The organism is Stenotrophomonas sp. YJH_SMC_27 (genome assembly GCF_059369815.1).
The window spans coordinates 114,579-169,751 of record NZ_JCAFTA010000008.1 but is presented as its reverse complement, the minus strand read 5'-3'; the positions used below and the strand labels follow the sequence as shown (position 1 = coordinate 169,751).

The 55,173-nt window shown below is 67.9% G+C and carries 53 protein-coding genes and 1 tRNA gene (2 of these 54 running past the window's edge); 30 read left to right on the top strand and 24 right to left on the bottom strand.

What is annotated here, in order from left to right:
- The 9 genes from AC5P7R_RS13560 to AC5P7R_RS13520 all read left to right on the top strand — a co-directional run.
- Positions 1-374: the 3' portion of a response regulator gene (locus AC5P7R_RS13560; RefSeq protein WP_021203339.1), read on the top strand. The gene continues 316 nt to the left of window position 1, outside the view; only the last 374 of its 690 coding nucleotides appear in the window; its start codon lies beyond the left edge, outside the window; its stop codon occupies positions 372-374.
- Between the two features lie 147 nt (positions 375-521).
- Positions 522-1,343 carry a nucleotidyltransferase domain-containing protein gene (locus AC5P7R_RS13555; RefSeq protein WP_111103926.1) on the top strand — a complete coding sequence of 274 codons (822 nt, stop codon included), beginning with the start codon at positions 522-524 and terminating at the stop codon, positions 1,341-1,343.
- A 164-nt stretch (positions 1,344-1,507) separates the two neighbouring features.
- Entirely contained in the window at positions 1,508-2,038 is a 531-nt protein-coding gene (locus AC5P7R_RS13550) for a gamma carbonic anhydrase family protein (protein WP_019661650.1), read from the top strand.
- 123 nt (positions 2,039-2,161) lie between these two features.
- Entirely contained in the window at positions 2,162-2,851 is a 690-nt protein-coding gene (locus AC5P7R_RS13545; protein WP_019661651.1) for an RDD family protein, read from the top strand.
- Positions 2,848-3,840: a stage II sporulation protein M gene (locus tag AC5P7R_RS13540; RefSeq protein WP_021203337.1), complete on the top strand. Its 993-nt coding sequence runs from the start codon at positions 2,848-2,850 to the stop codon at positions 3,838-3,840. Before AC5P7R_RS13545 ends, AC5P7R_RS13540 begins: the two co-directional genes overlap by 4 nt.
- Positions 3,830-5,452, top strand: coding sequence for a DUF4129 domain-containing protein (locus tag AC5P7R_RS13535; RefSeq protein WP_031270172.1), 1,623 nt, complete (start codon positions 3,830-3,832; stop codon positions 5,450-5,452). Before AC5P7R_RS13540 ends, AC5P7R_RS13535 begins: the two co-directional genes overlap by 11 nt.
- Positions 5,449-6,633, top strand: coding sequence for a DUF4350 domain-containing protein (locus AC5P7R_RS13530; protein ID WP_111103928.1), 1,185 nt, complete (start codon positions 5,449-5,451; stop codon positions 6,631-6,633). The genes AC5P7R_RS13535 and AC5P7R_RS13530 overlap by 4 nt, the downstream gene beginning before the upstream one ends.
- Positions 6,630-7,616: an AAA family ATPase gene (locus tag AC5P7R_RS13525; protein WP_014648782.1), complete on the top strand. Its 987-nt coding sequence runs from the start codon at positions 6,630-6,632 to the stop codon at positions 7,614-7,616. The genes AC5P7R_RS13530 and AC5P7R_RS13525 overlap by 4 nt, the downstream gene beginning before the upstream one ends.
- On the top strand, positions 7,613-8,911 hold the full coding sequence (locus AC5P7R_RS13520; protein ID WP_478436096.1) for a DUF58 domain-containing protein: 1,299 nt from the start codon (positions 7,613-7,615) through the stop codon (positions 8,909-8,911). The genes AC5P7R_RS13525 and AC5P7R_RS13520 overlap by 4 nt, the downstream gene beginning before the upstream one ends.
- A gap of 82 nt (positions 8,912-8,993) precedes the next feature.
- On the opposite strand, the gene AC5P7R_RS13515 is transcribed toward AC5P7R_RS13520, so the two are convergent.
- From AC5P7R_RS13515 to AC5P7R_RS13505, 3 genes are read right to left on the bottom strand one after another with little or no spacing between them, the layout of a single operon-like run.
- Complete coding sequence (locus AC5P7R_RS13515; protein WP_031270168.1) at positions 8,994-9,644, bottom strand: hypothetical protein; 651 nt, start codon at positions 9,642-9,644, stop codon at positions 8,994-8,996.
- Complete coding sequence (locus AC5P7R_RS13510) at positions 9,644-10,822, bottom strand: glutathionylspermidine synthase family protein (protein ID WP_021203332.1); 1,179 nt, start codon at positions 10,820-10,822, stop codon at positions 9,644-9,646. Before AC5P7R_RS13510 ends, AC5P7R_RS13515 begins: the two co-directional genes overlap by 1 nt.
- Positions 10,823-10,829: 7 nt before the next feature.
- Complete coding sequence (locus AC5P7R_RS13505) at positions 10,830-11,402, bottom strand: DUF1190 domain-containing protein (protein ID WP_021203331.1); 573 nt, start codon at positions 11,400-11,402, stop codon at positions 10,830-10,832.
- Between the two features lie 467 nt (positions 11,403-11,869).
- Between AC5P7R_RS13505 and ilvD the strand changes: the two genes are divergently transcribed.
- Both ilvD and AC5P7R_RS13495 read left to right on the top strand, forming a co-directional pair.
- Positions 11,870-13,708, top strand: coding sequence for a dihydroxy-acid dehydratase (gene ilvD / locus AC5P7R_RS13500; RefSeq protein ID WP_227852327.1), 1,839 nt, complete (start codon positions 11,870-11,872; stop codon positions 13,706-13,708).
- A 139-nt stretch (positions 13,709-13,847) separates the two neighbouring features.
- Positions 13,848-14,456 (top strand): hypothetical protein, encoded by a 609-nt coding sequence (locus AC5P7R_RS13495; protein ID WP_021203329.1) that lies wholly within the window; start codon positions 13,848-13,850, stop codon positions 14,454-14,456.
- 39 nt (positions 14,457-14,495) lie between these two features.
- Here the strand turns inward: AC5P7R_RS13495 and dinG are convergent, their stop codons facing one another.
- The 3 genes from dinG to aroE all read right to left on the bottom strand — a co-directional run bounded on the left by dinG (position 14,496) and on the right by aroE (position 17,956).
- Positions 14,496-16,571 (bottom strand): ATP-dependent DNA helicase DinG, encoded by a 2,076-nt coding sequence (gene dinG, locus AC5P7R_RS13490; RefSeq protein ID WP_181451854.1) that lies wholly within the window; start codon positions 16,569-16,571, stop codon positions 14,496-14,498.
- A gap of 182 nt (positions 16,572-16,753) precedes the next feature.
- Positions 16,754-17,107, bottom strand: a complete 354-nt coding sequence (locus AC5P7R_RS13485; protein ID WP_021203326.1) for a hypothetical protein — start codon at positions 17,105-17,107, stop codon at positions 16,754-16,756.
- A 3-nt stretch (positions 17,108-17,110) separates the two neighbouring features.
- Positions 17,111-17,956 (bottom strand): shikimate dehydrogenase, encoded by an 846-nt coding sequence (aroE, locus tag AC5P7R_RS13480; protein WP_134730916.1) that lies wholly within the window; start codon positions 17,954-17,956, stop codon positions 17,111-17,113.
- A gap of 48 nt (positions 17,957-18,004) precedes the next feature.
- Between aroE and AC5P7R_RS13475 the strand changes: the two genes are divergently transcribed.
- Positions 18,005-18,877, top strand: coding sequence for a hypothetical protein (locus AC5P7R_RS13475; protein WP_495213945.1), 873 nt, complete (start codon positions 18,005-18,007; stop codon positions 18,875-18,877).
- 148 nt (positions 18,878-19,025) lie between these two features.
- On the opposite strand, the gene AC5P7R_RS13470 is transcribed toward AC5P7R_RS13475, so the two are convergent.
- From AC5P7R_RS13470 to AC5P7R_RS13455, 4 genes are all read right to left on the bottom strand, one after another.
- Positions 19,026-19,295, bottom strand: a complete 270-nt coding sequence (locus AC5P7R_RS13470; RefSeq protein ID WP_459389861.1) for an SHOCT domain-containing protein — start codon at positions 19,293-19,295, stop codon at positions 19,026-19,028.
- Between the two features lie 30 nt (positions 19,296-19,325).
- Positions 19,326-20,315: a porphobilinogen synthase gene (hemB, locus tag AC5P7R_RS13465; protein WP_006400669.1), complete on the bottom strand. Its 990-nt coding sequence runs from the start codon at positions 20,313-20,315 to the stop codon at positions 19,326-19,328.
- A 19-nt stretch (positions 20,316-20,334) separates the two neighbouring features.
- Positions 20,335-21,252, bottom strand: a complete 918-nt coding sequence (locus AC5P7R_RS13460) for a bestrophin family protein (RefSeq protein WP_019661664.1) — start codon at positions 21,250-21,252, stop codon at positions 20,335-20,337.
- 122 nt (positions 21,253-21,374) lie between these two features.
- On the bottom strand, positions 21,375-21,623 hold the full coding sequence (locus AC5P7R_RS13455; RefSeq protein ID WP_006475755.1) for a hypothetical protein: 249 nt from the start codon (positions 21,621-21,623) through the stop codon (positions 21,375-21,377).
- 184 nt (positions 21,624-21,807) lie between these two features.
- Between AC5P7R_RS13455 and AC5P7R_RS13450 the strand changes: the two genes are divergently transcribed.
- Positions 21,808-22,266 carry a hypothetical protein gene (locus tag AC5P7R_RS13450; protein ID WP_495213944.1) on the top strand — a complete coding sequence of 153 codons (459 nt, stop codon included), beginning with the start codon at positions 21,808-21,810 and terminating at the stop codon, positions 22,264-22,266.
- A gap of 84 nt (positions 22,267-22,350) precedes the next feature.
- Here AC5P7R_RS13450 and AC5P7R_RS13445 read toward each other — a convergent pair whose 3' ends face one another.
- The 4 genes from AC5P7R_RS13445 to AC5P7R_RS13430 all read right to left on the bottom strand — a co-directional run bounded on the left by AC5P7R_RS13445 (position 22,351) and on the right by AC5P7R_RS13430 (position 28,032).
- The gene (locus AC5P7R_RS13445; protein WP_478436097.1) at positions 22,351-24,153 is read right to left on the bottom strand and encodes a DUF885 domain-containing protein; all 1,803 of its coding nucleotides are present in this window, start codon (positions 24,151-24,153) and stop codon (positions 22,351-22,353) included.
- Between the two features lie 236 nt (positions 24,154-24,389).
- Complete coding sequence (locus AC5P7R_RS13440) at positions 24,390-24,905, bottom strand: cytochrome c oxidase assembly factor Coa1 family protein (protein WP_019661666.1); 516 nt, start codon at positions 24,903-24,905, stop codon at positions 24,390-24,392.
- Between the two features lie 25 nt (positions 24,906-24,930).
- Complete coding sequence (locus AC5P7R_RS13435; protein ID WP_111103938.1) at positions 24,931-27,156, bottom strand: S9 family peptidase; 2,226 nt, start codon at positions 27,154-27,156, stop codon at positions 24,931-24,933.
- A 186-nt stretch (positions 27,157-27,342) separates the two neighbouring features.
- Positions 27,343-28,032, bottom strand: coding sequence for a glutathione binding-like protein (locus AC5P7R_RS13430; protein WP_019661668.1), 690 nt, complete (start codon positions 28,030-28,032; stop codon positions 27,343-27,345).
- A 110-nt stretch (positions 28,033-28,142) separates the two neighbouring features.
- Between AC5P7R_RS13430 and AC5P7R_RS13425 the strand changes: the two genes are divergently transcribed.
- Together AC5P7R_RS13425 and AC5P7R_RS13420 are read left to right on the top strand one after the other, a co-directional pair.
- Entirely contained in the window at positions 28,143-28,784 is a 642-nt protein-coding gene (locus AC5P7R_RS13425) for a TIGR00645 family protein (RefSeq protein WP_019661669.1), read from the top strand.
- A gap of 201 nt (positions 28,785-28,985) precedes the next feature.
- Positions 28,986-29,987: an energy transducer TonB gene (locus tag AC5P7R_RS13420; RefSeq protein WP_227853735.1), complete on the top strand. Its 1,002-nt coding sequence runs from the start codon at positions 28,986-28,988 to the stop codon at positions 29,985-29,987.
- Between the two features lie 83 nt (positions 29,988-30,070).
- Here the strand turns inward: AC5P7R_RS13420 and AC5P7R_RS13415 are convergent, their stop codons facing one another.
- Positions 30,071-30,325, bottom strand: a complete 255-nt coding sequence (locus AC5P7R_RS13415; RefSeq protein WP_188249738.1) for a hypothetical protein — start codon at positions 30,323-30,325, stop codon at positions 30,071-30,073.
- Positions 30,326-30,403: 78 nt separating this feature from the next.
- On the opposite strand from AC5P7R_RS13415, the gene AC5P7R_RS13410 reads away from it, so the two are divergent.
- On the top strand, positions 30,404-31,189 hold the full coding sequence (locus AC5P7R_RS13410) for a helix-turn-helix domain-containing protein (RefSeq protein ID WP_111099159.1): 786 nt from the start codon (positions 30,404-30,406) through the stop codon (positions 31,187-31,189).
- 67 nt (positions 31,190-31,256) lie between these two features.
- Positions 31,257-31,685 carry a DUF7832 domain-containing protein gene (locus AC5P7R_RS13405; protein WP_134730906.1) on the top strand — a complete coding sequence of 143 codons (429 nt, stop codon included), beginning with the start codon at positions 31,257-31,259 and terminating at the stop codon, positions 31,683-31,685.
- Positions 31,686-31,757: 72 nt separating this feature from the next.
- Here the strand turns inward: AC5P7R_RS13405 and AC5P7R_RS13400 are convergent, their stop codons facing one another.
- Genes AC5P7R_RS13400 through AC5P7R_RS13390 form a run of 3 tightly spaced genes read right to left on the bottom strand, consistent with a single transcriptional unit; the run spans position 31,758 to position 35,208 of the window.
- A complete protein-coding gene (locus tag AC5P7R_RS13400) occupies positions 31,758-32,942 on the bottom strand; it encodes an ABC transporter permease (protein ID WP_019661674.1) in 1,185 nt (394 codons plus the stop codon).
- On the bottom strand, positions 32,939-33,685 hold the full coding sequence (locus AC5P7R_RS13395) for an ABC transporter ATP-binding protein (RefSeq protein ID WP_111099161.1): 747 nt from the start codon (positions 33,683-33,685) through the stop codon (positions 32,939-32,941). Before AC5P7R_RS13395 ends, AC5P7R_RS13400 begins: the two co-directional genes overlap by 4 nt.
- Positions 33,682-35,208 (bottom strand): alpha/beta hydrolase, encoded by a 1,527-nt coding sequence (locus tag AC5P7R_RS13390; protein WP_111103944.1) that lies wholly within the window; start codon positions 35,206-35,208, stop codon positions 33,682-33,684. Before AC5P7R_RS13390 ends, AC5P7R_RS13395 begins: the two co-directional genes overlap by 4 nt.
- Positions 35,209-35,504: 296 nt before the next feature.
- Between AC5P7R_RS13390 and AC5P7R_RS13385 the strand changes: the two genes are divergently transcribed.
- The 3 genes from AC5P7R_RS13385 (at position 35,505) to AC5P7R_RS13375 (ending at position 38,747) form a co-directional block, all read left to right on the top strand.
- Positions 35,505-36,032: a DUF1203 domain-containing protein gene (locus AC5P7R_RS13385; RefSeq protein ID WP_021203316.1), complete on the top strand. Its 528-nt coding sequence runs from the start codon at positions 35,505-35,507 to the stop codon at positions 36,030-36,032.
- Between the two features lie 191 nt (positions 36,033-36,223).
- The gene (locus AC5P7R_RS13380) at positions 36,224-37,396 is read left to right on the top strand and encodes a lytic polysaccharide monooxygenase auxiliary activity family 9 protein (protein WP_495213943.1); all 1,173 of its coding nucleotides are present in this window, start codon (positions 36,224-36,226) and stop codon (positions 37,394-37,396) included.
- Positions 37,397-37,574: 178 nt separating this feature from the next.
- Positions 37,575-38,747: a lytic polysaccharide monooxygenase gene (locus AC5P7R_RS13375; protein WP_111103948.1), complete on the top strand. Its 1,173-nt coding sequence runs from the start codon at positions 37,575-37,577 to the stop codon at positions 38,745-38,747.
- A 113-nt stretch (positions 38,748-38,860) separates the two neighbouring features.
- Here AC5P7R_RS13375 and AC5P7R_RS13370 read toward each other — a convergent pair whose 3' ends face one another.
- Positions 38,861-39,610 carry a ferredoxin--NADP reductase gene (locus AC5P7R_RS13370; protein WP_019661680.1) on the bottom strand — a complete coding sequence of 250 codons (750 nt, stop codon included), beginning with the start codon at positions 39,608-39,610 and terminating at the stop codon, positions 38,861-38,863.
- 84 nt (positions 39,611-39,694) lie between these two features.
- On the opposite strand from AC5P7R_RS13370, the gene AC5P7R_RS13365 reads away from it, so the two are divergent.
- The 4 genes from AC5P7R_RS13365 (at position 39,695) to AC5P7R_RS13350 (ending at position 43,699) form a co-directional block, all read left to right on the top strand.
- Positions 39,695-40,663, top strand: a complete 969-nt coding sequence (locus tag AC5P7R_RS13365) for an ABC transporter ATP-binding protein (RefSeq protein WP_019661681.1) — start codon at positions 39,695-39,697, stop codon at positions 40,661-40,663.
- On the top strand, positions 40,660-41,451 hold the full coding sequence (locus tag AC5P7R_RS13360) for an ABC transporter permease (protein WP_005411568.1): 792 nt from the start codon (positions 40,660-40,662) through the stop codon (positions 41,449-41,451). The genes AC5P7R_RS13365 and AC5P7R_RS13360 overlap by 4 nt, the downstream gene beginning before the upstream one ends.
- A gap of 386 nt (positions 41,452-41,837) precedes the next feature.
- Positions 41,838-42,776 carry a 2-dehydropantoate 2-reductase gene (panE, locus tag AC5P7R_RS13355; RefSeq protein WP_021202554.1) on the top strand — a complete coding sequence of 313 codons (939 nt, stop codon included), beginning with the start codon at positions 41,838-41,840 and terminating at the stop codon, positions 42,774-42,776.
- Positions 42,777-42,805: 29 nt separating this feature from the next.
- Positions 42,806-43,699, top strand: coding sequence for a Rossmann-fold NAD(P)-binding domain-containing protein (locus AC5P7R_RS13350; RefSeq protein WP_180832799.1), 894 nt, complete (start codon positions 42,806-42,808; stop codon positions 43,697-43,699).
- Positions 43,700-43,777: 78 nt separating this feature from the next.
- Here the strand turns inward: AC5P7R_RS13350 and AC5P7R_RS13345 are convergent, their stop codons facing one another.
- Positions 43,778-44,575 (bottom strand): TatD family hydrolase, encoded by a 798-nt coding sequence (locus AC5P7R_RS13345; protein ID WP_478436099.1) that lies wholly within the window; start codon positions 44,573-44,575, stop codon positions 43,778-43,780.
- Between the two features lie 67 nt (positions 44,576-44,642).
- On the opposite strand from AC5P7R_RS13345, the gene hrpB reads away from it, so the two are divergent.
- Positions 44,643-47,147 (top strand): ATP-dependent helicase HrpB, encoded by a 2,505-nt coding sequence (gene hrpB / locus AC5P7R_RS13340; protein ID WP_478436101.1) that lies wholly within the window; start codon positions 44,643-44,645, stop codon positions 47,145-47,147.
- Positions 47,148-47,267: 120 nt separating this feature from the next.
- On the top strand, positions 47,268-47,657 hold the full coding sequence (locus AC5P7R_RS13335; protein ID WP_019661686.1) for a hypothetical protein: 390 nt from the start codon (positions 47,268-47,270) through the stop codon (positions 47,655-47,657).
- A 90-nt stretch (positions 47,658-47,747) separates the two neighbouring features.
- Here AC5P7R_RS13335 and AC5P7R_RS13330 read toward each other — a convergent pair whose 3' ends face one another.
- The 3 genes from AC5P7R_RS13330 to AC5P7R_RS13320 all read right to left on the bottom strand — a co-directional run bounded on the left by AC5P7R_RS13330 (position 47,748) and on the right by AC5P7R_RS13320 (position 49,615).
- Entirely contained in the window at positions 47,748-48,287 is a 540-nt protein-coding gene (locus tag AC5P7R_RS13330; RefSeq protein ID WP_026347220.1) for a pseudouridine synthase, read from the bottom strand.
- 107 nt (positions 48,288-48,394) lie between these two features.
- A complete protein-coding gene (locus tag AC5P7R_RS13325; protein ID WP_224329425.1) occupies positions 48,395-48,646 on the bottom strand; it encodes a hypothetical protein in 252 nt (83 codons plus the stop codon).
- A 111-nt stretch (positions 48,647-48,757) separates the two neighbouring features.
- The gene (locus AC5P7R_RS13320) at positions 48,758-49,615 is read right to left on the bottom strand and encodes a class I SAM-dependent methyltransferase (protein ID WP_019661688.1); all 858 of its coding nucleotides are present in this window, start codon (positions 49,613-49,615) and stop codon (positions 48,758-48,760) included.
- 169 nt (positions 49,616-49,784) lie between these two features.
- On the opposite strand from AC5P7R_RS13320, the gene AC5P7R_RS13315 reads away from it, so the two are divergent.
- The 4 genes from AC5P7R_RS13315 to AC5P7R_RS13300 all read left to right on the top strand — a co-directional run bounded on the left by AC5P7R_RS13315 (position 49,785) and on the right by AC5P7R_RS13300 (position 54,221).
- A complete protein-coding gene (locus AC5P7R_RS13315; protein WP_329858797.1) occupies positions 49,785-50,741 on the top strand; it encodes an aldo/keto reductase in 957 nt (318 codons plus the stop codon).
- A gap of 649 nt (positions 50,742-51,390) precedes the next feature.
- Positions 51,391-51,462, top strand: a tRNA-Gln gene (locus AC5P7R_RS13310).
- A gap of 357 nt (positions 51,463-51,819) precedes the next feature.
- Positions 51,820-52,944: a slipin family protein gene (locus AC5P7R_RS13305; RefSeq protein WP_227853729.1), complete on the top strand. Its 1,125-nt coding sequence runs from the start codon at positions 51,820-51,822 to the stop codon at positions 52,942-52,944.
- 56 nt (positions 52,945-53,000) lie between these two features.
- Positions 53,001-54,221 (top strand): RtcB family protein, encoded by a 1,221-nt coding sequence (locus AC5P7R_RS13300; protein ID WP_019661691.1) that lies wholly within the window; start codon positions 53,001-53,003, stop codon positions 54,219-54,221.
- Between the two features lie 109 nt (positions 54,222-54,330).
- On the opposite strand, the gene AC5P7R_RS13295 is transcribed toward AC5P7R_RS13300, so the two are convergent.
- On the bottom strand, positions 54,331-55,173 hold the 3' portion of the coding sequence (locus tag AC5P7R_RS13295; RefSeq protein WP_021203479.1) for an NAD(P)/FAD-dependent oxidoreductase. 63 nt of this gene lie beyond the right edge of the window; only the last 843 of its 906 coding nucleotides appear in the window; its start codon lies off the right edge, out of view; the stop codon is at positions 54,331-54,333.

The following is a 55,173-nucleotide window of genomic DNA, read 5'->3' as shown; positions in this document are numbered from 1 at the left end:
TCTGCAAGCCGTTCAGTCCGCGCGAGGTGGTCGCGCGGGTGGTGGCGGTACTGCGCCGCTATCGCCCGGACCCCGCTGCACGCGCCAACAGCGGCCTGCACATCGACGAGCCGGCAGCACGCGCCACCTGGAACGGCAAGGGCCTGGACCTGACGCCGGTGGAGTACCGCCTGCTGCGCACGCTGCTGGCCACGCCCGGCCGGATCTGGGCACGCGATGAACTGCTCGACCGCCTCTATCTGGACCACCGCGTGGTGGTCGACCGCACCGTCGACAGCCACGTGCGCAACCTGCGCCGCAAGCTGGCTGACGCCGGCATGGAAGGCGAACCGATCCGTTCGGTGTATGGCATGGGCTACAGCTACGAGCCGTGATCGCGTTCGCCGGGCTTGGCCCGGCGCTACCCCGTCATGCCTCGTCGACGAACGTCACCCTCTGGTAGCGCCGGGCCATGCCCGGCGAGCGCAGCGATGCAGACCTGCGCTACTGTCGAGAACGCTCGACATTAAGAACACAACTGCATGTACGACATCCACCCGATCGCGCCGGACAAGCGCGCCGCCATTCTTTCCAGCCTCGCCGACATCGAACAGCGCCACAATGTGCGTGTGCTGCTGGCCTGCGAATCCGGCAGCCGTGGCTGGGGCTTCTCTTCGCCGGACAGCGACTACGATGCACGCTTCATCTACGTGCATCGCCAGCCGTGGTATCTCAGCGTCAACGAGAGCACCGGTCCCGGCGAAGCGCAGCGCGATGTGATCGAGCTGCCGATCGACGATGAGCTCGACGTCAGCGGCTGGGACCTGCGCAAGGCACTGCGGCTGGTCTCAAAATCCAATCCGACACTGATCGAATGGCTGCGCTCGCCGATCGTGTACCGGCAGGACGACGCCGCCGTGGCGCAGCTGTGGGAGGCAGCAGAGTCCTTCTATTCGCCGCTTGGCACGTGGTGGCACTACTTCAGCATGGCGCGCTCGAACCATCGCGGTTACCTGCGTGGCGAAACGGTACGCACCAAGAAGTACCTGTACGTGCTGCGCCCTCTGCTGGCCTGCCAGTGGATCGAGCACGAGCAGACACCCCCGCCGATGGCCTTCGAGGATCTGCTGGATCGACTGCTGCCGCACGGCCCGGTGCGTGAAGCCATCGATGCCCTGCTGGTAGTGAAACGCGCCAGTGCCGAGGTCAATGCCGGACCACGCATCGCGGCGATCAGCGATTTCATCGATCGTGAGCTGGCCACCCGCGCCGAGCAGGCCCCACGGCTGCCTGCTGGCCAGGGCGACAGCGCCTGGCTGGACGTGCTGTTCCGGCGGATGCTGGCCGAGCACGCGCCGTCCTGAGCGGTTGCACCCGTTTCTGGTAGCTGCCGACCTTGGTCGGCACCGAGATCACCATCCACGCATGGCGTGGATCTACTGTGTATCCGCGCGGCCCCAGGGCGGTACCTCCCCCAGCGGACGCACGCGTATCATCGTCGCGGACGCCCTGATTTCTGGAGACATCGATGAACCCGCTGCGCCCCTTCCGCGACAAGATGCCCGTCCTCGGCGAGCGCGTGTACATCGACCCGTCGTGCACGATCATCGGTGACGTGGAGCTGGGCGAGGACGTCTCGGTGTGGCCGGGCACGATCATCCGCGGTGACGTCAACTACGTGCGCATCGGCGCACGCACCAACGTGCAGGACGGCACCATCATCCACGTCAGCCACCACAGCCCCTACAACAAGGCCGGCTACCCGACCCTGATCGGCGAAGGCGTGACCGTCGGCCACGGCTGCATCATCCACGCCTGCACCATCGGTGATTACAGCCTGATCGGCATGGGTGCCTGCATCCTCGACGGCGCGCGGGTCGAGCGCCATGGCTTCGTCGGCGCCGGTGCCGTGGTCGGCCCGGGCAAGGTGGTCGGCGAAGGCGAGCTGTGGGTGGGCAACCCGGCCCGCCCGGCACGCACGCTGAGCGACAAGGAAATCGAGGCGCTGCATTACTCGGCCGACCACTACGTGCGGCTGAAGGACGAATACCTGGGCTGAGCGGCCAACGCCGCCATGCGGCTCTGCTAAAGTCTGGGCCCGACCAGGACCTGTCGAGACCCCCATGCCTGTGGCTGCCTGCCGGAGAGGACTCCGGCGCCCACAACGAAGGCCATCACGCTGATGGCCGCACCGATGCTCGATACCTACCGCGAGGTGGTAACGCCGGAGGGTGTGCCGCTGCAGTTGCCTGCAGCCGGCCCGGTACCGAGGGCGATGGCCTGGCTGGTCGATCTCGGCGTGCGCATCGCGGCACTGGTGCTGATGTCGATTCCGCTGGCACTGCTGGACCAGTTCGGTTCCGGCCTCTACCTGGTGCTGATGTTCCTGGTCTACTGGGCCTACCCGATCGTCTGCGAAGCAGTGTGGGGACGCACCCTGGGCAAGCGTGCGCTGGGGCTGCGCGTGCTGTCCCGCGATGGCGCGCCGGCAGGCTGGATGGCGGCGATCACCCGCAACCTGCTGCGCACGGTGGACATGCTGCCCTTCGGCTATGCGCTGGGCCTGATCAGCAGCCTGTTCGATCCTCATGGCCGCCGTCTGGGCGACCTGGTGGCAGGCACTGTGGTGGTGCATGCGCCCGCGCTGTACCTGCCACCGCCGCCGACCATCGGCAGCGTGCTGGCCCCGCCGCAGCCCCTGCGACCAGAGGAACAGGCCGCGCTGATGGCCTTCGCCGAGCGCGCGCCACGCTTGTCGGCGGCGCGCCAGCAGGAGCTGGCCGGTATTGCCGAGCCACTGACCGGCACCCACGGCCAGGTCGGCGTGTTGCGCCTGTATGCGATGGCCAACTGGCTGCTGGGGCGGCGATGAAACAGGAGCAGTTCGTCGCCCGCTACCAGCAGGAATGGCAGGATCTGGAGCAGTGGCTGCTGCTGCGTGCCGGCGCCTCACGCCGCACGCGCCGCAAGGCCAGCGGCCTGGCACTGGACGACACTACCTTCCCGCAGCGCTACCGGCGGCTGTGCCAGCAGCTGGCGCTGGCCCGCGAGCGCGGCTACAGCCCGCAGCTGGTGCAACGCCTGCAGCAGCTGATGCAGCAGGGCCACAGCGTGCTGTATCGCACGCCGCCAACGCGCTGGCGGCGTGCCCTGGAGTTCCTGGTGGCCGATTTTCCGCTGCTGGTGCGCAGCCAGGCGCGCAGCATGTGGGCGGCGCTGGCGATGTTCGCGCTGCCGGCGGTGGCCTGCTTCGTGCTGGTGCAGGTCTATCCGGACCTGATCCACATGCTGATGGACAACCGCCAGATCGCCGAGATGGAGCGCATGTACGATCCCGCCGCCGAGCGCCTGGGGCGTGACAGCGGCACCGACTGGATGATGTTCGGCCACTACATCATGAACAACATCAGCATCGCCCTGCGCGCCTTCGCCAGCGGGCTGCTGGCCGGGCTGGGCACGCTGCTGGTGCTGCTGTTCAACGGCGTGATCATCGGTTCAGTGGCAGGCCACCTGCAGCACATCGGCCATGGCGACCCGTTCTGGCGCTTCGTGGTCGGCCACGGCGCCTTCGAGCTGACTGCGATCGTGATCGCCGGCGGTGCCGGCCTGCAGCTGGGCATGAAGCTGCTGGCGCCGGGCCGGCGCAGCCGCCTGGATGCACTGGTCGACGGCGGCCGCATCGGCGCGCGGCTGTGCCTCGGCGTCGCCTTCATGCTGTTGGTGGCCGCCTTCATCGAAGCCTTCTGGTCATCGATCGCCGAAGTACCTGCATGGGGCAAGTTCAGCGTGGCCGGTGTGTTGTGGGCCGGCGTGCTGCTGTGGCTGTGGCGCGGCGGACGTGGAGCTGGCCATGCGCATTGACCACCTGGACGTGGCGCTGCGTGCCCGCAGTGGCTGGGAAGCGATGGAGCTGGGCACCGCGCTGTCCCGCCGTCACGCGCGCGCGCTGTGGGGCAGCTGGCTGCTGGCCAGTGCACCGCTGTTCGTGATCTTCAACGCGCTGGGCTGGTGGCTGGATGCCTTCGGCTGGGCCTGGCTGGCGATGTGGTGGTGCAAACCGCTGTTCGAACGTGCGCCGCTGTATGTGCTGTCGCGCGGCATCTTCGGTGAACCAGTCGGCACGCTGGCCGCGCTGCGTGCGCAACGTCACTGGGGCAACAGCGGCTTCTGGGGCTACCTGGGCTGGCGCCGCTTCAGCGTACTGCGCAGCCTGTGCCTGCCGGTGAACCTGCTGGAAGGCAACACACCGGACCAGCGCGGCCCACGCCGCCGTGCGGTGGCCGCCGGGGCTGCAGGCGCGGCACTGGTGCTGACCGTGAGCTGCATGGCCTTCGAAGTGGTACTGGTATCCGGCGCGATCGGTGCGGTGTTCATGTTCATGCCACTGGAGCTGATGTCCGAATCATGGCGCGCCGCATGGGACATGATCGGCCAGGACACACCCGCATGGGCACGGCTGGGCTTCAACCTGGCGTGCTGGCTGGCCTCGGTGCTGATCGGCCCGTTCTTCGTCGGTGCGGGCTTTGGCCTGTACTTGAACCGGCGCACGCAGATGGAAGCCTGGGATGTGGAGATCGCCCTGCGCCGCCTGCGCGAGCGGCTGCTGCCGGCGGCATCGACGCTGGCCCTGCTGCTGTGCCTGGCACTGCCGCTGGTCTCCGCACCGGTGCATGCGCAGGACACAGACGCCGAGCCCGAACGAGCCATGGGCAAGCCCAACGACCGTGGCATCGACGCCGAGGAAAGCGACGAAGCACCGACCATCGACCCGGCCAACACCCCGGCAGCGATCTTCGGCGGTACGCCGGTGGACACCGCCGGTTTCCGTCAGGCAGTGAACCGCGCCTATGAAGACCCGCTGCAGCGCCCGACCCGCCAGGTCACCCGCTGGAAGCCGATCGAACAGGCCGAGGAAGAGAAGAAGGAAGACAAGCAGCTGCAGCGTGGCACCAACAGCAACGGTGAACGCAAAGCGCGCAAGGACGGCATCGCCTGGCTGGCGCGGCTGGCCGAATGGGGCCTGTGGGGGCTGCTCGGCGTCCTGCTGCTGGTGCTGCTGCTGACCGCACGGCTGTGGCTGCCGTGGCTGCGGGGCAGTGGCCGACGCAAGGCCGAGGCCGCACCGCCGGTGGTGGAGGAACAGGTGGAGTTGCCGGTGGTGCTGCCGCCGGACGTGGCCACCCAGGCCGGCCTGCTCTGGGACCAGGGCCGGCCGCGGCAGGCGCTGGCCCTTCTGTACCGCGCCAGCGTGCGCACGGTGGGCGAGCGCAGCGGTATCGCGCTTCCACCCGGTGCCACCGAAGCGCAATGCCTGCGCGCGTCGCGGCGCATGCCCGAGGCCAGCGACCGTGACCTGTTCGCGCGCATCGTGCGCATGTGGCAGTACGCCGCCTACGGTGGCCGCCTGCCCAGCCGCGCCGATTTCGATGCGATGGCCGATGCCCTGCGCCAGCAGTACGGGTGGCAGGCATGAGTCCGCGCCTGTTCTGGTCGCTGCTGCTCGGTGCATTGGTGCTGCTCGGCGTACCGCTGGCGATCCTCTACCTGCGCACGCACGAGCGGGTAACCGAGACCATCCGGCTGCCGCCACGGGGCGAGGCGGCCTACAACCCGCTGTACGTGCTCGGCCAGGCCCTGCGCGCTGATGGCATCGCCGTGCACTCGCGGCCGCGACTGGACCTGCAGCAGATGGCGCTGGGTCCGCACGACACGCTGGTGGTGCTGCAGGACAGCAGCGAACTGCCGGCGCCCGTTGCCAGCGCGCTGCTGGACTGGGTCGACCGTGGCGGCCACCTGCTTGTACGTACACCGCCGCCGGTCGAGGACGATGCCGGCAGCACGCAGGGCCCCCTGCTGGACCGGCTGGGCGTGGACAGCCTGTTCCAGCGCAGCGATTGCCAGCCGTTCCATGTCGACGACGATCCTGGCCACGTTGAATTCTGTGCTGGCCGCCGCTTCACCCTGGGTTTTGCCGCCAATGCGCAGGCCGAACGCCGCTGGGGCGGTGACCGTGACCTGGTGTTCGCGCGCCTGCGCCATGGCCAGGGCAAGGTGAGCGTGCTGGCGGACATGGAGTTCCTGCGCGGTGATGTCGACTCGCCTGCCGCGCGCCTGGCCGCGGCTGCCGGCGGTGCCAGCGATGGCCTGCACGACAAGGCTCACCGCGACCTGACCCGCTATCTGCTCGATCCGAACTACGGCAAGGGTGCGGTCTGGCTGATCTATGCCAGCCGTCCACCGTCGCTGTGGGCGCGCCTGTTCTACCAGGGCTGGCCGCTGTGGGCGCCGCTGCTGCTGGCCCTGCTGGGCTGGTTGTGGGCCCGCTCGCAACGCTTCGGCAGCCTGCTGCCGTCACCGGTACTGGAACGCCGTTCGCTGCTGGAACACGTGCACGCCAGTGGTGAATTGCTGCTGCGTTTCGGCCACGGTACGCGCCTGTACGAGGCCGTTCTCGCCCTGTTCCTGCACCGCCTGCGCCTGCGCGCACCGGTGGCTGCCGCACTGGATGGTGCGCCACGCGAACAGGCCATCGCCGAACTGCTGAAGTGGCCGCAAGGCCGTGTTGCCGCCGCACTGACGCCACCTCCGCCGCACGATTCCTCCGCCCTGCGCGAGCGTATCCGCTTGCTGCTCCAGATGAGATCCCTGCTATGACCGAAGTCCCCGAGCTGCCGGCGGCCGCCAACGCCCGCCTGATCGAACGCGTCGATGCCATCCGCACCGCCGTTGGACACGCCTTCATCGGCCAGGCCGATGTACTGGACCAGATCCTGGTGGCGCTGCTGGCCGGTGGCCACGTGCTGATCGAGGGCGTGCCCGGGCTGGGCAAGACCCTGCTGGTGCGTGCACTGGCACAGGCCCTGGAGCTGGACTACGGGCGCGTGCAGTTCACCCCCGACCTGATGCCCAGCGACGTCAGTGGCCACGCGGTGTACGACCCGAAGAGCGAGAGCTTCAAGATCCGCCGCGGCCCGGTGTTCACCAACCTGCTGCTGGCCGACGAGATCAACCGTGCACCGGCCAAGACCCAGTCGGCGCTGCTGGAAGTAATGCAGGAAGGCCAGGTGACCATTGAGGGCAAGGCCTTCACCCTGGCGCCGCCGTTCATGGCGCTGGCCACGCAGAACCCGCTGGAGCAGGAAGGCACCTACCCGCTGCCGGAAGCACAGCTGGACCGCTTCCTGCTGAAGGTGCTGATCGACTACCCCCAGCTGGAGGACGAGAAGCGCATGGTGACCGCGATCACCAGCGGCCGCGCTGCCAGCGATTTCGACCTGAGCCAGGTGCCGCGTGTGCTCGGTGCCGGCGAGCTGCTGGAACTGCAGCGTGCCACTGCGGCGATCACCGTCGATGACGAGGTGATCGACTACGCGGTGCGCATCGTCGCCGCCACCCGGCAGTGGCCGGGCATCGCCGTCGGCGCCGGTCCGCGCGGCAGCATCGCGCTGGTGCGTGCCTCGCGCGCACAGGCGGTGCTGGCCGGCCGCGACTTCGTCACGCCGGACGACGTGCGCGACATCGCCCGCCCGGCGCTGCGGCACCGCATCGCGCTGGCCCCGGAACTGCAGATTGAAGGCCAGGACGCCGACGACGTGCTGGGCGCGCTGCTGGCCAAGGTGGAAGCGCCGCGCCGATGAGGCCGGCCCCGCTGCTGCTGGCGCTGCTGCTGGCCTGGGCCGCCCTGGGCGGGCTGGTGCTGGGCGGATGGCTGCCGCGCTGGAGCTGGGCACTGGCGGCCGTGGCCATCGCGTTGCCCGCGCTGTGGGACCTGTGGCGGCAGTGGCGGCGTGCATCGCCGCAGGTGCAGCGCGAGCTGCCCGAAGCGCTGGCACTGGGCGTGCGCCGCGAGGCGGCGTTGCGTGTGCAGGCCGAGCAATCGATGACGGTGCAGGTGTTCGACCTGGTGCCCGGCGGCTGGCGGCTGGAAGCGCTGCCGCAGCGCGTGAGCCTGCAGGCCGGTACGGCGTCCACCCTGCACTACCACCTGCAGCCGCTGCAGCGTGGGCACTTCCGCTTCGAGGGGGTGCACCTGCGCATGCGCTCGCCGTGGCGCCTGTGGTGGCAGCAACGCACGCTGCCGCCGGCGCTGGAGGTGCGGGTCTATCCGAACTTCGTGCCGCTCACCCGCTTCGCATTGTTCAGTGCCGACCAGGCCTCGCGGCTGGTCGGTGCGCACGTCAAGCGCCGCCGTGGCGAAGGCACCGACTTCCACCAGATGCGCGAGTACCGCATCGGCGACAGCCTGCGCCAGCTGGACTGGAAGGCCACCGCACGTGCGCGCAAGCTGATCTCGCGCGAGTACCAGGACGAGAAGAACCAGCAGTTGCTGCTGATGCTCGACAGTGGCCGGCGCATGCTGGCCAGCGAAGGCGGGCTCTCGCACTTCGACCATGCCTTGAATGCCTCGCTGGTGGTGGCCTACCTGGCGCTGCGCCAGGGCGATGCCGCCGGCCTGTACGCTGCCGGGGGCGAACGCCGCTGGGTGGCACCACAGCGCGGCATGGGCACCGTCGAGCACCTGCTGCGCGCCAGCTACGACCTGCAGCCGCGCGCGGTGGCCACCGACTACCTGGCTGCGGCCACCGAAGTATCGCTGCGCCAGCGCCGGCGTGCGCTGGTGATGCTGGTCAGCAATGTGCGCGACGAGGACATCGAAGACCTGCTGGCCGCGGTGCGCCTGCTGCAGCAACGCCACCTGGTATGCGTGGCCAGCCTGCGCGAGCGCGAGCTGGACGGCGCGCTGGAGGGTGACGTGCAGACCCTGGAAGACGCCACCCAGGCCGGTGCCGCCGCGCTGTACCTGCAGCAGCGCGCGAAGGCGCACGAGGCACTGCGCAGCGAGAAGGTGATGGTGCTGGACGTGACCGCCGACGCCCTGCCCGGCGCGCTGGTGGAGCGCTACCTGGCGGTGAAGCGCGAAGGGTTGTTGTAGCCCTGCGCTTGACCGGAGCCGAGCATGGGCTCGGCTCTACACGTGTTGTTCCGTAGAGCCGAGCCCACGCTCGGCTGCCGTATCAGCGCTCACCCAACAACCGCCGCTGCAACCGCTCCACCGCACGCTGCAGCAGCACCCGGTTGCGGGCCAGCTTCATCCACTGCGGCAGGCGCGAGAACATGGATCGGTGATGGCCGCGGCTTTCGCGCAACGTCGCGCCCGCGTATTCGTGCAGTGCCTGCAGATGTTCAGCGTTATAGGCCCAGAGCAGGCCCGCGCGGGTCGGTTCGACCAGGCGCAGCGGCAATCCGAAGTGCGGATCGGCAGGCTCGGCGTCACGCAACGGACGCACCGCGACCGAAACATCGGTACTGCGATCACATTGCGCACATCGAGCAGCGAAGCACGCCGGTGCAGGCACTCCGGCGGGAGCCCGGCGACGCACATGCAGCCACTGATACCCACAGAATCCACAAGGTTGGCGGCCCAGCATGTAGACCGCACCGACCCAGTCACCACTATCCAACGCAGAACTGCAGCCGGTGCAGCGGAAACGCGCGGTCCATCGATAGGGTTTCCAGCTGGCGATAACCCAACCGGAGGTGTCGCAGCGATGGCAACGCACCGCCACCCGGTCCGCGAATGCCTGCAGGCTGCGCCCGTCATCGAAATGCCGACCCGGCACGGGCGTGGCACGCCCATGCCGGCCAGGCCAGCGCTGCACCGTCATCAGACGTAGATCCGCGTCGGTGCCTCATCTACGATCGCGTGCGGCACGAAGCGCGCACTGTCGCGGGTGATCGCGCTGTCGTCCTCGCGGATGCCGATGCCGCAGGCGTGGTCACCGATCACCCAGCTGCCGATCAGCGGATAGCCGCCTTCGAAGCGGGTCAGCGGATGTGCGCGCTGGATGATCGCCGGGCCATCGTAGGGACCGTCGCTGCGCTGGGTGCTGCCATCGGCCAGATGCATCTCGATGTTGGCGCCCTCGCGCGAGAACAGCGGCTTGCGCACCCAGCCCGACGGCAGCGTGCTGCCGTCATCGAAGTGAGCCTCCAGCAGGTTCGGATGGCCCACGTTGCGCTGCCACAGCAGCGGCAGGATGCCCTTGTTGCTCAGCACCGCCTTCCAGGCCGGTTCCAGCAGCTGCACGCCGGAACCGGGCAGCGCGCGGCCAAACTCTTCAGCCATCAGGTCTTCCAACGGGTACAGCTTGAACAGCGTGCCGATCACCGAATCATCCAGCGCGGTGAAGCGGCCGTCCTCGGACAGGCCGATATCCTCGATGGCGATGGCCTGGCCATGCAGACCGGCCTGCGAGGCGCAGTCGCGCAGGTAATCGACAGTGCCACGGTCTTCTTCGGAGCTGCCCACCGCGCTGAAGAACAGCGGCGGCGGCAGCTGCGTGGCCAGTTCGCCGAAGCGCTCGACCAGCGCCTCATGGATCGCATTGAACTGGTCGGCATGCTGCGGCAGGCGGCCGGCGTTGCGCTGGTCTTCCAGCCACTGCCACTGGAAGAAGCTGGCCTCGAACAGCGAGGTCGGCGTGTCGTAATTCAGCTCGTACAGCTTGGCCGGGCCGGTGCCGTCGTAGGCCAGGTCCAGGCGGCCGTAGAGGTGCGGCTGGCGCTGGCGCCAGCTGTCGGCGATCCAGTCGCGGTAATGCGACGGAATCGCCAGCTGGTCCATCAGGCGCTCGCTGGCGATGACATCACCGACCAGGTCCAGCGCCATCTGGTGCAGCTCGGCGCTGGGGTCTTCGATGTCCTGTTCGATCTGGCGCAAGGTGAACGCGTAGTACGCGCGTTCATCCCAGTACGGCTGGCCATCGATGGTATGGAAACGGAAACCCGCTTCCTCCGCGCGTGCCCGCCACTGGGCACGCTCGGCAATCCGGATACGCTGCATGGGTCGATCAGCCGCCGTAGCTGCCGCTGCTGCTGCGGCGCGCGCTGGTGTTGCCGAAGCCACCACGGCTGGCAGTGACCGCACGGTTCGGCTCGCTGGTGACCGGCGCCAGGCCGGCCTTGCCGGCACCGATGCCGCTGGCGGTGTTCAGGCCGCCGGTGCCGCCCGGTGCCGGGCGCGCCCAGCCAGCGTTCTTGTCCTGGTAAGCCGGTGACGACGCCGGCGCCTGCGGGGCGAGGCCGCCGCGGTTGCTCAGCATCTGCGACATGAAGAAGCCCATCATCATCGGGCCGATGAACGAGGTGCCGGCCGAGGTGTGCTGCTGCACGCACTGTTCCGGCTTGTAGTCCTTCTCGCAGGCTTCCTTGCTGGCGTACTTCGGTGCCGCATCGGCGGCCTGCTTCTGCGCTTCGGCAAAGGCATTGCGGCACGACGACGGATCACCGGTGGCCTCGGTGCAGGCCTCCACCGAGGTGTACAGGCCTTCCTGCACCTTCACCTCCGGCTCCTTCTGGCAGGCGGTGAACAGCAGCGGCGCGGCGCTCATAAGCAGCAGCGCGGTGGTGCGGGAACGTTTCATGGCCTCATGCCCTGTCGACGGATCAATGCCCCAATGATGCCAAATCCGGGCCAGCAACCGGAATCGGCAAAGTGCGAAAGATGAACGGCCTTTCATTTTCGTCGTTCCCCATCATCCGCGCATGACGTGGATCCACCGGTGTCGACCAAGGTCGACACCTACCAACAGCCGCAGGAAACGTCGAAGGCGGGGTGGGTCCGTTTTCAGGGGGCCAGATCAGTGAGCCGCATGGATGCGGCGACCAAGCCCCCATGGACGGGTTAACGGCGTCCCCTGCCACCGGACCCACCCCGCCATCCCACGGATAGGCCAGCTGTTGCTGTTGAGGTTGCCGGCCAGCGGCCGGCACTACCGCGGGTGCCGGGCGCAGTCCGGCCGGACCACCTCCGGTGGTTGCAGCAGCAACCGAAAAAATTGGCCATGATCGGCTGACCCCCACGTCGTACGGCACGCCCGTTCCGCCCGCCATGCCCGAATACCGTTCCCGCACTTCCACCGCCGGCCGCAACATGGCCGGCGCCCGCGCCCTGTGGCGTGCCACCGGCATGAAAGACGGCGACTTCCACAAGCCGATCATCGCCATCGCCAACTCCTTCACCCAGTTCGTGCCCGGCCACGTGCACCTGAAGGATCTTGGCCAGCTGGTCGCGCATGAGATCGAACAGGTCGGCGGTGTCGCCAAGGAATTCAACACCATCGCCGTGGACGACGGCATCGCGATGGGCCACGACGGCATGCTGTACTCGCTGCCCAGCCGCGAGATCATCGCCGACGCCGTGGAGTACATGGTCAACGCGCACTGCGCCGACGCGCTGGTGTGCATCAGCAACTGTGACAAGATCACCCCTGGCATGCTGATGGCCGCGCTGCGCCTGAACATCCCGGTGGTGTTCGTCTCCGGCGGGCCGATGGAAGCGGGCAAGACCAGGCTGTCCGAGCACAAGCTGGACCTGGTCGACGCGATGGTGGTGGCCGCCGATGACAGCGCCTCCGACGAGAAGGTCGCGGCCTTTGAACGCAGCGCCTGCCCCACCTGCGGCTCCTGCTCGGGCATGTTCACCGCCAACTCGATGAACTGCCTGACCGAAGCGCTGGGCCTGTCGCTGCCCGGCAACGGCACTACGCTGGCCACCCATGCCGACCGCGAGGCGCTGTTCCGCCGCGCCGGCCGGCTGATCGTCGAGCTCTGCCATCGCTGGTATGGCGGCGAGGATCCGACGGCGCTGCCGCGCGGGATCGCCACCCAGGCCGCGTTCGCCAACGCGATGACCCTGGACATCGCCATGGGCGGCTCCACCAACACCATCCTGCACCTGCTGGCCGCAGCGCAGGAAGCGGAGGTCGACTTCGACCTGACCCACATCGACGCGCTGTCGCGACGCGTCCCGCAGCTGTGCAAGGTGGCGCCGAACACACCGAAGTACCACATCGAGGACGTGCACCGCGCCGGCGGCGTGTTCGGCATCCTCGGTGAGCTGGATCGCGCCGGCCTGCTCGATGCCACGGTGCCAACCGTGCACAGCGCCAGCCTGGCCGACGCACTGGAGCGCTGGGACGTGGTGCGCAGTGACAACGACACCCTGCACACCTTCTTCAAGGCCGGCCCAGCCGGCATTCCCACCCAGGAGGCCTTCAGCCAGGCCACGCGCTGGCCGACGCTGGACCTGGACCGCGCCGGGGGCTGCATCCGTTCGCTGCAACATGCGTATTCGCTGGAGGGCGGCCTCGCGGTGCTGCGCGGCAACCTGGCTGTCGATGGCTGCGTGGTGAAAACCGCCGGCGTGGACGAATCGATCCATGTGTTCGAAGGCCCCGCGCGCGTCTATGAAAGCCAGGACGCCGCCGTCGCCGGCATCCTCGCCGACGAGGTGCAGCCGGGCGAGGTGGTGGTGATCCGCTACGAAGGGCCGAAGGGCGGCCCGGGCATGCAGGAGATGCTGTACCCGACCAGCTACCTGAAATCGAAGGGGCTGGGCAAGCAGTGCGCGCTGCTCACCGACGGCCGCTTCTCCGGCGGCACCTCGGGCCTGTCGATCGGCCACGTCTCGCCGGAAGCCGCCAGCGGCGGCACGATCGGTCTGGTGGAAGATGGCGACCGCATCCGCATCGACATCCCCGCCCGCCGCATCGACCTGCTGCTGGACGAGGCCACGCTGGCCCAACGCCGCGCCGACGCCGATGCGAGCGGCTGGAAGCCACGCGCACCACGCCCGCGCAAGGTCACCAGCGCGTTGAAGGCCTACGCCCTGCTCGCCACCAGCGCCGACAAGGGTGCCGTACGCAACACCGCCCTGCTCGGCGATTGATCCCTGCGCGGTAGTGCCGGCCGCTGGCCGGCATCTGCACGCCGCGTCCCACATCATTGAGGTTGCCGGCCAGCGGCCGGCACTACCCGTCGTGATCCGTTATGGTGGCCAGGAGGTCACCAACACGGAGGTTGAGAGGATGTTGCTTTCCTTTGCGCTGGCCGCTGCCATGGCCACGTCAGCAGAACCGCCAGAAGCGCCCGATTGCCGCTACGACCGTGCAGCGATGCTGGCGATGGAACCGGCTGCGTTCGATCAGGACCTGGAAGGTGGCTGGCGCACGCTGGCCGACCGTGGCTGTACCCGCGAAGCTGCCGATCTGCTGTCCGCCTACGGCGCACTGCCCAAGGCAGCAGGCAATGCCATCATCACGTGGCACGAGGGCCAGCTTCGCGCGGAGCTGGGGCAGACCGCAAAGGCGATCATGCTGATGGAACGCAGCCACAAGCCGGTGAACGGAGGCGACCCGGGATACTGGAATGCCTATGTGGATGGCATGGTTGCGTTCCTGCGCCAGGACCGCAGCGCCCTTGAAAAGGCTCGTGCGAGGCTGCTCGCGATACCGACGCCCACCATCATGGCGGAGAACATCAAGGACGGTCGCTACCACTTCACCACCGAGGGCGGGCAACGGGTGCAGATGCCGTGGCCGCCGAACCTGGACGTGCTTGATGGACTGCTGCGCTGCTTCGGCAAACCCTACGCGGAGGCCTATGGGCCAGGGTGCCGGAACCCGGAAAGCAGGTGAGGCTCTCCGCCGGGCATGTCCCAGCGCTACCGGTGCGTCTCAGCCGATCACGCGCTTGAACGGTGGCAGCGCGTCGATGATGCGCTTGCCGTAGCGGCGGGTCAGCAGCCGCGAATCGAGGATGATCACGCGGCCGGTGTCGGTGGAGGTGCGGATCAGGCGGCCGGCGAACTGGGTCAGCGTGCGCAGCGCGTGCGGAATGGCGATCAGGTTGAAGGCATTCAGCCCACGCCCTTCGAACCACTCGCTGAGGGTGGCGGTCTGCGGGTCGGTCGGCACGGCGAACGGCACCTGGGTGATCACTACCGTGGTGCAGGCTTCGCCGGGCAGGTCGAGGCCTTCACCGAACGAGTTCAGTCCGAACAGCACCGAACCCTCGCCTGCGGCCACGCGGCGCAGGTGCTCGTCGATCAGCCGGGTCTTGGACATCTCGCCCTGCACCAGCACCTGCTTGCGGCGCGCGGCCGACATCAGCCCGACCACCTTCTCCATCTTCCAGCGCGAGGTGAACAGCACCATCGAACCCTTGGCCCAGTCCAGCTCGGTGTCCAGGTAGCGCGCCACTTCGCGGGGATGGCCTTCGCGATCGTCGGGGGTGACCGGAAACTTCGGCACGATCAGCTCGGCCTGGTTGGGCAGGTCGAACGGCGACGACAGCGAGACCATCTCGGCCTCTTCCGGAATGCCGTTGTCGATCGCCAGCGACTGGAAATCGCCACCGCCGGTCAGCGTCGCCGAGGTCATCACCACCGAGTCCACTTCATCCCACAGCAGCTTGCGCAGCACGTGCGCGGCCGACACCGGCGAGCCGTGCAGCACCAGGTCGCCGTCGCGGGTGGCGGTGACCCAGCGCGCCATCGGCGGCGCGCCGTCCTTGTCCTCGCGGCGCCAGGCCTGCCACAGGTTGTACTGCTGCTCGATCATCTCCAGCGCCATGCCCAGGTTGCGCTGCAGGCGCTCGCGTGCGGCATCGTCCGGCTTGCCCTTGGCCACCTGCGCGGTGGCGGCATGCGCCCAGTTGTAGAGGCTGCGGGTATCGTCGGCCAGCGCCTCGATCGGCTCGCGCCAGGCCTCGGGCAGTCGCCCATTGGCCGCGCGCCACATCGGCTCTTCGTCCGCCGGCGCCGGCATCCACACGCGCTCGATATGATCGCGGAACGCGCGCAACTGCTTGGCCACGTTGCTGGCCACTTCGATCGCTTCGTTCGGCAGCAGGTTGCCGAGCCGGTCCTTGTCGACCGCGCGGTAGGCACCGGCGATCAGGATCTGCAGGCGGCCGGTACGCTTGGCCATTTCATCCAGCGCCAGGCTGGCCGCACCCTGGTCGATGGCCACGTTGCCGATGTGATGGCCTTCGTCCAGCACCAGCAGCATGTCCGACGGCGGCGCAATCAACGGCTGGCCGTTGTCGCTGTCACCGATCGACAACGCCGACAGCAGCAGCGCGTGGTTGGTGACCACGATCTGCGCATCGCGCACGGTATTGCGCGAGCGCAGCACCGCGCACTGCGCCGAATACGCACAACGGCGCCCGGCGCAGCCCGAAGCCGGCGTGGTGATGCGGCTGCGCAGGCCGGGGCTGATGGTCTCCGGCGCATTGTCGATATCGCCGTCCCAGCTGCCGCCGGTGAAGGCGTCGGTCAGGCGCTTGGCGATGTCCATCTCGATCGGCGCCAGCGGCCGGTCGAACAGCGGCGCGTCATCCTCGAACATGCCGCCCTGCGAGCCCTCGCCCTGCGCCTCGGCGGCATTGCGCGTGCACAGGTAGCGGGTACGGCCCTTGGCCAGCGCCACGGTCGCCTCCAGGCCGGTGGCCTTGAGGAAGTTGGGAATGTCGCGCTCGACCAGCTGCGACTGCAGCGCCACGGTGCCGGTGCTGATCACCAGCTTCTTCCTGGTGGCCAGCGCGATCGGTACACCTGCGGTGAGGTAGCCCAGGCTCTTGCCGACGCCGGTGGGCGCCTCGACCACACCGACGCCGCCACTTTTCGACAGCGCACGCGACACCACGCCGATCATCTGGCTCTGCGAGCGGCGGGTGGAGAAGCCGGGGGTATTGGCCTGCAGCGTGGTGTACGCCTTGCGGATCGCGTCCTTCAAGGCGTCATCGAGCATGCGCGGAGCGGCGACGGTTTCGGTCACGCCGGGAACTACCGTAGCTGGATCAGGCCGGTCATTGTCGCATGGCCGGCCATGACCGCCGCCGCTGCCTGCCTGAACAAGCCAGCGACGACATCCGGCGGCCGGATGAACACGCCGGACGCTGCTGGGGATAGACCAGGGCCGTCACCGGGAGGTCACTGCACCACGTTGCCATGCAGCCGCAGCAGGCGCACCAGCGCCCACACCAGCAGCACCACGCCGATGGCTTCAACCATTGCCAGCGCGAAGTGCAGCACGCCGAGGATGGTGCCGATGCCCGACACGGCGCCGAAGTTGCCGCTGCTGACCAGCCACATCGGCAGGATGCCCGCTGCCAGGCCGCCGAGACTGGACAGCAGCAACAGCAGCAGGCCGGCCAGGGCGCCGGTGCGGGTGGCATCGCGCGGCGCGCCGACCACCCAGACCAGGCCGATGCACAGCGCGATCAGCACCGGCAGGCGCACGCCCACCATGCTCAGCACGGTCACCAGCAGGGTTGTGCCGTCCATCGATCAGTCCTCGCCGGCCAGCACGGCCGAGCCCTGGCGCAGCGACTGGTAGACCTCATCGGTCTGCGGGCGCACGCCATGCCACTGCAGGAAGCTCTCGGCGGCCTGTTCGACCAGCATGCCCAGCCCATCCACGGTATTGCGGCAGTTCGACGCGCGTGCCCAGGCCAGGAAGGCGATGGCAGCCTCGCCGTAGTTGAGGTCGACGGCGGTGGTCATCGAGTTGACCAGCGACAGCGGCAGCTTGAACTCGACGTCGCGGTCGCGGCCGGCCGAGGTGGCATTGAGGATCAGCTCGAAGTCACCCAGGTCACGCAGGTCTTCCCAGTAGCGGCTGATCGCGCGGCCCGGTTCGCCCATCGCGTCGATCAGTTCATCGGCGCGTTCCGGTGTGCGGTTGACCACCACCAGCTCGGTGATGCCGGCATCGAGCAGCGCCGGCGCGACGCTGCGCGCGGAACCGCCGGCGCCGATCAGCAGCACGCGGCGGCCACGCAGGTCCAGGCCATGGCGGTCGGTCAGGTCACGCACCAGGCCGATGCCATCGGTGGTATCGCCGTGCCAGCGGTCGCCCTTGCGCAGCAGCGTGTTGACCGAGCCGGCGCGGCGCGCGCGCGCGGTCAGGGTGGTGCACACCGAGAACGCGGCTTCCTTGTGCGGCGAGGTGACGTTGGCACCGACACCGCCTTCGGCGGCGAAGGCTTCCAGGCCGACCAGGAACGCATCAGGGGCCAGGTCGATTGCACGGTAGTCGATGCTGATGCCTTCCTGGCGACCGAACGTCGCGTGGATCTGCGGCGACTTCGAGTGGGCAACGGGGTGTCCGAAGACGGCGTAACGGTCGGTCATGGAATCCTCAAGCTGGCTAGACTGATGCTCTTTCGTGCACGGACCCGGATGATGCGCATCACCCCGCCCCTGCTGGTGCTTGCCGCCAGTCTACTCTCTGCCCCCGTGGCGATGGCGTTGAACGAGTACGGCATCGAAGGCATGGGCGTGGTCTCAACCCGTGCCGACGAGGGCCGCGCCACGATCAGTCCCGATGGCCAGCGCATCGTCTTTGCCCACCGCGGTGAGGCTGGCTGGGGCCTGTGGGAGGCGCGCGTGGTCGACGGCCGCTGGCAGCAGGCGCAGGCCCTGCCGGTGGGCGTGGCCGGCGAGGCCCGCGATCCCTACTTCAGCCGTGATGGCCGCTGGCTGCTGTTCGCGGCCGGCCGCGAGGGCGCGCTGGCGCTGTACCGGGCCACGGTGGAAGCCGACGGCCAGCTCGGGAAGGCGCAGCCCTTGGCGGGCGATGGTGGGCGCCGGGAAGAGCGCGGGCCGGCCCTGAGTGCGGACGGCAAGCGGCTGTTGTTTGCCCGCGAGCAGGGTCGCGGCGCGGGCTGGGACCTGTTCGTGGCGACGCTGGACGCGCAGGGCGTGCGTGGCCCGGCAACCGCACTGACCACCTTGAACAGCGGCGACGACGAGACCGACGGCGACTGGCTGGGCAACGACGGCGCGGTGGTGTTCAGCCGCGGCAGCGGCACGACCGCACAGGTGTGGAGCAGCGGCTGCGCGTGGAGTGGCGCGGCCCTGCAGCCGTTGGGACTGTCGTTCAACCAGACCGGCGGCTGGACCGGCGCGCCGGTGATCGACAACGCCAAGCCGGGCGAGATGCTGGTGGCCAGCAGCGCGGCGAAGGCGCCGCGCGCCGGTGGCGTGGACGTGTACCGCTTGGCGGTGCCGAAGGTGGCGGCGGTGGCCGGGTGCGTGCCAGGCGCGCGGTAACGGCAGACGCCAACCAAGGTTGGCGACTACCAGGGCGATGGAGGTGCCAGGTGCGTGCGATAGATCCACGCGATGCGTAGATGATCGCGGGGTAGGTGCCGACCTTGGTCGGCACGCCAAGGTGCCAACCAAGGTTGGCACCCACCCGTCAGCGAGACAACACCTTGGCGCGCTGCTGCTCGTACTCCAGCTCACTCAGCTGGCCGTTGTCCTTGCGCTGGTTCAACGCGGCCAGCTCGGCCTGCACGCTGTCCGGCAGCGCCTGCTCACGGGCCACGTGGCGGGCAGCGGAGAGCTGTTCCGGCGGGCGCTTGCCGGCCCGCCAGGCGGCGATGAAGACACCGACGATGATGCCGCCGAACACCAGTGTTCCGGTGCCCCAGATCAGCCATTGCATCCATCCCAGTTCGGGTGCCATCGCAGTCCTCCGTCTATCGTGTCGCCATTGTCAGCGCTCGCGCAGCCATCGCGCCACCTGCGGCGCGAAATAGGTCAGTACGCCGTCGGCACCGGCCCGCTTGAAGCCCAGCAGCGACTCCAGCACGCAGGCGCGTTCGTCCAGCCAGCCGTTGGCGAAGGCGGCCTTCATCATCGCGTACTCGCCACTCACCTGATAGGCGAAGGTCGGCACACCGAATGTCTCCTTCACCCGGCGCACCAGGTCCAGGTACGGCATGCCCGGCTTGACCATCACCATGTCGGCGCCCTCTTCCAGGTCCAGCGCGATCTCGCGCAGGGCCTCGTCGCCGTTGGCCGGGTCCATCTGGTAGGTCTTCTTGTCGGCCTTGCCGAGGCTGGCCGCGCTACCCACCGCATCACGGAACGGGCCGTAGAACGCCGAGGCGTACTTGGCCGAGTAGGCCATGATGCGCACGTTGATGTGGTTGTCGGCATCCAGCGCACGGCGGATCGCGCCGATGCGGCCGTCCATCATGTCCGACGGCGAGACGATGTCGACCCCGGCTTCGGCGTGCGACACCGACTGCTTGACCAGCGCTTCCACGGTGATGTCGTTCAGCACGTAGCCCTTGTCATCGATGATGCCGTCCTGGCCGTGGGTGGTGTACGGGTCCAGCGCCACGTCGGTCATCACGCCCAGCTCCGGGAAGCGCGACTTCAGCGCGCGGATCGCACGCTGCGCCAGGCCGTCCTCGGCCCAGGCGGCCGATGCATCCAGCGACTTCAGCGACGGGTCGATCACCGGGAACAGGTCGATCACCGGAATGCCCAGCTCCAGCGCCTCTTCGGCAACCTTCAGCAGTTCTTCGATCGACAGCCGCTCCACGCCCGGCATCGACGGCACTGCGGTGCGGCCGGCCAGTTCGTGCACGAACACCGGGTAGATCAGGTCGTCGGTGGTCAGCGTGTTCTCGCGCATCAGGCGGCGCGAGAACTCGTCGTGGCGCATGCGGCGCGGGCGGTACAGCGGGTGGGACATGGCAGGCTCCGAGGAGTGGCTATTGCAACAGGTAGCCCTGCGGCAGCAGGGGTTCGGGCAACGGGCGTTCGCCGAGCGCATCGAGCTGGTCGATCTCGATCGTGCGCACCAGCGCGTCCAGCGGCAGATCGTTCGGCTCAAGGCCGAAGGGGTCTTCCATTTCTTCGCCCAGCTGGTCCAGGCCGAAGAAGGCATAGGCCAGCACCGCCGACAGCACCGGCGTGCCCCAGCCCAGCGAACTGGCCAGGCCGAACGGCAGCAGCACGCAGAACATCCACGCGCAGCGGTGCAGCAGCAGGGTGTAGGCGAACGGCAGCGGCGTGGTGAGGATGCGCTCGCAGCCGGCCTGGATCGACGACATCGCGTGCAGGCGCTCTTCCAGCTGGGTGTAGAGGATCGGATCGAGCTCACCGCTGCGCAGCGCCTGGGCCAGTTCGGCGGCGATCATCGCCAGCAGCGCGTCGGGCACGTTCTCGCGCTGGCCCAGCTGTTCGCGCTGGCGCTTGTCCAGCCACGGCAGGGCCATCAGCGCCACGATGCGCCCACGCAGGCGCCCGGCCAGGGCGTGGGCGAACGCGGTGGTGACGTAGGCGATGCGGCGACGGCGGCCGGTGTCATCGGCCAGCAGCAGGTTCACCTGGCGGGCCAGCGAACGCGATTCGTAGACCAGCTGGCCCCACAGCTTGCGGCCTTCCCACCAGCGCTCGTAGCAGGCGCTGTTGCGGAAGCTGAGGAAGATCGACAGCACCAAGCCGAGCAGCGTGAACGGCGTGACCGACACGCGTTCGATGCCGGTCGGCGGCGCCAGTTCCACCACCGCAGCCACGGCGATGGACAGGATCAGGATGGCCAGCACCTTGGGCGCGATCGCTTTGACGATCGAACCGCGCAGGATGTACAGCAGTTGCCAGCCGTGGGGACGGGGTCGGATGATCATGGGGCAGCCGCGCCGGGCGCGGATTCACAGGCACGCGGGGGGCTCGCGCAGCCATTCATTGTACGCCCCCGCCCGGCCATCGGCCGTGCGCCTGCGACGCCCTGTCGCACCCGGGCGCGGGCTCAGATGACGCCACCACCCAGGCCGAGGCGGAGGATGCCCACCACCACCACGATGCCGTTCAGGACCAGGCCGGCCCAGGCCCGGCCACGCTTGCTCGGGTGGGTGAACAGGATGCCCAGCGCGGCGATGACCGCGCCCACCGCAGCGAACGGGATCAGGAACCAGTTGCCCCAGCCGAGCAGTGGAATCAGCGCCAGGATCATCCACAACAGCGCCAGTACGCCCCACAACAGACTGATCACGCCCATGCCACTCTCCCGCAGTTGGTTCCTGCCCCAACCATAGACGTTCCCGCTGCCGTCGCCTACTGCCGTTGGCGGGGCTGTCACCCCCGGCGTGCTAGCGTGCTGCCGTGCGTGCCCTGGCCCGGGTGTTGGCGCCGATTCAGAGTGGCCCGCCGATGATCGCAACCAGTCCTACAGGGGTCGTGCCATGAACATCCGTTGGGCCACGTTGGCGGCCATCCTGCTGGTCGCCGCCGGCTGTGCCAGCACCTCCAAGGTGATGCTGGGCCGCGCCCGCGCACCCATCGATCCGGCACTGGTGCAGATCTATTCGACGCCTCCGGCCGGTTCGCAGGAAATCGCCCAGCTGGAATCGGCGTCCGCCGTCGGCTTCGGCACACAGGGCCAGACCGATGCAGCTGTGGCACGCCTGAAGCGCGAGGCCGCCGCGCTGGGCGCCAATGGCGTGGTGCTGATGGGCGTGGGCAGCAGTGGCTCGCCGGTGGGCATGTCGGTGGGCGCCGGCACGTTCGGCTCGCATGTGGGTGGCGGCGTCGGCATCGGTATTCCGACCACGCAGAAGCGCGCCGCCGGCGTCGCGATCTGGGTGCCGAATCCGGCACCGCCGGCGCGATTGCCGACACAGGTGATTACCCCGCAGCGGTGAGGCGGCAGCGTCACCGCGGGTAGCGCCGGGCCATGCCCGGCGTCTCTCCCGCTGCGCTCGCCGGGCATGGCCCGGCGCTACCGATTATTTCTGCCGGTACTTCGGCACGAACACCTTGTTCACCGCATCAGCCAGCTGGTCCGGCGGCAGCAGGCCCTGGTCGAGCAGGAAGTTGTTGAACGCAAGGCGGTCGAACTTCGCACCCAGTGCCAGCTCGGTCTGCATGCGCAGTTCCAGGATGCGGGTGTAGCCGTAGAAGTAGCTGCCGGCCTGGCCCGGCATGCGCACCATGTAGCGGTCCAGTTCCTGGGTGGCCATTGCCTTGGACAGGCCGACCTGCTCCATCAGCACGCGCTCGCCGTTGGCGCGGTCGGTCAGGCCCAGGTTGAGCATCGGGTCCAGCATCGCGCGCGCGGCGCGCAGCAGGCGGAACTGCAGGGCGATCATCTGACCGTCCAGCGGTTCGTAGGGCACCATCTCGGCCTCGGCATACAGTGCCCAGCCTTCCACGTTCACCGAATTGAACGCGAACATGGTGCGTGCCAGCGACACGCCACGCTCGACCATCGCGGTGAACTGGAGCTCGTGGCCGGGGCGGCCTTCATGCGCGCTCAGCGTCCATGCTGCCGCACCGAAGTTGAAGTCGTCGTACTGCGCGCCCGGGCCCGCTGCCGGGTTGCCCAGCGGCAGCACGAAGGTGCCCTGCTGCCCGGTGTTGTTGACCAGCGGCGCCGGCAGGAAATGCGGCGCGGGACTGGCCGCGCTCTCGGCGGCCGAACCCAGGCGCATCTGCATGGCGCGCTGGGGCACGTCGACGATGGCATGCTCGCGGATCAGCGGATCGATCGCGTCGATCACCTTGCGGTAGTGGCCTTCCAGATGGTCGTCGGCGATCTTGTCGGCCTTCAGCGCGCGGATCACCGCCACCGGGTCGCTCGGGTCGGCCACCTTCAGGCCCTTGTCCTTCACCACCAGCGGCGCCAGCTGCTGCATCGCCGAGCGGGTTTCCATGAACTCCAGCTGCGCGCGCTGCATCAGCAGCTTCGGGTCGATGTCGATGCCGACCTGCTTGAGCTGGTAGGCGTACAGCGGCGCCGGCAGGCGCGCATCGGTGCGTGCCTTCGGCAGCACGTCCTTGCGGGTCCAGGCGGCGTAGTCCTTCATCTGCCCGGCCAGGGCCTTCATTGCTTCATCGGTACCGGCGATCTGGTACTTCTTCAGCAGCGACTCGATACCGGTGATGTAGGTCTCGACGTTGTCCAGCGACTGCTGCACTTCGATCTTGGTCGGCTGCAGCAGGCTGGTGTCCTTCAGGCGCTCTTCATAGCGCTGGCGGGCCAGCGTGGTGAAGGCGGTGCCGCCCGGCTGCAGGCCGGCATAGGCCTTGAGGCGGTCGATCGCCTTGGCCCGGCGCTCGGCCGGCACCTGGTCGGACAGCAGCAGGTTGAGGCCGCTGAACACGGTCTGCGGCGCATCACTCCACGGCAGCAGGTATTTCTCGTTGAGCTCGCTGCCTTCGATGTTCTGGCTGGCGGCGTGGATCATGATCTCCAGGTCCTGGCGGACGTTGGGATCCTTCTCGGTGGCCAGCTTTGCCTTGAGTTCATCGCGGGCTTTGGCCATCGCGGCGCGATAGCGCTTGCCGTTGTCCGGGCCAAGGTCTGCGACCTTGTCGTCGTAGCCGGGAACGCCGAAGAAGCCGGTTTCCTCCGGCTGGAACGGGCCTTGTGCATCAAGCAGGATCTGCGCCAGTGCATTGCTGCGGGCAATCCAGGCCGGGCTGGCCGGGGTAGCGGCCTTGGCGGCGGGTGCGGCCAGCGCCGGTGGCGCAGACAGCAGCGGTGCGGCAGTCAGGGCCAGGGCAACGGCGAACGCAATCGGCTTCATGGTGCACTCCAGGACGGGGTTGCCCGCACCCTACGCGCTCACGGCGATGGCGACAATCGGCGGGAAGTCATGGCGGCTGGTTGTGCAGCCGGGGCTCCGCGGAAGCCTGCCGGCGCAGAGTCGACTGTCAGTCGACTATCGCGCGCAGCGCGGGGGGTTCGCTATCTGACCGAAGAGCAGTCGACTGACAGTCGACTCTACCCGGTCGACGTCCCGCAGTCGCCTGCCCGGGGAGGTCACAACGCGGCGGTCAGCGGGCATTCGCCGCGATCACGGCAGGCCTGCAGCTCGCACTCCTGCGCAGCCTCATCATCATCCAGCGCCGTCAGGTCGAAGGTCTGCTTGTCTTCGGCCAGCACGTACATCACCGGGTAGTCCCAGACATCGTCACGACGGATGCCCTGCACGAACAACCGCCCGCGTGCCTGCGGCCCTTCCAGCGCAACGGTCAGGCCAACGTCGCGCTGGCCGTTGATGGCGGTCTGCATGCTGCCCAGCGGCATCGATTCGATATGCAGCGGCTCGCCGAAGGCTTCCACCAGTTCGATGCTGCAGCCCGCGCGGCGCAACGCTTCGCGCATCGGTGGACTTTCGCGTGCCGCCTCGCTCCAGCGCAACAGGCTCCAGGTCACCACGCCACCGGCGCCACCCAGCACCAGCACCACCGTCAGCGGCATCGCCCAGCGCCAGTGGCGGCGCCACCATCCGGTGGACGTCTGGCGATGGGCGGGAATCGGCGGTGGCAGGGTCATCGGCGGGCTCCTTCCCGGTTGCGGATCAGGGTTTCAGGCAGCGTCCCAGGAAGGCTTCGGCCACGCGGTAGCGATGCAGGGCATCGGCGCCCGACAGGCCATGCTTGGCACCCGGGTAGGTCATCAGCTCGAACGGCTGTGCACGCTTCTGCAGCGCGCTCATCAGGCTGGTCGAGTTGGTGAACAGCACGTTGTCGTCGGCCATGCCGTGGATCAGCAGCAGCGGCGAGCGCAGGCCGTCGATATGGGTCAGCACGCGCGCTTCGCGATAACCGGCTTCATTGCGTGCCGGCAGATCCATGTAGCGTTCGGTGTAGTGGCTGTCGTACAGGCCCCAGTCGGTCACCGGCGCACCGGCCACGCCGCAGGCGTACTGGTTCGAGGCCTTGGCCAGCAGCATCAGGGTCATGTAACCGCCGTTGGACCAGCCCTGCACGCCAATGCGCGCCGGGTCCACCCACGGCTGCTGCTTGAGCCAGGCCACGCCGCGCAGCTGGTCGGTCACTTCCACCGTGCCCTGCTTCCCGTACAGCGCACCACCGAAGTCGCGGCCGCGACGCGGGGTGCCGCGGTTGTCCAGCGAGAACACCACGTAGCCCTGCTGGGCCAGGTACTGGTTGAACAGGTGATCACCGCGGCCGGGCCAGCTGTCGGTGACGGTCTGGCTGGCCGGGCCGCCATAGACATACACCGCCACCGGGTAGCGCTTGGACGGATCAAACCCGGCCGGCTTGATCAGGCTGTAGTTCAGTGGGGTCTTGCCATCGGCGGCGGTCAGCGTGCCGAACTCGACCGGGCGCTGCGCGTCGCGGTAGCGCGCATACGGGTGCCTGGGATCGGCCAGGTCGTTCTCCACCAGCGTAGCGATCTTCTCGCCATTGGCGCGGAACAGCTCGATCTGCGGCGGCGTGGTGCTGTTGGACCAGCTGTCGACATAGACGCTGGCATTGCGGGCGAACGTGGCGCTGTGCATGCCCGGTGCCTTGGACAGGCGCTGGGGCTCGCCGCCCTGCAGCGATACCGCGTAGATCTGGCTTTCGCGCGAGGTTTCGATGCCGGCGCGGAAGTAGGCCTTGCCGGCCTTCTCATCAACCGCCAGCAGTTCGTCCACCGGCCAGTTGCCGTGGGTCAGCGCGGTGGTCTTGCCCTTGCTGTCGATGCGGTACAGGTGCTGGAAGCCGGTACGCTCGGACGACCACAGCACGCTGCCGTCTTCCAGGAAGCGCAGGCTGTTATGCAGCGGCACCCAGGTCGGGCTGGTCTCGTGGGCGAGCACGCGCTGGCGGTTGGAGTCGAGCGCCACTTCCACCAGGTCCAGCTGCTTCTGGTCACGCGACTGGCGCTGGAAACTCAGGTGCTGCGGATCGCGCCAATCGACGCGGGCCAGGTAGATATCCTGTTCCCTGCCGAGGTCGACCCAGCGCGGCTGCGCATCGGCGGCCGGTGCGATCACGCCCAGCTGCACGCGCACGTTGGCGTCGCCGGCGGCCGGGTAACGCTGCTCGATCACGTCGGTGCGGTCGGCATAGACCTCGTAGCGCTTCTGTACCGGCACCGGCGATTCATCGATGCGGGCAAAGGCAATGGCCGAATCATCCGGCGCCCACCAGTAGCCGGTGTGGCGATCCATCTCCTCATCGGCGACGAACTCGGCCACGCCGTTGCCGATGGTGGTGCTGCCGTCGTGGGTCAGCTGCAGCTGCTTGCCATTGGCCAGGTCGATCACCCACAGGTTGCGGCCGCGGATGAAGCTGACGAAACCGCCCTTGGGCGACAGCTTGGCGTCGGTGGCGAAACCTTCACCGTGGGTCAGCTGGCGCACGGCCGCCTGGCCCTGCTGCTTGAGGTCGTACAGGTAGAGTTCGCCGCCCAGCGGGAACAGCAGGCGCTGCGCGTCCGGCGACCACTGGTAATCAACGATGCCGGTCATCGCGGCGATGCGCTGGCGCTCGCGGCGTGCCTTTTCCTCGTCGCTGAGGGTCTCGGTGCCGGGCAGCACCACCTTGGAATCAACCAGCAGCCGGGTCTGGCCGCTACCGATGTCGTAGGTCCACAGGTCCAGCTGGTTTCGGTCGCTGTCCTTGCCGCGCAGGAAGCTGACCTGCGATCCGTCCGGTGCCACCTTGGGCTTCATCAAGGTCGGGCCGGACAGCGGCAGCGGACCGGTGATGGCTTCCAGGGTCAGCTTTTCAGCGTGGGCAGCGGTTGTGGTGGCAAGCATGAGGGCGAGCGAAGCGAACAGGTGGCGCATGGAGGATCCCGGCAAACGGCAGGTCCGCCCCCGCGATGGACGCGGAGCGGTCGTCCCCCATCCTAACCAAGCCCGTGCGGGAAGGCAGCATGACCTTCTGCCCATAGCAGTGCGGACGAGTGCCGACCAAGGGTCGGCACCCACCACCCGTAGATCCACGTCACGCGTGAATGACGCCGTCCTGGTTCAACGCTGGCCGAACAGGTGCTTGCGCTCTTCGTCGCTGAGCGGCTTGCCGGCGTTGGGGTTCACCTGCTGGCGCAGGGCATAGGCGCGCTGGGTGGCCGGGCGTGCGGCAATCGCTTCATGCCAGCGCTTGAGGTTCGGGAACGCGGCGAAGTCCACCGGCAGCGTGTCGTAGGCGCCGACCCACGGGTAGCTGGCCATGTCGGCGATGGTGTACTCATCGCCGGCCAGGAAGGCGTGCTGGGCCAGGCGCTTGTCCATCACCCCGTGCAGGCGGCGCACCTCGTTGTCGTAGCGCTCGATGGCATAGGGAATCTTCTCCGGCGCGTACACGTTGAAGTGGCCCATCTGGCCACTCATCGGGCCCAGGCCCGCCATCTGCCAGAACAGCCATTCCAGGGTGGTCACGCGGCCACGCGCGTCGCTGGGCAGGAAGCGGCCGGTCTTCTCGGCCAGGTACAGCAGGATCGCGCCGGACTCGAACACACTCTGGGGAGCACCGCCATCGGCCGGGGCATGGTCGACGATGGCCGGCATCTTGTTGTTCGGCGAGATGGCCAGGAATTCCGGCTTGAACTGGTCGCCCGAACCGATGTTGACCGGGTGGATGCGGTACTCCAGGCCGGCTTCCTCCAACAGCAGGGTCACTTTGTGGCCGTTCGGGGTGGGCCAGTAATACAGGTCGATCATGGCGGCGGCTCGGGGTGCGGAAAGGAACCTGAAGTCTAGTGCGTGAGTTGGGTTGGCACCGTCATGGCGGGCCGGTAACCTCGCGGCTCCCCCGAAACGCACTGTCCTGCATGAGCCACAGTCCTCGTCCCTTGTCCCCGTTGTCCTCGCTGATCTTCGCCTCGCGCTGGCTGCAGCTGCCGCTGTACCTGGGCCTGATCCTTGCCCAGTGCGTCTACGTGTTCCTGTTCGGCAAGGAACTGTGGCACCTGCTGTCCCACTCGGTGTCGATGGGCGAACAGCAGATCATGCTGATCGTGCTGGGCCTGATCGACGTGGTGATGATCTCCAACCTGCTGGTGATGGTGATCGTCGGCGGCTATGAAACCTTCGTCTCGCGCCTGCGCCTGGAAGGCCACCCGGACCAGCCGGAATGGCTGAGCCACGTCAACGCCAGCGTGCTGAAGGTGAAGCTGGCGATGGCGATCATCGGCATCTCCTCGATCCACCTGCTGAAGACCTTCATCGCCACCAGCGCGTTGAAGGGACTGCCGCTGTGCAAACCGGAACAATGGGCAGCGGCAGTGTCTTCGGCGTCGACCAGTTTCTACAACGCTGGCGTCGATACCTGCACGACCATGACCCAGGAAGGTGTGCTGTGGCAGACCATCATCCACTGCGTGTTCATCCTGTCGGCGATCGGCATCGCCTGGACCGACAAGCTGATGTCCAACGGCCACAGCAAGTCGCACGACAAGGCACACGACCACTGAAGTCGCCGCCGGCCACGACATGATCACTGCGGCCCCGCCCGGCCACCACCCCTTGTGCGGGGCGGTGGCCGGGATGCTAGATTGCATCCTCGCCGTTGCCGGCGGTGGCGTCGGGAAACGCCACCCTGCCGCGCCTGGACCACGGGTCCCGGCCATGCATATCAATGATTTACGTCACGTCGTCTTCTAGAGGGGAGCAGGATGTCGCACGTCTCAACGATCACCGCCGCGCGCCGGTGGCTGCCGGTTGCTTTGGCACTGGCGCTGGCCGCCTGCTCGGGCAAGGAAGAATCCGCAGCACCGGCTCCGGCCGCCGCCCCCAACGCCGCTGCACCGGCCGCACCGGTGGTCGCCGCCAAGGTGCAGTCGATGGGCACCGAGCAGCTGCGTGAGTCGGCCAGCCAGGCCCTGCGCGAGAACCGCATGTACGCGCCGGCCGGCGACAATGCCATCGAGTACTACCTCGCCCTGCGCGACAAGACCCCGGACGACGCCTCGGTGAAGAGCGCGCTGACCGACCTGCTGCCCTACACCCTGATCGCCGCCGAGCAGCACCTGGGCCGCGAGGACTACACCGAAGCACAGCGCCTGGTGGCACTGATCGAGAAGGTGGATGCCTCCGCGCCCGCCCTGCCGCGCCTGAAGGACGGTCTGTCCAAGGGCGTGGAAAACGCGGCCAAGCGCACCGAGACCGAAGCGGAGAAGGCAAAGAAGGACGCCGAGGAGCGCAGCAAGCAGCAGATCGAACAGCAGCGCCTGGCCGAACAACGCGCCAAGGAAGCCGACGCGGCCAAGCAGATCGCTGCCCAGCAGGACGCCGCACGCCGCGACAACGAACGCCAGGAAGCCGAGCGCCAGGCCGCCGCACGCCGCGAAGCCGAACAGAAGCAGCAGCAGGCCGCGGCCCAGCAGGCCAGCGCGGCGCGCCAGGCCGCGGCTGCCGCCGCGCCCACCCTGCGCCCGATCAGTACGCCGGCGCCGCGCTATCCGGCCGAGGCACTGCGTTCGGGAACGTCGGGCGAAGTGCTGGTGGAGATCACGGTCGGTACCGACGGCTCGGTGGTCAACGCCCGCGTGCTGCGCGCAACCTCCGGCCGCACCTTCGACCGCGAAGCCCTGAACGCAGTCAAGCGCTGGCGCTTCGAGCCGGTCAGCGCGCCGGTCACCACCCGCCGCACCCTGGTGTTCGCGCCAGGCGGCTGACCGCAGAAAAGGGGACGGAGGGGATTAAGTCGTTTCCGCCCCAAAATGACCACACGGCCCGGCATCTCCGGGCCGTGTCCGCTTCAGGAGAGGCTGTCAATCAGGCGTTGCAGTGCCGGATCGCGCGCGGCCAGCACCTGGAACAGGCCCAGCGCATGCAGGCCCGGCAGCAGCCCACGCAGATCTGCTTCGGCGGTGGCGCGGGTGGCGTCATCGCTGGCGGGGTCCTGCCAGTCACGGACGCTGGCGAGGAAGGCGCCCACGCTGCCCTTGCGCACGGTGAGGCCGTTTACCTGCACGTCGTTCTGATGGTCGGGAAGAATGTCCTGGGGCTGCATCGGGGCGGCTCGTGTTGGAATGGGCGCCCAGTGTGGCGCGCGCGGATCGGCGCTTCTGCCGTATAACTGCCAATGGATATGGCAGATCAGACACCGACCGGCTTGATTGATCCGGCATTGGCGGACGCCGACGACGGCCCCATCGTGCTGGCTGGCCAGCTGCGCGTGCCCGGAAGGCGGCGCACCGCGCGCCACCAGCACGTGCGCGGCCAGTTGCTGGGTGCCCACCACGGCCTGCTGCGGATCGAGGCCGGCGACCTGCACTGGCTGCTGCCGGCGGGGCATGTTGCCTGGATACCGCCCTTGCTGCCCCACGCCCTGGTAGGGGCAGACGCATTCGATGGCTGGAGCCTGTACGTCCGCGCCGATGCCGGCCTGGATCTGCCGCCGCTGCCCCGCATTTTCCAACCCGACGTGCTGTTGCAGGCGGCGGTGACGCGGGCACTGCGCTGGCCGCATCAGGCACTGGACGCTGCGCAGGCACGCCTGGCCGGCGTCATCGCCGATGAGATCCGTGCCAGCATTCCCTTGCCACTTGCCCTGCCACAACCGCAGGATCGACGGTTGCGGCGGATCGCGGCGGCGCTGGCACGGTCGCCGGACGACCTTCGCAGCGTCGAAGCGTGGGCAGCCACCAGCGGACTGTCCAGCCGCAGTCTCGCCCGCCGTTGGCAGGCCGAAACTGGCATGACCTTGAGCCAGTGGCGGCAGCGCCTGCGCGTGCTGCTGTCACTGCCACGCCTGCTGGCAGGCGAGCCGGTGATCAGCGTTGCGCTGTCGATGGGCTACGACACGCCCAGTTCGTTCATCGCCGTGTTCAAGCGCGAGATGGGTGTGACGCCTGCGCGGTATAGAAGAGGCTGACGCATTCGGCACTTCCGCCGCCTTTCCGCACCTCCTAAGCTCGCTGTCGATCTCAAGGAAAGAACAGATGAAGTACGACGACGCCAGCTGGCATTCCGGCGGTGATTTCCCCGCGGATCTTCCTGCAGAGGCTGGGGCTACTCACATCGGCATGTACCTGGCGTGGCTGCTGCTACAGGGAATGGCAAGCGCGGAACTCGCAGAAGACGCAGAAGAAGACCTGCAGGCGCTGCGGGAACGCAGAACGACGCCGGGCCTGTTCCTGCTTCATTGCAGCGACGGAAAATTCGTCGATGACCTGATCAGTGATGAAGCCAACTCGTTCACTGCTGTGTACTACGACCTCGAGAATGGCCAGTATCTCGAAGACTATGAGGCACAGCTGGGGGCCGACGTCATTTCGCTGTACCACGTCGCCGATACCTGGGAAAACTTCGATCGACTGGCACCGGTGATCGCCCAGCGCTTCGCCGCTTGGCAGGCAACACAATCCTGAAAACAACGAGGCCCGGAATGACCGGGCCTCGTTTCATATCCGCCGGGCATGGCCCGGCGCTACCCGTGGGGGTCAGCCGGAGATGGCCAGGCGCTCGTTGTGGTAGCGGCGCACGGCGGCGAACCACAGCATAGCGGCCAGGCCGAGGCTGGCACCGAGGTAGATCGCCCAGACCGTCGGGGTGATGGTCTCGTGGCGGATCACCTTCAGCAGCATCTGGTTCTGCGACAGGAACGGCACGGCGTACTGCCACATCTCGCTCTTCAGCGGATAGGCCACCAGGGCGTAGCCAGGCAGCATCGGCAGCAGCATCAACCAGGTCATGTGGCTCTGCGCTTCCTTCATGCTCTTGGCCGCAGCCGACAGGAAGGTCAGCAGCGAGGTGCCGATCAGCAGCATCGGCAACATCACCAGCAGCATCTGCAGCATCGAGCCGACGTTCATGTTGAACTGGCGGCCGATGTTGCCGGGGGCGATCTGCGCGCTCACCTTGAACGCGACCAGGGTCAGCAGCAGCGACACGAAACCGACCACGCAGGCGGCGGCGATCTTGCCGCTGACGATCGCACTGCGCGAGCCCGGCGTGGCCAGCAAGGGTTCCAGTGACTGCCGCTCGCGCTCGCCGGCCGTGGCGTCCATCACCAGGTAGGCGCCACCGATGAACGAGGTCAGCGTCAGCAGTACCGGCAGCAGCATCGACAGGATCATGCCGCGCTTGGCCTCGGCACTGGCCAGGTCCTGGCGCGCCACGTCCAGCGGGCGTGCCACCTGTGCGTCGATGCCGCGTGCCATCAGGCGCAAGGCACCGACCTGGCCGTTGTAGGTGGCCAGCGCCGCCTCCAGGCGTGCACTGGGTACTTCGGCCGCGCGACGCGTGCTGTCCTTGATCACCTCCACCAGCGCCGGCTTGCCCTCGGCCCAGTCCTTGCCGAACTCATCGCTGATGCGCAGCGCCACATCGATGTCCTGGGTGCGGATGGCCTCGGCCAGGTCCTTCGGTGCCGGTGCGGTGTTCAGCCCCTGCGCGGCGAGGAAGCGCACCAGGTTCGGCGCGTTGTCCGCACCGATGGTCGGAATCTGCAGCGGTTGTTCGATCTGGGTGCGCACCCGGCTCTCGGCCAGCTTGCCCATGCCCAGCAGCAGCACCGGGTACAGCAGTGGCCCGAACAGCAGGGTCAGAAGCAGCGTGCGGCGGTCACGCGACAGGTCACGCAGCTCCTTGCGCATCACCGTCATCAGGGTCGACATCATGCTCATGCGTGCAGGCCCTCTTCGCTGCCGATCAGTTTCACGAACGCATCTTCCAGGTTGGATTCGCCGGCCTGCGCACGCAGTTCGTCGGCGCTGCCGGCGGCCATCACCGTGCCCTTGGCGATGATCACGATGTGATCGCACAGCGCGGCCACCTCCTGCATGATGTGGCTGGACAGGATCACGCAGCGCCCCTCTTCGCGCAGGCCCAGCAGGAAGCGGCGCAGCGCGCGCGTGGTCATCACGTCCAGGCCGTTGGTCGGTTCATCGAGAATGACGTTGCGAGGGTCGTGCACCAGCGCGCGGGCAATCGCGGTCTTGGTGCGCTGGCCCTGCGAGAAGCCATCGGTCTGGCGGTCGAGGATGTCACTCATGTCCAGCGCATGCGAGAGCACCTCGATGCGTTCGCGGATGCGCTCGGCCGACAGGCCATGCAGTTCGCCGAAGTAGGCGATGTTCTCGCGCGCAGTCAGGCGCTTGTAGACGCCACGCGCATCAGGCAGCACGCCGAGGTGGCGACGCACCTCCACCGGATTGCGCGCCGCATCGATGCCGTCGACAGTGATGCTGCCCTGATCGGGCGTCATCAGCGTGTACAGCATGCGCATGGTGGTGGTCTTGCCGGCACCATTGGGCCCCAGCAGGCCGGTAATGCGGCCATCCTCGGCGCGGAAGCCGACGTTGGACACTGCCTGGATACGGCCGGTGCGGGTGTCGAAGGCCTTGTGCAGGTTGTCGGCGACGATCATGGTTCCCATCCGTTGAACGAGGTGAACGCCGGCACGTAGCTCAGCGTATCCAGGCAGCCGGCATCCAGCGCCTTGGCATCGGTCGTGTCGATGAACTGGCCGAGCAGCCGCGGCATGCAGCCAGCGGTCAACGTGCCATGGCCCTGCCCACGGGCGACCAGCGCGCGGCCATTGGGCAGGCCCTTGAGGACCTGTTCGGCGTAGCGCGGCGGGGTCACCGGGTCCAGCTCGCCGGACAGCAGCAGTGCCGGCACGTCGCTGCGCAGCGGCACGGCATCGGTTGCCGGCGCCGGACGGTGCGGCCACACCGGGCAGGCCGCGAAGAACGCACTGGCCACCTCGTTGCCAAACAGCCGCTCGGGATCCTCGGCCGGCGCGTGGTAGCGCGGCGCATCTTCGCTGCAGATCACCGACCAATGCATCCCGCGGTTGATCTGGAAATCCATGCTGCGGTTCGCACCGCGTGCCAGCGAGGCGAGCGGCGCATAGCGGCCGTGCGCGGCTTCATCAAGAACCAGCGGCAGCAATGAGGCGTACTGGGGTACGTAGGAAAACGCAAAAGCCAGGCCCACCACGCTGTCCGGTGTCAGCACATCCTTCCGGGTCCCGTAGGTGCCGGGGTCGCGATACTCGACCGGAACCGGTGCACGGCGCAGGGTCTCCACCACGCTGCGCAGCTGCGCACGGGTATCGGTCGGGAAGCGCTTGCTGCAGGTAACGTCCTTGCGGCACTGCGCCGACTGCAGGGCGATCGCGTCCTCGAATGTCCTGGCGAAATCGCCGCCCACCACCAGCTCATTCGGCACCACGCCATCGATGACGATGCTGCGGGTGTGCTGTGGATAGGTGCCCGCATAGCGCTGGGCCACGCGGGTACCGTAGGAGCCGCCAACCAGGTTGAGCTGGTCCACACCGAGCGCCGCACGCACCGCATCCAGATCGGCGATCGCCTCGGTGGTGGTGTAGAAGCGCGCATCGGCACGCCCCTGCAGCGATGCGGCACAGCGCTGGGCGTAGTCGCGCAGCGATGCCTCGGAAGGCGCGGCATCCTCGTCCATCGGCAGCTCCTTCCCGTCCGCGCCCAGGCAGCTGAGCGGGTTGGAACCGCCGGTGCCGCGCTGGTCGATCAGGAACACGTCGCGCTGTTTGCGCACCTGGCGCAGTGCAGTATCGACGATGACCGCCACCTCGCTGGCCGCCTGGCCGGGGCCGCCGGCCAGGAAGAACACCGGATCCGGCTGGCTGGCGCCGCTGCTGCCCGATTCCAGCCAGGCGATACGCAGGCCGATCCGGCGACCGTCAGGCTGGGCCCGGTCCTCCGGCACCTGCAGGGTGGCGCACTGCGCCTCCACGTTGGCGCTGGCACCTACCGTGGACAGCGTGCAGGGCTGGAAATCGATCGTGCCGAAGCGGCGGCCGGGTGCGTCAGTGGCGCCCTCGGCGCCGGGTGACGGCGACTGGCTGCAACCGGCAAGCATCAGGCTGGCCAGCATCCCGGCCAGCGCGAGGAGGTGTCTTTGCATCGTGCTCGTTTCCCCTGGAAGACGTTCCTGGCAACCACGACGGGCTGCCGCGGAAGATGTGACCCAACTTACACGGGCAGCGCGCCGACGGCGATGGGCAATGACGAATCCGCCGCCAACGGCGCGCAGACCGGACGGTCCTGCCCCTCGGCCTTGGTCGGCACAGGGCGGCATCGGCGGCGACCCGCAGCGCCCCACGGGCCAGTGCCCCGGCCTGACGGCGATGCGGGGTCTGAAAACGGCGAGCACGGCCGCCGGCGCACGCGCAGAATCCGCCGCAGACCCAGGAGACACCCATGCACACGTGGTACCTCGGTGGCATCGACCATCGCCCCTTCCTGCACCTGTTCGAGATGAGCGACTGCGCGCTCGCTGCGCTCGGCATCCAGCGTCGCTGGGTCGGCGCCAGCGGCGGACATCCCTGCCGGATCAGCCTGAGCGATCCCGCGCCTGGCAGCGAGCTGCTCCTGCTGTCCCACGCCCACCTGCCGCTGCATTCGCCGTACCGCGCCGCCGGCCCGATCTTCGTGCAGCGCGGCGTGACCCGTTGCGTCCTGCCGCCGGGCGAGGTGCCCCCGTATGTGCAGCGCCGGATGATCTCGATGCGTGCCTATGACCACGCCGCGCTGATGTGCGGTGCCCAGGTCTGTGCGGGCACCGAGGTGGGCGGCCATCTGGATGCGCTGTTTGCCGACCCGTCGGTGGCGTTCGTCCAGCTGCACAACGCCGCGCATGGCTGTTTCTCGTGCCAGGCAGATCGGGTGGGTACCGGGACTGCGTCGCGTGATCTCCATGACGTGATCGATGCCACGCCGGTCACGTGACGTCCAGCGCATCCGTTCAGCCCTGCGTGAAGCCTGCGGGAAGGGCTTCACATGCGCAGTCACGGATCGGCACTGCGATGGTTCCGCCGCCTGCAGTGCGACTCGATACTCGCCCTGGTGCCGCCGAAAGTCCGCCGCCCAGCGCAGCGCCTGCGGTCACCGTTCCCTTTCGACGACCACAAGGATGCGCCATGTCATTCCGACCCACACCGCTGTTGCTGGCCGCCTCGTTCGCCGCTGCGGGCCTGTGCCTGGCCGGCAACGCGTTCGCCCACGGCACGATGACCACGCCGGTCAGCCGCGTCTATGCCTGCTTCCAGGGCAATCCCGAGAATCCGACCAACCCGGCCTGTGCCGCTGCAAAAGCGATTGGCGGTTCACAGGCGTTCTACGACTGGAACGGCATCAACCAGGCCAACGCCAACGGCAACCATCAGGCCGTGGTGCCCGACGGCAAGCTGTGCAGCGGCAACAACCCGACCTTCCGCGGCCTGGACGTGAACCGCAGTGACTGGCAGACCACGCCGATCCACGCCGATGCCAATGGCAGGTTCACCTTCGTGTTCAAGGCAACCGCGCCGCACGCCACGCGCGACTGGCGCTTCTTCGTCACCCGCGACGGCTGGCAACCGGGCAGCCCGTTGCGCTGGGCCGACCTGCAGGAGTTCTGCACGCTGGGCAATACACCGCTCTCCGCCGATGGCACCTACAAGCTGCAGTGCACGCTGCCGCAGCGCACCGGCCAGCATGTGATCTACAACACCTGGCAGCGCTCGGATTCGACCGAGGCGTTCTACACCTGCATGGACGTGCGCTTTGAAGGCGGCGGCGGTGGTACGACGCCGGCACCGCAATGGCAGGATGCCGGCCCGGTCACCGCCCGCGGTGAATTGCCGGTCGGTACGACGCTGGCACTGCGCGTGTTCAATGCCAGCGGCAACGATGTCGAACGTGTGGAAGCGACGCTGGCCAGCGGCCAGACCTCGGCCGCGCAATGGCCCTTGGCGCTGGCCCGCAAGGTCAATGCCAGTGCCCAGCATGCGCGCGTGGGCGTGCTGGCCAATGGTGCAATCACGCCGACGGCCTCGGCCACCGCCAACCGCGTGTACCTGAAGGATGGCAACCGCTTCCAGCTCGACACGAAGGTGCCGGACCCGGGCACGCCGTCGCCGGGCGGTGATTTCGACCATGTGTACCCGGCCGGTATCGGCGGCTATGTGCCGGGCCAGACCGTGGTGAAGGGCACCGACGGCAAGCTGTACGCCTGCCGTCCGTTCCCGGAGGGTGCATGGTGCAACGTCAATGCCGAGGCCTACCGGCCGGGCGTGGGCGCGGCCTGGCGCGATGCGTGGATCGCGTACTGAGGCAGTGATGCGGGAGGCGGTGCACAATGCACCGCCTTTCGCCCGGATGACGGCACAGTAAGCACCGTGTTGCAGATCGAACACAGCCGCCATCGATTTCAAACTTGTCCGATGTTGCCGGCGCATCTGCATGTGAAGACTCCTTGAGGTTTCCCACACCTCGCAAAGGAGTCTCTGCATGCACCTGTCCCATCGGGCAGTCTTCGCACTGTCCGTCGTCGCCGGCCTGGCCTTGTCCGGCAGCGCCTTCGCCCACGGCACCATGACCAAGCCGCTCAGCCGCGTGAAGCAGTGCCACGAGGGCAATCCGGAAAACCCGACCAACCCGGCCTGTGCCGCAGCCAAGGCCATTGGCGGCGCGCAGCCGTTCTACGACTGGAGCGCGATTGCCCACGGCAATGCCAATGGCAACCATCGCGAACTGGTGCGCGATGGCGAACTGTGCAGTGCCAGCATTCCCAAGTACCGCGGCCTTGACCTGAACCGTACCGACTGGCCGACCACACCAATCCGCGCCGACGCGCGTGGCCGCTACACCTTTGAGTTCTATGCCCCGGCCCCGCATGCCACCCGCGAGTGGAAGTTCTATGTCACCCGTGATGGCTGGCAGCCGGGCAGCCCGCTGCGCTGGGCCGACCTGCAGGAATTCTGCACACTGGGCAACGTGCCGGTGGACGGCAAGACCTACAAGCTGGACTGCCCGCTGCCCAAGCGCAGTGGCCAGCACATCATCTACAACACCTGGCAGCGTTCGGATTCGGGTGAAGCGTTCTACACCTGCATGGATGTCCGCTTCGAAGGCGGCAACGGCGTGATTCCGCCGCCGCAGTGGCAGGATGCCGGCCCGGTCACCGCCCGCGGTGCGCTGGAGGCAGGCACCACGCTGACCCTGCGCGTGTTCAATGCCAACGGCAACGATCTGGAGCGCCCGGAAGTGACCCTGGCCGCCGGCCAGACCGCTCCGGCGCAGTGGCCGATGGCGCTGGCCAGCAAGGTCAATGGCAGCGCCCAGCACGCCCGCGTCGGCGTGATGAAGAACGGCGTGATCACGCCGGTGGCGTCCGCCACCGAGAACCGTGTCTACCTGAAGCCGGGTCATCGCTTTGAACTGGAAACCCAGATTCCGGGTCCGGGCCCGGTCGATCCGGTCGATCCGCCGGGTGGCGATTTCGACTTCGTGTATCCGGCAGGCCTCGGCAGCTACAAGCCAGGCGAGACCGTGGTGAAGGGCACCGACGGCAAGCTGTACGCCTGCCGCCCGTTCCCGGAAGGTGCGTGGTGCAACATCAACGCCGATGCCTATCGCCCAGGCACCGGCTTTGCCTGGCGTGATGCCTGGATCGCGTACTGAGGCATGGCACCGGGGGCGGCGTGATGCCGCCTCCGATTTGCGGGATTGCCGGCCAGCGGCCGGCATTACCAGGGTTCGTGGGGTTGCCGGCCAGCGGCCGGCACTACCCTGGCTTACTTGCTGCTGACGTACTTCTCGCGGCGGATCTGCGGGTTGCCCAGGCCGGCGGCCTTCAGCAGCTCGGCGCAGGCATCGACCATGTCCGGGTTGCCGCACAGGTAGGCGATGTCGGTGGCCGGGTCCGGCGTGAAACCGGCCAGCGCCTGCTGCACGTAGCCGTGCTGTACATCCGGGTGCGGTTCGGCCGGCAATTCGCGCGACAGGCACGGAACATAGCGGAAGTTCGCGTGCTTTTCGGCGAAGCTGTAGAAATCTTCGCTGTACAGCAGCTCGCCCGGGCTGCGCGCGCCCTGCAGCAGCACGATCTGCACATCGCGTTCGGCCATGGCCTTTTCCAGCAGCGGCAGCATGGAACGGTACGGGGTAACGCCGGTACCGGTGGCGATCAGCAGGTAACGGGCGTTGTGGTCACCGGGATTCAGGCAGAACCGGCCATAGGGGCCGGACGCACTGATCTGGCCGCCCGGCTCCAGTGCCTCGAACAGGGCCGTGGCAGCACCACCGGGCACGAAACTGACCGCGATGTCCACCGCCTCGCCCGGGCCCAGCGCATGGTCGTGGATGGTCGCCAGCGAGTAGCTGCGCTTGGTTTCGGTGCCGTCGGCGTAGCTGAAATGGACCTGGATGAACTGGCCGGGCTGGAAATCCAGTGGCTGTCCATCATCACGCACGAACTGGTAGTGGCCGACGGTCGGGGCCAGCATGCGGCAGCCGACCAGCTTGAGGGGGAATTGAACAGGCACGACTTTTCGGGACAGTGTGTAGCCGGGGCAAGCCCTCGGGGTCTTCTATAATAGCCCCTCCCCGCCCCTCTCCAGCGCCAGCCCATGGGCGCGAAGGCTTCGAGCTTGGCATCCCAGAACGATACGGCGCCCGCCCTGCGCGTGCGCGACCTGCGCAAGACCTACGACAACGGCACCCAGGCCCTGAAGGGCGTTTCCCTGGAAGTGGCCCCGGGCGACTTCTTCGCCCTGCTCGGCCCCAACGGGGCCGGCAAGTCGACCCTGATCGGCATCATCAGCTCCCTGGTCAACCTCAGCGAGGGCCAGGTGGAGGTGTTCGGCAGCGACCTGGTGCGCAACCGCAGCGCGACCATGCGCCTGATCGGGCTGGTGCCTCAGGAAATCAACTTCAACCTGTTCGAGAAGCCCTTCGACATCCTGGTGAACTACGCCGGCTTCTATGGCGTGCCGCGCGAGGAAGCCGAGCAGCGCGCCGAAGAGGAACTGAAGCGCGCGCACCTGTGGGAAAAGGCACAGGTGATGAGCCGCACACTGTCCGGCGGCATGAAGCGCCGGCTGATGATCGCCCGCGCGATGATGACCCGCCCGCGCCTGCTGATCCTGGACGAACCGACCGCCGGCGTGGACATCGAGATCCGCCGCGACATGTGGCGCGTGCTGAAGGAGATCAACGGTGCCGGCACCACGATCATCCTCACCACGCACTACCTGGAAGAGGCCGAGTACCTGTGCCGCCACCTGGCGATCATCAACCATGGCCAGATCGTCGAACAGGGGCCGATGCGCACCCTGCTGGCCAAGCTGGACGTGGAAGGCTTCCTGCTGGACATCGACGGTGACCTGCCGGCGCAGCTGCCGGTGATCGAGGGCGCGACGCTGACCGCCCCGGACCCGCACACGCTGGACATCGATATGCCACGCGCGATGGACCTCAACCGCGTGTTTGCGACGCTCAACGCGTCCGGTATCCGCGTGCGTTCGATGCGTACCAAGAGCAACCGCCTGGAGGAGCTGTTCGTGCGCCTCACCGGCAACATGGAGAAGCCCGCATGAGCACCACCGAGCTGACCGACGGCCAGCGCAACCGCATCGCGCTGATGACCATCGTGCGCCGCGAAGTCGCCCGCATCATGCGCATCTGGGGCCAGACCCTGGTGCCGCCGGCGATCACCATGACCCTGTACTTCCTCATCTTCGGCAACCTGATCGGGTCGCGCGTGGGTGACATGGGCGGCTACACCTACATGCAGTTCATCGTGCCGGGCCTGGTGATGATGAGCGTGATCCAGAACAGCTACGGCAACATCAGCTCCTCGTTTTTCGGCGCCAAATTCGGCCGCCACGTCGAAGAGCTGCTGGTCAGCCCGATGCCGAACTGGGTGATCCTGTGGGGCTATGTGGCTGGCGCGGTGCTGCGCGGCCTGATGGTGGGCGTGATCGTGCTGATCATCGCGATGTTCTTCACCCCGGTGCGCATCCCGCACCCGCTGGTGATGCTGACCACGGTGATCCTGGGCGCGACGATCTTCTCGCTGGCCGGTTTCATCAACGCGGTGTATGCGAAGAAGTTCGATGACGTGGCGATCGTGCCGACCTTCATCCTGACCCCGCTGACCTATCTGGGTGGCGTGTTCTATTCGGTGAAGCTGCTGCCGGGCTGGGCCGAGGCGGCCACGCACGCCAACCCGATCTTCTACATGGTCAACGCGTTCCGCTATGGCCTGTTGGGCAGCAGCGATGTACCGCTGCCGGTGGCCTACGGTCTGATGATCGGTTTCGTGGTGGTGCTGACGGCGCTGGCGCTGTGGCTGCTGCGCCGTGGCGTGGGCATGCGCAGCTGAGTTTTGCCTGCAGGGCCTGCGGCCCTGCACCCGCTGAATCAACGTCAACGTCAACTTCAACGGCAAAAGCTGACTATCCGGGGGATGGCGGGGTGGGTCCGGTTGCGGGGGACGCCGTGAATCCGTCCATGGAGGCTCGGTCGCGCCATCCATGGCGCTCACGCCCCCGCAACCGGACCCACCCCGCCTTCGACAAATTCCTGCGATCTGCCGGGGAGCCGTTCTGCGCTGCTGTTGGTAGGTGTCGACCTTGGTCGACACGATGGATCCAAGCCATGCGTGGATGAAGCGATCTCTGTAGAGCCAAGCCGATGCTCGGCTCTTTTTTGCCCGCAATCTCCGGCACAATCGCAGATCTGATTCCCCCAGAAAGCGGTGAACGTGCAATGCGCATCCTGATCCTCGGCGCCGGCGGTACCGGCGGTTACTTCGGTGGTCGCCTGGCCCAGGCCGGCGTGGACGTGACCTTCCTCGTGCGCCCCGCGCGCGCCGCCCAGCTGGACCGCGACGGCCTGGTGATCCGCAGCCCGCTCGGCGATGCCAGCTTCCCCGTACAGCATGTCACCGCTGATGCACTGCCCGCATTGGCCGCGCAGAAGCCGTTCGATCTGGTCATCCTCAGCTGCAAGGCCTACGACCTCGACAGCTCGATCGACGCCATTGCTCCAGCCGTGGGTGCGAACACCGCCGTGCTGCCGATCCTCAACGGCCTGCACCACTACAACGCGCTGGACCTGCGCTTCGGCCGCGACGCCGTGCTCGGCGGCCTGTGCTTCATCAGCGCCACCAAGGCCCCCGACGGTGCGGTGCTGCACCTGGGCAAGCCGGCCAAGCTCACCTTCGGCGAGCGCGATGGCGGCGCGGCGTCCGCACGCGTGCGTGCCTTCGCCGCTGTCTGCGCGCAGGCCCATCTTGATCACCTGGCGAGCGAACACATCGGCCAGGAACAGTGGATCAAGTACACCTTCCTGACCGCGCTGGCCGCCGCGACCTGCCTGCTGCGTGCGGATATCGGCACCATCGTCGCCACCGATGATGGCGAGGCGATCGTACGTGGCCTGTACGACGAGTGCCTGGCCGTGGCCGAAGCTGCCGGTGAGCCGATTCCCGATGCCGCGCAGGACACCGCGCGCGGCACCCTCACCCAGGCCGGCTCTGCATTGAAGGCATCGATGCTGCGGGACCTGGAGGCTGGCCAGCAGGTCGAGGCCGAGCAGATCGTCGGCGACATGCTGGCGCGTGCACGCAAGGCCGACCAGGAAGCCCTGCTGCTGCAGGTCGCCTACAGCAGCCTGCAGGCCTACCAGGCACTGCGCGGCGCGTGAGCCTCCCGTTGCAGGCCAGCGCGCTGCCTATGCGGGTGCTGATCCTCGGTATGGGCTGGAGCGGATGCGTGCTGGCCCCGCATCTGCAGGCGCGGGGCGTGCACGTCGTCGGCACGGTGCGTAACCCCTCGTCGGCGCCCGACGATGGCCTGCTGCGGCATCAGCTGCACGCTGACTCCCCACCGTCGCCCGCCCTGCTCGATGAGGTCGCGCAGGCCGAGGCCGTGCTGTGCAGCGTGCCGCCAGATGCCGCGGGCGACCCGGCACTGCGCCTGCTGCTGCCGGCTCTGCGGGCCAGCCCGGCACTGCGATGGCTGGGCTATCTGTCGTCCACGTCGGTGTATGCCGATCGGGCCGGCGGCTGGGTTGACGAGCGCAGCGCAGCCGATGCCACCGAAGCAGCCGGCGTGCAGCGCCTGCGTGCCGAAGCGCAATGGCGTGCGCTTGCAGAGGTACGTGGCATCGCTTCGGCGGTGTTCCGCCTGCCCGGCCTGTACGGGCCGGGGCGCAATGCGTTGCTGCAGCTGTCACAGGGCCGTGCCCGCCATGTGATTCGGCCGGGCCTGGCGTTCAACCGCCTGCACGTAGAGGATCTTGCGGCAGTGATCGTCGCGGCGATGCAGCGACCGGTTGCGCAGGGGATATACCTGCCCAGCGATGACGAGCCGGCACCACCGCAGGATGTGCTGGCCTTCGCCGCGAAGCTGGGCGGGTTTGCGATGCCACCTGCCGTGGCGTGGGACGACCCTGCACTCAGCCCGACGCTACGGCGCTTCTACGAGAGCAACAAGCGCATCGACAGCCGTGGCACGCGTGAAGCGCTGGGGTGGGCACCGCGGTTTCCAACGTATCGGGAAGGGCTGCAGGCGCTGGCCGCTTCGCTCGCCGGGCATGGCCCGGCGCTACCGGACAGCGCTTTGTAGAGCCGAGCCCATGCTCGGCTGCTCTTTGCGTCTTTCGCGCTGCGCGCGATAAGCCGAGCATGGGCTCGGCTCTACGGATCAACCGGCGTTGGGCAGGCGGAAGAACGCACGCGTCGCCGCAGTCGCATTGGCCGCCGTCACTGCAACGTCCTCGCCACGGTCACGTGCCAGTTCTTCCACGATATGCGAGAGGAACATCGGTTCGTTGCGGCGGTCCTTCGGCATCGGCTTCAGCGTGCGCGGCAGCAGGTACGGTGCGTCGGTCTCGATCATCAGGCGGTTGGCCGGGATGTTCTTCACCAGTTCGCGCAGGTGCGCGCCACGGCGCTCGTCACACAGCCAGCCGGTGATGCCGATGTACCAGTCCTGATCCAGGTAGTCGAACAGTTCGTCGCGTTCGCCGGTGAAGCAATGCACCACCGCCGGGCCGATGCGGCCTTCGAAGTTCTTCATCTGTGCCATGAAATCGGTATGCGCTTCGCGTTGGTGCAGGAACAGCGGCTTTCCATTCTCAGCGGCCAGCTGCAGCTGTCGCTCGAAGGCACGGTGCTGCGCCGGGCGCGGCGAGAAGTCACGGAAGTAGTCCAGCCCGCACTCACCCACGGCCACCACTTCCGGGTGGTCATGCAGCGCGCGCATCTCGGCATCACATTCCTCGGTGTACTCCACCGCGTGATGCGGGTGCACGCCGGCCGTCGCGTACAGGAAGCCCGGGTGCTGCTGGGCCAGCTGCACCGCCAACGGCGAGTGCTCGCGGCTGGCGCCGGTGATGACCATCTGCACCACGCCGGCCTGGCGCGCGCGGTCCAGCACGGCGTCACGGTCGCGGTCGAAGGAATCGTGGGTCAGGTTGGCGCCGATATCGATCAGGTGCATGGTCATCGCGGGGGAAAAGTGCCCGCGCATTGTACCTGCGCCCGCCGTGGCCCCTTATCCTTTGCACATGAACGCCCCGCTCTTCCCGATTTCCCCGCTGCTGCCGCAGATCCAGCAGCACCTGGCCGTGCAGCCACGGCTGGTGCTGGAAGCCCCGCCCGGCGCCGGCAAGACCACCCAGGTACCACTGGCCCTGCTCGAAGCGTCATGGCTGCAAGGCCGGAAAATCATCCTGCTGGAGCCGCGCCGGGTCGCCGCACGCAGCGCCGCGCTGTTCATGGCACGGCAGCTGGGCGAGGAGGTCGGTGGCACGGTCGGCTACCGTATCCGCTTCGAGAACAAGGTTTCGGCGCGTACGCGCATTGAAGTCGTCACCGAAGGCATCCTGACCCGCATGCTGCAGGAGGACACGATGCTGGAAGAGGTCGGCGCGATCCTGTTCGACGAATTCCACGAGCGCCATCTCAGCGGTGACCTCGGCCTGGCGCTGGCGCTGGACGTGCAGGCGCAGCTGCGCGATGACCTGCGCCTGGTAGTGATGTCGGCCACGCTGGATGGCGAGCGCCTGGCACGCTTCCTCGATGCGCCGCGGCTGAGCAGCGAGGGCCGCAGCTACCCGGTGACGGTCAGCCATTTCCCGGCGCGCCGCGATGAGACGCTGGAACTGCAGGTGCGCCGCGCGGTGCAGCAGGCCCTGGCCGATCACCCCGGTGACCTGCTGGTGTTCCTGCCCGGCCAGCGCGAGATCGCGCGCGTCCAGGCCGGCCTGCAGGAGTCACTCGATGGCAACGTCGAGGTGCTGGCGTTGCATGGCGAGCTGCCGGTGGAACAACAGGCGCGCGTGCTGCAGATGGCCAGCGATGGCCGCCGTCGCGTGGTGCTGGCGACCAACGTGGCCGAGTCGTCGGTGACCCTGCCCGGCGTGCGCGTGGTGATCGACAGCGGCCAGGCGCGCGAACCGCGCTACGACCCCAACAGCGGCTTCACCCGGCTGGACGTGGTGTCCATCGCCCAGGCGTCGGCCGACCAGCGCGCCGGTCGCGCCGGTCGCGTGGCCGAAGGCGTGGCCTGGCGGCTGTGGCCGCAGTCGCAGCGATTGGAGCCGCAGCGCCGTGCCGAGATCGACCAGGTGGAACTGGCCGGACTGGCGCTGGAACTGGCCGCGTGGGGCAGCAGCGACCTGCGCTTCCTCGACCCGCCACCGGCCGGCCCGATGGGTGCGGCGCGCGAACTGCTGCAACGCCTGGGTGCACTGTCGGACTCGGGCGCGATCACCGCACTCGGGCGCCGTGTACTGGCGCTGGGTACGCACCCGCGGATGGCGGCGATGCTGCTGGCAGCGCCCGATGCCCGCGCGCAGGCGCTGGCCACCGATCTGGCCGCCCTGCTGGAAGCGCGCGACCCGCTGCGCCAGGGCGGTGACGCGCTGGCGAGCCGCTGGCGCGCACTGGCTGCGTTCCGCAATGGCCGCATACCGGGCGATGCCAACCGCAGCGGGCTGGCCGCCATCGATGCCGCCGCCAGGCATTGGCGTCGCCGCCTGCGCTGCGAAGCCACGCCGCCGGCCAGCATCGAGGCCCATGAGCTGGGCGACCTGCTCGCGCACGCCTTCCCAGACCGGATTGGCGTCCAGCATCCCAGCGATCCATTGCGCTACCTCCTGGCCAATGGCCGCAGCGCGCGCCTGCACGAGCTGAGCGACCTGCGCGGCGAGCCGTGGCTCGTGGCCAGCGAACTGCGCTTCGAAGCGCGCGATGCGTTGTTGCTGCGTGCCGCACCGGTGGATGAAGGCCAGCTGCGCAAGGCATGGCCGGAGCGCTTCGTCACCGAAGACGTGGTGCGCTGGGACAGCGAGCGACGCGCCCTGGTGGCGCTGCGCGAGACCCGTTTCGACCGGATCGTGCTGGACAGCCGCTCGGCCGGCCGGGTCGATCCGCAGCACGCCGCGCAGGCGCTGACCGATGCGGTGGCCGAGCTCGGCCTGCGGGCGCTGCCGTGGACCGAGGGCCTGCGCCAGTGGCAGGCACGGGTGGAATCGCTGCGGCGCTGGATGCCCGAGCTCGGCCTGCCCGACTGCAGCGACGACGCCCTGCTGGCCAATCGCGCGCAGTGGCTGCAGCCCGCGTTCGCCGGCAAGACGCGACTGGATGCGCTGGACGAATCCAGCTTCGGCGAAGCGCTGAAATCGCCACTGGAGTGGCCACAACGGCAGCTGGTCGAGCGTCATGCACCGACCCGCATCACCGTGCCCTCCGGGTTGGAGCGGCCGATCACCTACGCACTGGACAGCGAGAGCGGCGAACCGCTGCCGCCGGTGCTGGCGGTGAAGCTGCAGGAACTGTTCGGCCTGGCCGACACGCCGCGCATCGCCGATGGCCGCGTGCCGCTGACCCTGCACCTGCTCTCCCCCGGCGGCCGCCCGCTGCAGGTCACCCAGGATCTGCGCAACTTCTGGGAAAGCACCTACGCCGAAGTGAAAAAGGAGATGAAGGGCCGTTACCCGCGCCATCCGTGGCCGGATGACCCATGGACGGCCACGGCCACGCATCGGGCCAAGCCGCGCGGGACGTAGCCGGACCCTGCCTGATCCTGAATGGCTGCGGTAAAGTCACACCGCGTGCCACCTCGACTGACATACCGTTTACGGGCAACACGCGACACTGGACTTCGACCCGAGGCAAAGGACCCCCGCATGAGCAAGCTGACCGTAATCACCGACCGCGCTCTGGAGCGCGCCCTGGACCTGGCCCACAGCGCCGGCGACGGCCTGAAGAGTGCCGGTGGCAGCCTGCGCCACCTTGGGCCGCAGGCCAGTGACTGGATCAAGACCGGCGCGGCGCTGGGCGCCGTCAAGACCGGTGGCAAGGTGGCCACCAAGTTCGCCCGGCGCAACCCGGCGGTGACCATTGCCGCCGCTGCGGTGGGTGTCGGCCTGCTCGGCTATGCGCTGTACCGCAAGCAGCAGAAGAAGAAGGCCGCCAACGGCCACGTGGTGAATGGCCAGGCGCAGCGCATCAATGCGCGTGACCGCCGCAACGACACCGTGGTGGACGAGCACAGCGATATCGGCAGCGACGCCTGAGTCTGCCGGGGTCGGCTTCCTTCCGCAGGAACTGAGCCCATCAGCCCGCTATGAGGGCCGGATACCGTAGGGTATCCGGCCCTTCCTGTTTCAGCCGATCTGCCGCCACTGCCCCGGCTGCAGGTCGTCCAGGCGGTAGGGTCCCATCGACACGCGGACCAGCCGCAGCGTCGGCAGGTTCACCGCCGCGGTCATCCGCCGCACCTGGCGGTTGCGGCCCTCGCGGATCGTGATCGCCAGCCAACTGTCGGGCACGGTCTTGCGGAAGCGCACCGGCGGATCGCGTGTCCACAGCGACGGCGCCGGATCGAGGCGCTCGATCTTCGCCGGCAAGGTCGGTCCGTCATTCAGCTCCACCCCATCGCGCAGCCGTTGCAGCTGCTCATCGCTGGGCGTGCCTTCCACCTGCACCCAGTAGGTCTTGTCGGCCTTATGCCTGGGGTCGGTCAGCTTGTGCGCCAGCGTACCGTTATCCGTCAGCAGCAGCAGGCCTTCGCTGTCATGGTCCAGGCGACCGGCGGCATACACGCGCGGCGGCAGGCCGAACCCGGCCAGCGTCGGCCGCGGCGGTACGCTGCGGTCGGTGAACTGGCAGAGCACGTTGAAGGGCTTGTTGAAGGCGATCAGCATTGCGGGCACGACGGGCAGCAGGTGCAGCATTGTCCCATGCCGCGCAACCTCGGCCGAGCGCGGCCCCGGTGCTGCCGGGCATCACGCCGGCCGAGGCTGCGGCGCGATCAACCGAAGACCTTCCACTCAAGCAGGAAAGAGCCCAGCACCAGTGCGATGCCGCACGCCGCGATGACATTGGCCCGGCGCCGCAGGCGAACCGGCGGCGGATTCATGGCACGCGCACGCTCCTCCAGCAGCGCACCGGCAAACAGCACGGCAAACCCCACGGTCGCCACCAGGTCGTAGGCATGGCCACCGTAGAACACGAAGTCAATCAGCCGCGCCAACACCAGCACTGCAACAGCGATATAGAACACCTTCTTCAACTGTCCACTCCATTGGCAGCAGGGCCGGGCCACGCCCGGCGGATACACGTTACGTCCATTGTGACGCCGCAGCGCTCACCGGGCGCAGCCCGGCGCCGCCCGCTACGGCTTGATGAAGCGCAGGGTCATGCGGTCGCTTTCACCGATCGCCTGGTACTTCGCATCATCGGCCTTGTCGTGCTGGTTGGTCGGCGGCAGCGTCCACACGCCGTTCGGGTGGTCCTTGGTGTCGCGCGGGTTGGCGTTGACCTCGCTGCGTGCATCCAGCTTGAAACCAGCCGCCTCGGCCATCGCGATCACCTGCTGCTGGCCGACATAGCCGGTGTCATCATCGTCGGCTACGTCGGCCTTGGCACGATGCTCGACCACGCCCAGCACGCCGCCCGGCTTGAGCACGTTGAAGAAGCCCTGGAACATGCCCTGCGCCTGGCCGGCCTTGCGCCAGTTGTGCACGTTGCGGAAGGTCAGCACCACATCGGCTGAATTGGCCGGGCCGAACACCGGCTTGGCCGGATCGTAGGCGACCACGGCAGTCTTGCCGAACTGTGCCGGCGCACCGGCGTACTTCTTCTCCAGGCTGTCGCGGCTGCGTTGCTGGTAGTCACGGCCGCGGCCTTCGGGCACCGCCATCGGATCGACCACCGCAGCAACGTAGTGGCCCTTGTCGTGCAACAGCGGCGCCAGGATCTCCGAGTACCAGCCGTTGCCGGGGGTGATCTCGATGACGGTCTTTTCCGGTGCCACCTTGAAGAACGACAGCGTCTGCGCCGGATGACGGAAGCCATCGCGCTTGACGTTGTTGGCATCACGGGTCGACGCCTTCACCGCCGCATCGATGGCCGGTGAGACCTGGATCTTCGCCGGCGCCACCGTGGACGGTGCGGCGAACGCGGGAACGGCGGCAAGCAGGGCCGAAGCAAGCAGCAGGCGGCAACCACGCAGGGACGAAGCAGGCATCATCGGAGCGACTCCAGCGGAAGATGCGGCGAGACTAGCAGCCGCGGCGTCCCAGGTGTTCACAAAACGTTAGCGGCGTGCGCGGCGCGGAACACTGTTTTGTGGTCACCGCCGCAGCACGGTCACACTACGCGTTCTATTCTGCAGCACTTCCCCCAAGGAGTCCGTGCCCATGACGGCAACCCGCGAACTGGGCCGTTCCGGCCTGCATGTACGTCCGCTCGCCTTCGGTGGCAACGTGTTCGGCTGGAGCGCCGATGAAAAGGCCAGCTTCGCCCTGCTCGATGCCTTCGTCGATGCCGGCTTCAACCTGGTCGACACCGCCGATGTGTACTCGGCCTGGGTGCCCGGCAATGCCGGCGGCGAATCGGAGACGCTGATCGGCAAGTGGTTTGCCCGCAGCGGAAAGCGCGACAAGGTGGTGCTGGCAACCAAGGTGGCCAAGTGGGCCGAACGCCCCGGCCTGACCCCGGACAACATCAATGCCGCGGTCGAGGATTCGCTGCGCCGCCTGCAGACCGACGTGATCGACCTGTACCAGGCCCACGAGGATGACGAGTCGACGCCGCTGGAAGCGACCCTGGCCGCGTTCGGCCGGTTGATCGAAGCCGGCAAGGTGCGTGCGATCGGCGCCTCCAACTACAGCGCTACGCGCCTGGCCGATGCGCTGAAGGTGTCCACCGACTACAAACTGCCGCGTTACGAAACCCTGCAGCCGGAGTACAACCTGTATGACCGCGCCGGCTACGAAAAGGAACTGGAACCGCTGGTGCAGCGCGAACAGATCGGCGTGATCGGCTACTACGCGCTGGCCAGTGGCTTCCTCAGCGGCAAGTACCGCACGCCGGCCGATGCAGCCAAGAGCCCGGCACGTGGCGAAACGGTGGTGAAGCGCTATCTGAATCCGCGCGGCCTGCGCATCCTGCAGGCGCTGGATGACGTGGCCAGCAAGCACGGCGCCAGCGCTGCGCAGATCGCACTGGCCTGGCAGATCGCACGGCCGTCAATCACCGCACCGATCGTCAGCGCCACCAGCGTCGAACAACTGCACGATCTGCTGGCAGTAGCCAACGTATCGCTGAGCGTGCAGGATGTCGCGCAGCTGGATGCCGCCAGCGCGGAAGCCTGAGGGCCGGTAGTGCCGGCCGCTGGCCGGCATTGCACGCATACCGAAGAAAATAATTGAACAAATTGGTTGCGCGCGACTAAATCGTGGTTTATCGTGCGCACCTCGTTTCAACAACCACTGGAAACTTCCCTTGAACGCGCATTCCGTCGCCACCGCCAAACTGCTGCCATGCCTGCGCATGGACGTGCTGGCGCGCGCGTTCGGCAAGGAAGACCAGCTTACAACGGCCTGATATCCGCCCTGCGGAGATCGGCCACCCCGATCTCCGAGGCCTGACGACGCCCTCGGAACGCAAGTCCCGGGGGCGTTTTTTTTGCGTCGGCACAAGGACCCGCGATGCCAGAACTGCACCCCGCGCGGCAACCCGCCGCTCACTGACCCAGGCCTTTCCTGCCCCGCCGAAGGATTTACTTCGCGCGACCGGCAGCGCCTGGACATTATCTGCATCGCACCCAAACATTATCGCTCGCCGATAATGTCGGTGGCCTGCACCCTCGATTCTCCAACGGTCCCGTTTCCACCACGGGCTGGTGCGCGCGGCGTTGCCGTGGCGTATGCCGGAGGTCGCGGACATGCCATCGCCTGGATCGCCTGCTGGAGGCAGGCGCCGGTTCGCCGGTACGCGGTTCGATTCCGCGCGGTCCCCAACTGGATAGCTCAGCTTGGTCAGAGCAACGGATCCTGATTCCGTCTGTCGTGGGTTCGACTCCCACTCCAACCACATGACCTGTCACGTCATGACTTGAAGCAACACCCGGGGCGCAAGCCCCAGCGGCCATCGTCGCCATCCACGGACATCGCCTTCGGGCAGGAACGTGGAAGGCAACGGAGCGCACGCCGGGCTCCGGCCCGCCGCCACTGCCAGCCACGTTCCGCACCGGTGCTGCCTGCCGGGAACGACGATGGCAGCACTGCCGGTGCGCCGAAGGCTCCGCGCGCGGACCGTCCGCCGATGGCCGCCCTCTTCCGCTGCCTGCACGCGGTGTGCAGGCGGCCGCGCCACGACCTGATCGACCCGGGTCATGGCGATTCATCCGCAACGGGTCGAACCACCAGAGCCATACAAGGAGAGACTCCCATGTTCTGGACCATCAAGGTCGTGATCGGCGACGGCGAGCGCGGCCTGGTGTATCGCAACCGTCGTTTCCAGCAGATCCTGCTGCCGGGCGTGCACCGCCTGTCGCCGTTCGGCGGCCGGCCGCACGTGGACCTCCACAACGCATCGAAGGGCGCGGCCTACACCGGCAGCGACCAGGACAGCCTGATCGAAGCGCTGGGCGCACAGCTGGACACGCACTTCGTGCTGGCCAACGTCGGCGCCGGCGAGGTCGGCCTGTTGCTGCGCAACGGCCGCATCGATGAAGTGCTGCCGCCGGGCAGCCGCCGTCTGTACTGGCGCGGTTCGGTCGACACCCAGGTACGCGTCATGGCGCTGGGTGACGATCCGCGCATTCCGGCGGACGTGCAGCAGCGCCTGGGCCAGTTGGGCGTGCTGCCGCGTGTGGCGGTGATCAGCACCGTGCCGAGCGAGTCGGTGGGCCTGCTGTTCATCGACGGCACGCTGCGGCAGACGCTGGATGCCGGCCTGCACGCGTTCTGGAACTTCAACGGCAACGTGTCGGTGGAGCGTGTGGAACTGCGTGCACGTTCACTGGACGTGTCCGGCCAGGAGCTGCTCAGCCGCGACAAGGTGACCCTGCGGGTGAACCTGGCCGCGACCGTGCAGGTGGTCGACCCGGTGCGTGCACACCGCACGCTCAGCAATGCCGATGAGTTCATCTATCGGCAGCTGCAGTTCGGCCTGCGCCAGGCGATTGCCGTGCGCAGCCTGGATGAGCTGCTGGGTGACAAGGCGGCGCTGGACGGCGAGATCGCCTCACATGTGCAGGCGGCAATCGAGGGCCACGGCGTGCGGTTGCTCAGCGTCGGCATCAAGGACGTGATCCTGCCGGGCGAGATGAAGGAGATCCTCAACGGCGTGGTGCTGGCCGAGAAGCAGGCCCAGGCCAGCGTGATCCGTCGCCGCGAGGAGGCCAACGCCACGCGATCACAGCTCAACACCGCAAAGCTGATCGAGGACAACCCGGTGCTGATGCGCTTGAAGGAGCTGGAGGCACTGGAGAAGGTCACCGAGAAGATCGACACGCTCACCGTGTTCGGCGGCCTGGATGGCGTGCTGAAGCAGCTGGTGACGATCAGGTAGGGGGTAGCGGCGGCGCAGGGACGCGCCGCCGGCCCATCAAGGACATACACGAAGACATGGACACTCAACACAACTATCAATGGCTGCACGTCGAGGGCACCACGCCGATCAAGGGCTGGGTCAACGGTGTGCCGCTGGAAGCGCAGGCGCATGAGCAGCTGCGCAACATCGCCGCGATCCCGTTCGTCGGGCCGTGGGTGGCCGTGATGCCGGACGTGCACCTGGGCAAGGGCGCGACCGTCGGCTCGGTGATCCCGACCCGCGGTGCGATCATCCCGGCCGCGGTCGGCGTTGACATCGGCTGCGGCATGGCGGCGGTGCGCACCACGCTGCGCGCCAACGACCTGCCCGACGACCTGCGGCAGCTGCGCAACAGCATCGAGCGCAGCATTCCGGTCGGCAACGGGCGCGGCGGCGAGCATCACCGCATGCCCGACAGCATCCACACGCGGCTGGTGCAGTCCGGGCTGGCCGACGGCCTGGAGAAGATCAAGGACAAGCACCGCAGGATCCGCACCGATAAGCTGGACCGCCAGCTGGGTACGCTGGGCGGCGGCAACCACTTCATCGAACTGTGCCTGGACGAGACGGATACGGTGTGGGTGATGCTGCACAGCGGCTCGCGCGGCACCGGCAACCTGATCGGTACCTACTTCATCGAGAAGGCGCGCGAGGAACTGGCCCGGCGCGTGCTGGGCTTCCACCTGCCGGACAAGGACCTGGCGTTCTTCATGGAAGGCGAGCCGCTGTTCGATGACTACGTCGAAGCCGTGTCGTGGGCGCAGGACTACGCCCGGCAGAACCGCGAGGCGATGATGTCGCGCGTGCTGGCCGAGATGCGCCACCGGCTGCCGAAGTTCCAGCTGGCGGCAATGGCGGTGAACTGCCACCACAACTATGTACAGAAGGAAACGCACCACGGGCAGGAGCTGCTGGTGACCCGGAAGGGGGCCGTCAGCGCTCGCGAGGGTGAGCTGGGCATCATTCCCGGCAGCATGGGCACGCGCAGCTACATCGTGCGTGGCAAGGGCAACGCGGACAGCTTCCACAGCTGCAGCCACGGTGCCGGCCGGGTGATGAGCCGTGGCGCCGCGCGCCAGCAGATCACGCTGGCCCAGCATCGCGAGGCCACCGCGCACGTGGAATGCCGCAAGGACAGCGGCGTGCTGGACGAGTCACCGGCCGCGTACAAGTCGATCGACGATGTGATGGCCGCGCAGCTGGACCTGGTCGACGTGGTGCACACCCTGCGCCAGGTGTTGTGCGTGAAGGGGTAACGGAGCGGTGCCGGCCAAGGCCGGCACCCACCGCACCCGATTGCAGTAGATCCACGCCATGCGTGGATGGAACAGCGCCGACCAAGGTCGGCCTCTACCTGTGCAACGTTCAGCGCGCGATGCTGTCTTCGGCCACCAGCGCGTGGTGCACGCCGATGCCCGCGCGCACGCCTTCGGCCATGGCCAGGGTGATGTTGCCGACCGTCGTCGCATCGCCTGCGGCATACACGTTCGGCACCGAGGTCTGCTTCATCGCATCGACCTCGATCAGCACGCCCAGCGGGCTCTCGACCAACGTGCAGCCCAGCTGCTGCACCAATGGCGTGGCCATCACCTGGGCGGCCGGCACGAACAAGGCACGCTGGGCGATTCGGCGGCCGTCGGCCAGCTCCACTTCCAGCCAGGTCGGCTGGTCGCCCTGCACGCCCAGCACGGGTGATGTCTCGATCTGCACGCCGCGCTGCTGCATGGCGGCGCGTTCCTCATCCGTGATGTCCAGTCCCATGCTGAAGAACGTGACATTGCCCCAGTCGGCGAACAGCGGCGCCTTGCTGGCGGACATCGGATGACCGCCAAGCAGGCCAATGGCACCACCACCCACTTCATAGCCATGACAGTACGGGCAGTGCAGCACGGTGCTGCCCCAGCGCTCGGCGAGGCCCGGCAACGCCGGCAACTGGTCGGCGATGCCGCTGGCCAGCAGCAGCTTGCGCGCGGCCAGCACCTGGCCATCGGCGGTACGCACTTCCACGCCTTCGGCGCGGGCGGTGGCCTGCACGGCTTCGGCATGCACCCAACGCACTGTGGGGTAGTCCAGCAGCTGCTGTCGCGCGGTCTTCAGCAGCTCGGCGCCGCTGATGCCATCCAGCCCCAGCACGCCGTGCGAATGGCCGGCGAAACGGTTGCGCGGTGAACCGGCATCGATGACGGTGACCGGGCGACGGGCGCGGGC

What these genes read in the sequence shown, in the direction of transcription:
- AC5P7R_RS13450 (WP_495213944.1), top strand. Translation starts at nt 21,808, where the DNA reads ATGAACATCCGTTGGGCCACGTTGGCGGCCATCCTGCTGGTCGCCGCC.
- dinG (WP_181451854.1), bottom strand. Translation starts at nt 16,571, where the DNA reads ATGCTCGATGACGCCTTGAAGGACGCGATCCGCAAGGCGTACACCACG.
- AC5P7R_RS13330 (WP_026347220.1), bottom strand. Translation starts at nt 48,287, where the DNA reads ATGCTGATCGCCTTCAACAAGCCCTTCAACGTGCTCTGCCAGTTCACC.
- AC5P7R_RS13360 (WP_005411568.1), top strand. Translation starts at nt 40,660, where the DNA reads ATGAGCACCACCGAGCTGACCGACGGCCAGCGCAACCGCATCGCGCTG.
- AC5P7R_RS13380 (WP_495213943.1), top strand. Translation starts at nt 36,224, where the DNA reads ATGTCATTCCGACCCACACCGCTGTTGCTGGCCGCCTCGTTCGCCGCT.
- AC5P7R_RS13335 (WP_019661686.1), top strand. Translation starts at nt 47,268, where the DNA reads ATGAGCAAGCTGACCGTAATCACCGACCGCGCTCTGGAGCGCGCCCTG.
- AC5P7R_RS13375 (WP_111103948.1), top strand. Translation starts at nt 37,575, where the DNA reads ATGCACCTGTCCCATCGGGCAGTCTTCGCACTGTCCGTCGTCGCCGGC.
- AC5P7R_RS13555 (WP_111103926.1), top strand. Translation starts at nt 522, where the DNA reads ATGTACGACATCCACCCGATCGCGCCGGACAAGCGCGCCGCCATTCTT.
- AC5P7R_RS13525 (WP_014648782.1), top strand. Translation starts at nt 6,630, where the DNA reads ATGACCGAAGTCCCCGAGCTGCCGGCGGCCGCCAACGCCCGCCTGATC.
- AC5P7R_RS13320 (WP_019661688.1), bottom strand. Translation starts at nt 49,615, where the DNA reads ATGATGCCTGCTTCGTCCCTGCGTGGTTGCCGCCTGCTGCTTGCTTCG.
- AC5P7R_RS13520 (WP_478436096.1), top strand. Translation starts at nt 7,613, where the DNA reads ATGAGGCCGGCCCCGCTGCTGCTGGCGCTGCTGCTGGCCTGGGCCGCC.
- AC5P7R_RS13350 (WP_180832799.1), top strand. Translation starts at nt 42,806, where the DNA reads ATGCGGGTGCTGATCCTCGGTATGGGCTGGAGCGGATGCGTGCTGGCC.
- AC5P7R_RS13445 (WP_478436097.1), bottom strand. Translation starts at nt 24,153, where the DNA reads ATGAAGCCGATTGCGTTCGCCGTTGCCCTGGCCCTGACTGCCGCACCG.
- aroE (WP_134730916.1), bottom strand. Translation starts at nt 17,956, where the DNA reads ATGACCGACCGTTACGCCGTCTTCGGACACCCCGTTGCCCACTCGAAG.
- AC5P7R_RS13435 (WP_111103938.1), bottom strand. Translation starts at nt 27,156, where the DNA reads ATGCGCCACCTGTTCGCTTCGCTCGCCCTCATGCTTGCCACCACAACC.
- AC5P7R_RS13395 (WP_111099161.1), bottom strand. Translation starts at nt 33,685, where the DNA reads ATGATCGTCGCCGACAACCTGCACAAGGCCTTCGACACCCGCACCGGC.
- AC5P7R_RS13530 (WP_111103928.1), top strand. Translation starts at nt 5,449, where the DNA reads ATGAGTCCGCGCCTGTTCTGGTCGCTGCTGCTCGGTGCATTGGTGCTG.
- AC5P7R_RS13485 (WP_021203326.1), bottom strand. Translation starts at nt 17,107, where the DNA reads ATGGACGGCACAACCCTGCTGGTGACCGTGCTGAGCATGGTGGGCGTG.
- AC5P7R_RS13425 (WP_019661669.1), top strand. Translation starts at nt 28,143, where the DNA reads ATGAGCCACAGTCCTCGTCCCTTGTCCCCGTTGTCCTCGCTGATCTTC.
- AC5P7R_RS13390 (WP_111103944.1), bottom strand. Translation starts at nt 35,208, where the DNA reads ATGCAAAGACACCTCCTCGCGCTGGCCGGGATGCTGGCCAGCCTGATG.
- AC5P7R_RS13305 (WP_227853729.1), top strand. Translation starts at nt 51,820, where the DNA reads ATGTTCTGGACCATCAAGGTCGTGATCGGCGACGGCGAGCGCGGCCTG.
- AC5P7R_RS13345 (WP_478436099.1), bottom strand. Translation starts at nt 44,575, where the DNA reads ATGCACCTGATCGATATCGGCGCCAACCTGACCCACGATTCCTTCGAC.
- hrpB (WP_478436101.1), top strand. Translation starts at nt 44,643, where the DNA reads ATGAACGCCCCGCTCTTCCCGATTTCCCCGCTGCTGCCGCAGATCCAG.
- ilvD (WP_227852327.1), top strand. Translation starts at nt 11,870, where the DNA reads ATGCCCGAATACCGTTCCCGCACTTCCACCGCCGGCCGCAACATGGCC.
- AC5P7R_RS13410 (WP_111099159.1), top strand. Translation starts at nt 30,404, where the DNA reads ATGGCAGATCAGACACCGACCGGCTTGATTGATCCGGCATTGGCGGAC.
- AC5P7R_RS13365 (WP_019661681.1), top strand. Translation starts at nt 39,695, where the DNA reads ATGGGCGCGAAGGCTTCGAGCTTGGCATCCCAGAACGATACGGCGCCC.
- AC5P7R_RS13405 (WP_134730906.1), top strand. Translation starts at nt 31,257, where the DNA reads ATGAAGTACGACGACGCCAGCTGGCATTCCGGCGGTGATTTCCCCGCG.
- AC5P7R_RS13315 (WP_329858797.1), top strand. Translation starts at nt 49,785, where the DNA reads ATGACGGCAACCCGCGAACTGGGCCGTTCCGGCCTGCATGTACGTCCG.
- AC5P7R_RS13540 (WP_021203337.1), top strand. Translation starts at nt 2,848, where the DNA reads ATGAAACAGGAGCAGTTCGTCGCCCGCTACCAGCAGGAATGGCAGGAT.
- AC5P7R_RS13460 (WP_019661664.1), bottom strand. Translation starts at nt 21,252, where the DNA reads ATGATCATCCGACCCCGTCCCCACGGCTGGCAACTGCTGTACATCCTG.
- AC5P7R_RS13415 (WP_188249738.1), bottom strand. Translation starts at nt 30,325, where the DNA reads ATGCAGCCCCAGGACATTCTTCCCGACCATCAGAACGACGTGCAGGTA.
- AC5P7R_RS13545 (WP_019661651.1), top strand. Translation starts at nt 2,162, where the DNA reads ATGGCCGCACCGATGCTCGATACCTACCGCGAGGTGGTAACGCCGGAG.
- AC5P7R_RS13505 (WP_021203331.1), bottom strand. Translation starts at nt 11,402, where the DNA reads ATGAAACGTTCCCGCACCACCGCGCTGCTGCTTATGAGCGCCGCGCCG.
- AC5P7R_RS13440 (WP_019661666.1), bottom strand. Translation starts at nt 24,905, where the DNA reads ATGACCCTGCCACCGCCGATTCCCGCCCATCGCCAGACGTCCACCGGA.
- AC5P7R_RS13400 (WP_019661674.1), bottom strand. Translation starts at nt 32,942, where the DNA reads ATGAGCATGATGTCGACCCTGATGACGGTGATGCGCAAGGAGCTGCGT.
- AC5P7R_RS13430 (WP_019661668.1), bottom strand. Translation starts at nt 28,032, where the DNA reads ATGATCGACCTGTATTACTGGCCCACCCCGAACGGCCACAAAGTGACC.
- AC5P7R_RS13495 (WP_021203329.1), top strand. Translation starts at nt 13,848, where the DNA reads ATGTTGCTTTCCTTTGCGCTGGCCGCTGCCATGGCCACGTCAGCAGAA.
- AC5P7R_RS13510 (WP_021203332.1), bottom strand. Translation starts at nt 10,822, where the DNA reads ATGCAGCGTATCCGGATTGCCGAGCGTGCCCAGTGGCGGGCACGCGCG.
- AC5P7R_RS13515 (WP_031270168.1), bottom strand. Translation starts at nt 9,644, where the DNA reads ATGACGGTGCAGCGCTGGCCTGGCCGGCATGGGCGTGCCACGCCCGTG.
- AC5P7R_RS13470 (WP_459389861.1), bottom strand. Translation starts at nt 19,295, where the DNA reads ATGGCACCCGAACTGGGATGGATGCAATGGCTGATCTGGGGCACCGGA.
- hemB (WP_006400669.1), bottom strand. Translation starts at nt 20,315, where the DNA reads ATGTCCCACCCGCTGTACCGCCCGCGCCGCATGCGCCACGACGAGTTC.
- AC5P7R_RS13300 (WP_019661691.1), top strand. Translation starts at nt 53,001, where the DNA reads ATGGACACTCAACACAACTATCAATGGCTGCACGTCGAGGGCACCACG.
- panE (WP_021202554.1), top strand. Translation starts at nt 41,838, where the DNA reads ATGCGCATCCTGATCCTCGGCGCCGGCGGTACCGGCGGTTACTTCGGT.
- AC5P7R_RS13550 (WP_019661650.1), top strand. Translation starts at nt 1,508, where the DNA reads ATGAACCCGCTGCGCCCCTTCCGCGACAAGATGCCCGTCCTCGGCGAG.
- AC5P7R_RS13385 (WP_021203316.1), top strand. Translation starts at nt 35,505, where the DNA reads ATGCACACGTGGTACCTCGGTGGCATCGACCATCGCCCCTTCCTGCAC.
- AC5P7R_RS13475 (WP_495213945.1), top strand. Translation starts at nt 18,005, where the DNA reads ATGATGCGCATCACCCCGCCCCTGCTGGTGCTTGCCGCCAGTCTACTC.
- AC5P7R_RS13535 (WP_031270172.1), top strand. Translation starts at nt 3,830, where the DNA reads ATGCGCATTGACCACCTGGACGTGGCGCTGCGTGCCCGCAGTGGCTGG.
- AC5P7R_RS13420 (WP_227853735.1), top strand. Translation starts at nt 28,986, where the DNA reads ATGTCGCACGTCTCAACGATCACCGCCGCGCGCCGGTGGCTGCCGGTT.
- AC5P7R_RS13455 (WP_006475755.1), bottom strand. Translation starts at nt 21,623, where the DNA reads ATGGGCGTGATCAGTCTGTTGTGGGGCGTACTGGCGCTGTTGTGGATG.